Source organism: Methylobacterium sp. J-077 (assembly GCF_022829365.1).
Taxonomy (GTDB): domain Bacteria; phylum Pseudomonadota; class Alphaproteobacteria; order Rhizobiales; family Beijerinckiaceae; genus Methylobacterium.
The window spans coordinates 56,208-107,757 of sequence record NZ_JAKSYJ010000165.1; the positions used below are offsets into that span (position 1 = coordinate 56,208).

Annotated in this window: 66 protein-coding genes and 1 tRNA gene (2 of these 67 only partly in view); 20 read left to right on the plus strand and 47 right to left on the minus strand. The window is 69.0% G+C overall.

Going from position 1 to position 51,550, the window contains the following annotated elements; genetic code table 11:
* The 5 genes from gatB to MKL11_RS20275 all read right to left on the minus strand — a co-directional run.
* On the minus strand, positions 1-87 hold the 5' portion of the coding sequence (gene gatB / locus MKL11_RS20255; RefSeq protein ID WP_243946798.1) for an Asp-tRNA(Asn)/Glu-tRNA(Gln) amidotransferase subunit GatB. Its footprint begins 1,386 nt before the window's first position; the window shows 87 of its 1,473 coding nt (coding positions 1-87); its start codon is at positions 85-87; its stop codon lies beyond the left edge, outside the window.
* 229 nt (positions 88-316) lie between these two features.
* Positions 317-616: a hypothetical protein gene (locus MKL11_RS20260; protein ID WP_243946799.1), complete on the minus strand. Its 300-nt coding sequence runs from the start codon at positions 614-616 to the stop codon at positions 317-319.
* A complete protein-coding gene (gene gatA / locus MKL11_RS20265; RefSeq protein WP_243946800.1) occupies positions 613-2,091 on the minus strand; it encodes an Asp-tRNA(Asn)/Glu-tRNA(Gln) amidotransferase subunit GatA in 1,479 nt (492 codons plus the stop codon). The genes MKL11_RS20260 and gatA overlap by 4 nt, the downstream gene beginning before the upstream one ends.
* A gap of 74 nt (positions 2,092-2,165) precedes the next feature.
* Positions 2,166-2,453 (minus strand): Asp-tRNA(Asn)/Glu-tRNA(Gln) amidotransferase subunit GatC, encoded by a 288-nt coding sequence (gatC, locus tag MKL11_RS20270; protein WP_243946801.1) that lies wholly within the window; start codon positions 2,451-2,453, stop codon positions 2,166-2,168.
* Positions 2,454-2,590: 137 nt separating this feature from the next.
* A complete protein-coding gene (locus MKL11_RS20275) occupies positions 2,591-2,731 on the minus strand; it encodes a hypothetical protein (protein ID WP_243946802.1) in 141 nt (46 codons plus the stop codon).
* A gap of 171 nt (positions 2,732-2,902) precedes the next feature.
* On the opposite strand from MKL11_RS20275, the gene MKL11_RS20280 reads away from it, so the two are divergent.
* Both MKL11_RS20280 and ruvX read left to right on the plus strand, forming a co-directional pair.
* Positions 2,903-3,469: an SMI1/KNR4 family protein gene (locus MKL11_RS20280; protein WP_243946803.1), complete on the plus strand. Its 567-nt coding sequence runs from the start codon at positions 2,903-2,905 to the stop codon at positions 3,467-3,469.
* 8 nt (positions 3,470-3,477) lie between these two features.
* Positions 3,478-3,972 carry a Holliday junction resolvase RuvX gene (gene ruvX / locus MKL11_RS20285; RefSeq protein WP_243946805.1) on the plus strand — a complete coding sequence of 165 codons (495 nt, stop codon included), beginning with the start codon at positions 3,478-3,480 and terminating at the stop codon, positions 3,970-3,972.
* On the opposite strand, the gene dprA is transcribed toward ruvX, so the two are convergent.
* The 24 genes from dprA to MKL11_RS20405 form a co-directional block, all read right to left on the minus strand.
* Positions 3,962-5,164, minus strand: coding sequence for a DNA-processing protein DprA (dprA, locus tag MKL11_RS20290; protein ID WP_243946806.1), 1,203 nt, complete (start codon positions 5,162-5,164; stop codon positions 3,962-3,964). The two genes, ruvX and dprA, sit on opposite strands and share 11 nt — an antisense overlap.
* Positions 5,165-5,198: 34 nt before the next feature.
* Positions 5,199-5,801: a glycerol-3-phosphate 1-O-acyltransferase PlsY gene (gene plsY, locus MKL11_RS20295; RefSeq protein ID WP_243946808.1), complete on the minus strand. Its 603-nt coding sequence runs from the start codon at positions 5,799-5,801 to the stop codon at positions 5,199-5,201.
* Complete coding sequence (locus MKL11_RS20300; protein ID WP_243946810.1) at positions 5,801-7,105, minus strand: dihydroorotase; 1,305 nt, start codon at positions 7,103-7,105, stop codon at positions 5,801-5,803. The genes plsY and MKL11_RS20300 overlap by 1 nt, the downstream gene beginning before the upstream one ends.
* A complete protein-coding gene (hisF, locus tag MKL11_RS20305; RefSeq protein WP_243946812.1) occupies positions 7,102-7,905 on the minus strand; it encodes an imidazole glycerol phosphate synthase subunit HisF in 804 nt (267 codons plus the stop codon). The genes MKL11_RS20300 and hisF overlap by 4 nt, the downstream gene beginning before the upstream one ends.
* A gap of 18 nt (positions 7,906-7,923) precedes the next feature.
* Positions 7,924-8,382, minus strand: coding sequence for a DUF29 domain-containing protein (locus tag MKL11_RS20310; RefSeq protein ID WP_243946814.1), 459 nt, complete (start codon positions 8,380-8,382; stop codon positions 7,924-7,926).
* Between the two features lie 43 nt (positions 8,383-8,425).
* Entirely contained in the window at positions 8,426-9,169 is a 744-nt protein-coding gene (gene hisA / locus MKL11_RS20315; RefSeq protein ID WP_243946816.1) for a 1-(5-phosphoribosyl)-5-[(5-phosphoribosylamino)methylideneamino]imidazole-4-carboxamide isomerase, read from the minus strand.
* Positions 9,170-9,206: 37 nt separating this feature from the next.
* Positions 9,207-9,866 (minus strand): imidazole glycerol phosphate synthase subunit HisH, encoded by a 660-nt coding sequence (hisH, locus tag MKL11_RS20320; protein WP_243946818.1) that lies wholly within the window; start codon positions 9,864-9,866, stop codon positions 9,207-9,209.
* Between the two features lie 22 nt (positions 9,867-9,888).
* Positions 9,889-10,374, minus strand: coding sequence for a DUF2628 domain-containing protein (locus MKL11_RS20325; RefSeq protein ID WP_243946819.1), 486 nt, complete (start codon positions 10,372-10,374; stop codon positions 9,889-9,891).
* Between the two features lie 76 nt (positions 10,375-10,450).
* The gene (hisB, locus tag MKL11_RS20330; RefSeq protein ID WP_007564319.1) at positions 10,451-11,038 is read right to left on the minus strand and encodes an imidazoleglycerol-phosphate dehydratase HisB; all 588 of its coding nucleotides are present in this window, start codon (positions 11,036-11,038) and stop codon (positions 10,451-10,453) included.
* A gap of 170 nt (positions 11,039-11,208) precedes the next feature.
* Positions 11,209-12,084, minus strand: a complete 876-nt coding sequence (locus MKL11_RS20335; RefSeq protein ID WP_243946821.1) for an S-methyl-5'-thioadenosine phosphorylase — start codon at positions 12,082-12,084, stop codon at positions 11,209-11,211.
* A 298-nt stretch (positions 12,085-12,382) separates the two neighbouring features.
* Positions 12,383-13,291, minus strand: coding sequence for a cytochrome c1 (locus tag MKL11_RS20340; protein ID WP_243946914.1), 909 nt, complete (start codon positions 13,289-13,291; stop codon positions 12,383-12,385).
* Positions 13,292-13,304: 13 nt separating this feature from the next.
* On the minus strand, positions 13,305-14,591 hold the full coding sequence (locus MKL11_RS20345; protein WP_243946823.1) for a cytochrome b: 1,287 nt from the start codon (positions 14,589-14,591) through the stop codon (positions 13,305-13,307).
* Between the two features lie 13 nt (positions 14,592-14,604).
* The gene (gene petA / locus MKL11_RS20350; protein WP_243946824.1) at positions 14,605-15,183 is read right to left on the minus strand and encodes a ubiquinol-cytochrome c reductase iron-sulfur subunit; all 579 of its coding nucleotides are present in this window, start codon (positions 15,181-15,183) and stop codon (positions 14,605-14,607) included.
* Positions 15,184-15,386: 203 nt separating this feature from the next.
* Complete coding sequence (locus tag MKL11_RS20355) at positions 15,387-17,252, minus strand: ABC transporter ATP-binding protein (RefSeq protein WP_243946825.1); 1,866 nt, start codon at positions 17,250-17,252, stop codon at positions 15,387-15,389.
* 172 nt (positions 17,253-17,424) lie between these two features.
* Entirely contained in the window at positions 17,425-18,006 is a 582-nt protein-coding gene (locus MKL11_RS20360) for an AprI/Inh family metalloprotease inhibitor (protein WP_243946826.1), read from the minus strand.
* Positions 18,007-18,170: 164 nt separating this feature from the next.
* Complete coding sequence (locus tag MKL11_RS20365) at positions 18,171-18,995, minus strand: succinate dehydrogenase iron-sulfur subunit (RefSeq protein ID WP_243946827.1); 825 nt, start codon at positions 18,993-18,995, stop codon at positions 18,171-18,173.
* 11 nt (positions 18,996-19,006) lie between these two features.
* Positions 19,007-19,381, minus strand: a complete 375-nt coding sequence (locus tag MKL11_RS20370; protein ID WP_243946828.1) for a DUF5615 family PIN-like protein — start codon at positions 19,379-19,381, stop codon at positions 19,007-19,009.
* Positions 19,378-19,623 carry a DUF433 domain-containing protein gene (locus MKL11_RS20375; protein ID WP_243946829.1) on the minus strand — a complete coding sequence of 82 codons (246 nt, stop codon included), beginning with the start codon at positions 19,621-19,623 and terminating at the stop codon, positions 19,378-19,380. Before MKL11_RS20375 ends, MKL11_RS20370 begins: the two co-directional genes overlap by 4 nt.
* Positions 19,624-19,674: 51 nt before the next feature.
* Positions 19,675-21,492 carry a succinate dehydrogenase flavoprotein subunit gene (sdhA, locus tag MKL11_RS20380; RefSeq protein ID WP_243946830.1) on the minus strand — a complete coding sequence of 606 codons (1,818 nt, stop codon included), beginning with the start codon at positions 21,490-21,492 and terminating at the stop codon, positions 19,675-19,677.
* A 32-nt stretch (positions 21,493-21,524) separates the two neighbouring features.
* Positions 21,525-21,944 carry a succinate dehydrogenase, hydrophobic membrane anchor protein gene (sdhD, locus tag MKL11_RS20385; protein WP_243946832.1) on the minus strand — a complete coding sequence of 140 codons (420 nt, stop codon included), beginning with the start codon at positions 21,942-21,944 and terminating at the stop codon, positions 21,525-21,527.
* Positions 21,945-22,056: 112 nt separating this feature from the next.
* Positions 22,057-22,458 (minus strand): succinate dehydrogenase, cytochrome b556 subunit, encoded by a 402-nt coding sequence (gene sdhC, locus MKL11_RS20390; RefSeq protein WP_243946834.1) that lies wholly within the window; start codon positions 22,456-22,458, stop codon positions 22,057-22,059.
* Between the two features lie 132 nt (positions 22,459-22,590).
* Complete coding sequence (locus MKL11_RS20395) at positions 22,591-23,892, minus strand: SLC13 family permease (RefSeq protein ID WP_243946835.1); 1,302 nt, start codon at positions 23,890-23,892, stop codon at positions 22,591-22,593.
* 190 nt (positions 23,893-24,082) lie between these two features.
* On the minus strand, positions 24,083-24,619 hold the full coding sequence (locus MKL11_RS20400; RefSeq protein WP_243946836.1) for a hypothetical protein: 537 nt from the start codon (positions 24,617-24,619) through the stop codon (positions 24,083-24,085).
* A gap of 159 nt (positions 24,620-24,778) precedes the next feature.
* Complete coding sequence (locus MKL11_RS20405; protein ID WP_243946837.1) at positions 24,779-26,272, minus strand: AMP nucleosidase; 1,494 nt, start codon at positions 26,270-26,272, stop codon at positions 24,779-24,781.
* A gap of 148 nt (positions 26,273-26,420) precedes the next feature.
* On the opposite strand from MKL11_RS20405, the gene tsaA reads away from it, so the two are divergent.
* From tsaA to MKL11_RS20430, 5 genes are all read left to right on the plus strand, one after another.
* Positions 26,421-26,939 carry a tRNA (N6-threonylcarbamoyladenosine(37)-N6)-methyltransferase TrmO gene (gene tsaA, locus MKL11_RS20410; RefSeq protein ID WP_243946838.1) on the plus strand — a complete coding sequence of 173 codons (519 nt, stop codon included), beginning with the start codon at positions 26,421-26,423 and terminating at the stop codon, positions 26,937-26,939.
* Positions 26,936-27,628, plus strand: a complete 693-nt coding sequence (locus MKL11_RS20415) for an SGNH/GDSL hydrolase family protein (protein WP_243946839.1) — start codon at positions 26,936-26,938, stop codon at positions 27,626-27,628. Before tsaA ends, MKL11_RS20415 begins: the two co-directional genes overlap by 4 nt.
* Positions 27,629-27,917: 289 nt before the next feature.
* Complete coding sequence (locus MKL11_RS20420) at positions 27,918-28,526, plus strand: LysE/ArgO family amino acid transporter (RefSeq protein ID WP_243946840.1); 609 nt, start codon at positions 27,918-27,920, stop codon at positions 28,524-28,526.
* 95 nt (positions 28,527-28,621) lie between these two features.
* Complete coding sequence (locus MKL11_RS20425) at positions 28,622-28,864, plus strand: type II toxin-antitoxin system Phd/YefM family antitoxin (RefSeq protein WP_243946915.1); 243 nt, start codon at positions 28,622-28,624, stop codon at positions 28,862-28,864.
* Positions 28,864-29,289: a type II toxin-antitoxin system VapC family toxin gene (locus tag MKL11_RS20430; RefSeq protein ID WP_243946841.1), complete on the plus strand. Its 426-nt coding sequence runs from the start codon at positions 28,864-28,866 to the stop codon at positions 29,287-29,289. Before MKL11_RS20425 ends, MKL11_RS20430 begins: the two co-directional genes overlap by 1 nt.
* Before the next feature lie 86 nt (positions 29,290-29,375).
* Here the strand turns inward: MKL11_RS20430 and guaA are convergent, their stop codons facing one another.
* The 7 genes from guaA to MKL11_RS20465 form a co-directional block, all read right to left on the minus strand.
* Positions 29,376-30,932, minus strand: a complete 1,557-nt coding sequence (gene guaA / locus MKL11_RS20435; RefSeq protein ID WP_243946842.1) for a glutamine-hydrolyzing GMP synthase — start codon at positions 30,930-30,932, stop codon at positions 29,376-29,378.
* Positions 30,933-31,027: 95 nt separating this feature from the next.
* Positions 31,028-31,447: a hypothetical protein gene (locus tag MKL11_RS20440; protein ID WP_243946844.1), complete on the minus strand. Its 420-nt coding sequence runs from the start codon at positions 31,445-31,447 to the stop codon at positions 31,028-31,030.
* A complete protein-coding gene (locus MKL11_RS20445) occupies positions 31,444-31,779 on the minus strand; it encodes a hypothetical protein (RefSeq protein WP_243946846.1) in 336 nt (111 codons plus the stop codon). The genes MKL11_RS20440 and MKL11_RS20445 overlap by 4 nt, the downstream gene beginning before the upstream one ends.
* A 106-nt stretch (positions 31,780-31,885) precedes the next feature.
* Positions 31,886-33,235: an NTP/NDP exchange transporter gene (locus MKL11_RS20450; protein WP_243946847.1), complete on the minus strand. Its 1,350-nt coding sequence runs from the start codon at positions 33,233-33,235 to the stop codon at positions 31,886-31,888.
* Positions 33,236-33,242: 7 nt separating this feature from the next.
* Entirely contained in the window at positions 33,243-33,986 is a 744-nt protein-coding gene (locus tag MKL11_RS20455) for an NADPH-dependent F420 reductase (protein WP_243946848.1), read from the minus strand.
* Positions 33,976-34,881, minus strand: a complete 906-nt coding sequence (locus MKL11_RS20460) for an aldo/keto reductase (protein WP_243946849.1) — start codon at positions 34,879-34,881, stop codon at positions 33,976-33,978. Before MKL11_RS20460 ends, MKL11_RS20455 begins: the two co-directional genes overlap by 11 nt.
* Positions 34,882-35,134: 253 nt before the next feature.
* Positions 35,135-35,710, minus strand: a complete 576-nt coding sequence (locus MKL11_RS20465) for a TetR/AcrR family transcriptional regulator (RefSeq protein WP_243946850.1) — start codon at positions 35,708-35,710, stop codon at positions 35,135-35,137.
* A gap of 113 nt (positions 35,711-35,823) precedes the next feature.
* Here MKL11_RS20465 and MKL11_RS20470 point away from each other — a divergent pair, with 113 nt between their 5' ends.
* Entirely contained in the window at positions 35,824-36,522 is a 699-nt protein-coding gene (locus tag MKL11_RS20470) for a glutathione S-transferase family protein (RefSeq protein WP_243946851.1), read from the plus strand.
* A gap of 58 nt (positions 36,523-36,580) precedes the next feature.
* A complete protein-coding gene (locus MKL11_RS20475; protein WP_243946852.1) occupies positions 36,581-36,955 on the plus strand; it encodes a tautomerase family protein in 375 nt (124 codons plus the stop codon).
* Between the two features lie 256 nt (positions 36,956-37,211).
* Here the strand turns inward: MKL11_RS20475 and MKL11_RS20480 are convergent, their stop codons facing one another.
* Both MKL11_RS20480 and MKL11_RS20485 read right to left on the minus strand, forming a co-directional pair.
* On the minus strand, positions 37,212-37,550 hold the full coding sequence (locus tag MKL11_RS20480) for a hypothetical protein (RefSeq protein WP_243946853.1): 339 nt from the start codon (positions 37,548-37,550) through the stop codon (positions 37,212-37,214).
* A 641-nt stretch (positions 37,551-38,191) separates the two neighbouring features.
* Positions 38,192-38,635, minus strand: a complete 444-nt coding sequence (locus tag MKL11_RS20485; RefSeq protein ID WP_243946855.1) for a CHRD domain-containing protein — start codon at positions 38,633-38,635, stop codon at positions 38,192-38,194.
* 131 nt (positions 38,636-38,766) lie between these two features.
* On the opposite strand from MKL11_RS20485, the gene MKL11_RS20490 reads away from it, so the two are divergent.
* The 3 genes from MKL11_RS20490 to MKL11_RS20500 all read left to right on the plus strand — a co-directional run bounded on the left by MKL11_RS20490 (position 38,767) and on the right by MKL11_RS20500 (position 41,958).
* Positions 38,767-40,782 carry an OPT family oligopeptide transporter gene (locus MKL11_RS20490; RefSeq protein ID WP_243946856.1) on the plus strand — a complete coding sequence of 672 codons (2,016 nt, stop codon included), beginning with the start codon at positions 38,767-38,769 and terminating at the stop codon, positions 40,780-40,782.
* Positions 40,783-40,860: 78 nt separating this feature from the next.
* A tRNA-Met gene (locus tag MKL11_RS20495) sits at positions 40,861-40,937 on the plus strand.
* Positions 40,938-41,496: 559 nt separating this feature from the next.
* Complete coding sequence (locus tag MKL11_RS20500; protein WP_243946857.1) at positions 41,497-41,958, plus strand: hypothetical protein; 462 nt, start codon at positions 41,497-41,499, stop codon at positions 41,956-41,958.
* Between the two features lie 186 nt (positions 41,959-42,144).
* Here the strand turns inward: MKL11_RS20500 and MKL11_RS20505 are convergent, their stop codons facing one another.
* From MKL11_RS20505 to MKL11_RS20530, 6 genes are all read right to left on the minus strand, one after another.
* Positions 42,145-42,339: a hypothetical protein gene (locus MKL11_RS20505; RefSeq protein ID WP_409565884.1), complete on the minus strand. Its 195-nt coding sequence runs from the start codon at positions 42,337-42,339 to the stop codon at positions 42,145-42,147.
* A gap of 113 nt (positions 42,340-42,452) precedes the next feature.
* Positions 42,453-43,238, minus strand: a complete 786-nt coding sequence (locus MKL11_RS20510) for a hypothetical protein (protein WP_243946859.1) — start codon at positions 43,236-43,238, stop codon at positions 42,453-42,455.
* A gap of 297 nt (positions 43,239-43,535) precedes the next feature.
* Entirely contained in the window at positions 43,536-43,952 is a 417-nt protein-coding gene (locus MKL11_RS20515; protein ID WP_147762416.1) for a hypothetical protein, read from the minus strand.
* The gene (locus tag MKL11_RS20520; RefSeq protein WP_147762417.1) at positions 43,949-44,503 is read right to left on the minus strand and encodes a hypothetical protein; all 555 of its coding nucleotides are present in this window, start codon (positions 44,501-44,503) and stop codon (positions 43,949-43,951) included. Before MKL11_RS20520 ends, MKL11_RS20515 begins: the two co-directional genes overlap by 4 nt.
* Before the next feature lie 2 nt (positions 44,504-44,505).
* Positions 44,506-44,955, minus strand: a complete 450-nt coding sequence (locus MKL11_RS20525) for a hypothetical protein (protein WP_243946860.1) — start codon at positions 44,953-44,955, stop codon at positions 44,506-44,508.
* Positions 44,956-44,958: 3 nt separating this feature from the next.
* A complete protein-coding gene (locus MKL11_RS20530; protein ID WP_243946862.1) occupies positions 44,959-45,441 on the minus strand; it encodes a hypothetical protein in 483 nt (160 codons plus the stop codon).
* Between the two features lie 110 nt (positions 45,442-45,551).
* On the opposite strand from MKL11_RS20530, the gene MKL11_RS20535 reads away from it, so the two are divergent.
* Both MKL11_RS20535 and MKL11_RS20540 read left to right on the plus strand, forming a co-directional pair.
* Positions 45,552-45,830 carry a hypothetical protein gene (locus MKL11_RS20535; RefSeq protein ID WP_243946863.1) on the plus strand — a complete coding sequence of 93 codons (279 nt, stop codon included), beginning with the start codon at positions 45,552-45,554 and terminating at the stop codon, positions 45,828-45,830.
* The gene (locus MKL11_RS20540; RefSeq protein WP_243946866.1) at positions 45,831-46,049 is read left to right on the plus strand and encodes a hypothetical protein; all 219 of its coding nucleotides are present in this window, start codon (positions 45,831-45,833) and stop codon (positions 46,047-46,049) included.
* A 197-nt stretch (positions 46,050-46,246) separates the two neighbouring features.
* Here the strand turns inward: MKL11_RS20540 and MKL11_RS33170 are convergent, their stop codons facing one another.
* A complete protein-coding gene (locus tag MKL11_RS33170; RefSeq protein ID WP_279600611.1) occupies positions 46,247-46,369 on the minus strand; it encodes a hypothetical protein in 123 nt (40 codons plus the stop codon).
* 275 nt (positions 46,370-46,644) lie between these two features.
* On the opposite strand from MKL11_RS33170, the gene MKL11_RS20545 reads away from it, so the two are divergent.
* The 6 genes from MKL11_RS20545 to MKL11_RS20570 all read left to right on the plus strand — a co-directional run bounded on the left by MKL11_RS20545 (position 46,645) and on the right by MKL11_RS20570 (position 50,461).
* Positions 46,645-46,947: a helix-turn-helix domain-containing protein gene (locus tag MKL11_RS20545; protein WP_243946868.1), complete on the plus strand. Its 303-nt coding sequence runs from the start codon at positions 46,645-46,647 to the stop codon at positions 46,945-46,947.
* Positions 46,948-47,135: 188 nt separating this feature from the next.
* Entirely contained in the window at positions 47,136-48,773 is a 1,638-nt protein-coding gene (locus MKL11_RS20550; RefSeq protein ID WP_243946870.1) for an AAA family ATPase, read from the plus strand.
* An 11-nt stretch (positions 48,774-48,784) separates the two neighbouring features.
* Positions 48,785-49,009, plus strand: coding sequence for a hypothetical protein (locus MKL11_RS20555; RefSeq protein WP_243946873.1), 225 nt, complete (start codon positions 48,785-48,787; stop codon positions 49,007-49,009).
* Positions 49,006-49,605 carry a hypothetical protein gene (locus MKL11_RS20560; protein ID WP_243946875.1) on the plus strand — a complete coding sequence of 200 codons (600 nt, stop codon included), beginning with the start codon at positions 49,006-49,008 and terminating at the stop codon, positions 49,603-49,605. The genes MKL11_RS20555 and MKL11_RS20560 overlap by 4 nt, the downstream gene beginning before the upstream one ends.
* A 109-nt stretch (positions 49,606-49,714) precedes the next feature.
* Positions 49,715-49,984 (plus strand): hypothetical protein, encoded by a 270-nt coding sequence (locus MKL11_RS20565; RefSeq protein ID WP_243946877.1) that lies wholly within the window; start codon positions 49,715-49,717, stop codon positions 49,982-49,984.
* Positions 49,985-50,035: 51 nt separating this feature from the next.
* The gene (locus tag MKL11_RS20570) at positions 50,036-50,461 is read left to right on the plus strand and encodes a hypothetical protein (protein ID WP_243946879.1); all 426 of its coding nucleotides are present in this window, start codon (positions 50,036-50,038) and stop codon (positions 50,459-50,461) included.
* 186 nt (positions 50,462-50,647) lie between these two features.
* Here MKL11_RS20570 and MKL11_RS20575 read toward each other — a convergent pair whose 3' ends face one another.
* Complete coding sequence (locus MKL11_RS20575) at positions 50,648-51,052, minus strand: hypothetical protein (protein ID WP_243946881.1); 405 nt, start codon at positions 51,050-51,052, stop codon at positions 50,648-50,650.
* Positions 51,053-51,065: 13 nt separating this feature from the next.
* Positions 51,066-51,550, minus strand: partial view of a hypothetical protein gene (locus tag MKL11_RS20580; protein WP_243946883.1) — the 3' portion only. 94 nt of this gene lie beyond the right edge of the window; only the last 485 of its 579 coding nucleotides appear in the window; the start codon falls outside the window, past its right edge; the stop codon is at positions 51,066-51,068.

Below are 51,550 nucleotides of genomic sequence, written 5' to 3' on the forward strand. Positions count from 1 at the left end.
CTGGGCATGGACCTCCATGCCGACGACGACCTCCCAGTCGTGCAGGCCGCCCTTGATGAGCTTCTTGGGGTCGACAGGTGCGTTCATGGTCGTCCGGGCCGGGATATGATGCGGTCTCCGCACGATCCGATCCACAACCTCATCCTGAGGTGCTGCGCAGCAGCCTCGAAGGAGGGATCCAGGGATCGCGCGGAGCCGGGAGGGCTCCTTCGAGGCCCGCTTACGCGGTTACCTCAGGATGAGGTCGCAGGTGGGATCGCGTCGGATGCCGCTCTCCTACTCTTGAAAAACACTTACGGGCCGCGCGCGACAAGAATCAAGCGCGGCGTCCGGCCGCCCGGCGCGCGCCATAGCCGAGGATCGCCCAGAGCAGGGCGGCGACCGCCCGCACCGGGAAGAAGGTCGGCCCGTCATGGGTGATCGGGGCCGGCCAGGGGATCCCGGCCGCGCTCACCGCCCAGGAGAACAGCACCGAGAAGCCGAGCGCCGCGATCGCCGCGATGAACACCTTGCCGAACTGGCTGGCGGTCCAGCCGAGATAGACCGCCACCACGATCAGCGCCGGATCGAACGCGGCCCAGATCCAGACCGTCCAGGGATAGAACGGGACGGTCATGCCCACCAGGGCTCCGGCAGCTTGGTCCGCCCGGCCGAATCCTCGATCACCTGGGCGACGGCGAACAGGGTCTCCTCGTCGAAGGGCCGGCCGATCAGCTGGAGGCCGAGCGGCAAGCCCTGGCCGTCGATGCCGGCCGGCACCGCGATGCCGGGAAGCCCGGCCATGTTCACCGTCACGGTGAACACGTCGTTGAGGTACATCTCGACCGGGTCGGCCGAGGCCTTCTCGCCGATGCCGAAGGCGGCAGACGGCGTCGCCGGGGTCAGGATCGCGTCGACGCCCGCCGCGTAGGCCTGCTCGAAGTCGCGCTTGATCAGGGTGCGGATCTTCTGGGCGCGCACATAATAGGCGTCGTAATAGCCGGCCGAGAGCACGTAGGTGCCGATCATGATCCGGCGCTTGACCTCGCGGCCGAAGCCGGCGGCGCGGGTGTTCTCGTACATCCCGGCGATGTCCTTGCCGGGCACGCGCAGGCCGTAGCGGACGCCGTCGTAGCGGGCGAGGTTGGAGGAAGCCTCGGCCGGAGCCACGATGTAATAGGCCGGCAGCGCCGAGGAGGTGTGCGGCAGCGAGATTTCCCTGATCGTCGCGCCGGCCTCCTTCAGCCAGGCGGCGCCGTCATCCCAGAGCTTCTGGATCTCGGCCGGCATGCCGTCGACTCGGTATTCCTTGGGGATGCCGATGGTCAGGCCTTTCACGCCGCGGCTAACCGCGGCCTCGAAATCCGGCACCGGGAGGTCGACGCAGGTGGTGTCGCGCGCATCCGGACCGGCCATCGAGCCGAGCAGGATCGCGCAGTCGCGCACCGTGCGGGCGATCGGGCCGGCCTGGTCGAGGGAGGAGGCGAAGGCCACCGTGCCCCAGCGCGAGCAGCGACCGTAGGTCGGCTTGATCCCCACCGTGCCGGTGAAGGCGGCGGGCTGGCGGATCGAGCCGCCGGTGTCGGTGGCGGTGGCGCCCAGGCACAGCCGCGCCGCGACCGCCGCCGCCGAGCCGCCGGACGAGCCGCCCGGCACCAGCTGCGCGTCGGAGCCCCTACGCCGCCAGGGCGAGACCACGTTGCCGTAGGCGCTGGTCTCGTTGGACGAGCCCATGGCGAACTCATCGAGGTTCAGCTTGCCGAGCATCACCGCGCCGTCCCGCCAGAGGTTGGCCGAGACGGCAGATTCGTAAGGGGGCACGAAGGTTTCGAGGATCTTGGAGCCGGCGGTGGTGGTGACGCCCTCGGTGCAGAACAGATCCTTGATCCCGAGGGGGATTCCCTCCAGCGGGCGGGCTTCGCCGCTGGCGAGCTTCCGGTCCGCCTCATCTGCCATCTTGAGCGCGAGATCGGGCGTCTCGCGGACGAAAGCGTTCAGCGCACGGGCCTTGGCCATCGCGTCGAGATGCGCCTGGGTCAGCTCGCGGGCCGAGATCCGCTTCGCCTTGAGGGCGTCGCGCGCCTCGGCCAGGGTGAGTTCGTTCGGATCCACGCTGTTCACGTCCTCGCGCGCGCCGCCGCGCGCATGCCGCCAGAATTCATGCTTCGCCGAAGGCCAGAAGCAGCCTACTCGACGACCTTCGGAACCAGGAAGTAATTGTCTTCGGTCTCGGGCGCGTTGGCGACCATCTCGGCGGCGCGGCCGCCCTCGGTGACCACGTCCTCTCGCTTCTTCATCGCCATCGGGGTGACCGAGGTCATCGGCTCGACGCCGGACACGTCCACAGCGCCCAGCTGCTCGACGAAGGCCAGGATGGCGTTCAGCTCGCCCTGCAGCGGACCGACCTCGTCGTCGGTGACCGCGATCCGCGCCAGGTGCGCGATGCGCCGAACCGTCTTCTCGTCGACCGACATGCCGTCCCGTTCGTCCCTGCCCGGGAGGCATCCCCGGCGCCGGGCCGGGCTATAGCACTGCGCTTCGACGCGCCGCAACGCGGGCCGGGGTCGGCTCGGCGGCGTTGTGGGCAGAGATCCGGTCGGGCCGGAGGGGTTCAGGTCACCACGTGGTTCGGCGTCACCGACATCTCGATCAGGATCCCGGTGCGCCGCACCGGCTGGAAGACCGACAGCGAAACGCCGAGGACCAGGACCTCGAAGGCCAGGACCAGCATCCAGCACTGCTTGCGGGTCATGATCTGTCCGCGGCGGGATTGGGCGGACGCGGTGGGCTGGCCGATCGTCGACATGGCGATACCCGGGACGTGGATTAACGAAGTATTAACCGACTTAATCGCGAACCGCTCCGGGCGCATCTGGGTCGATCTGCGGATAGGGTTAAGGCTGTGGACGGTGGAGTGGATTCGATGTGGGAGCAGGTATTCACGAGCCTGTCGGCGGGCTTTCCGGGGCAACCGGCTGATCTCGACCGCGCCGCGGCGGAGCTGGGCTTCCCCCTGCCCGCCTCCTACCGCAGCTTCTGCGAGACCTGCGGCATCGGCCTGGCCGGCGAGCAGTTCCGGATCGCCGTGCCAGCGCCGTTCGAGGCCAGCGATCTCGCCACGCAGGCCGGTGTGATCGCCGTCAGCGTCGGCAATGCCGTGGCGATGCTGGAAGCGAACGGCGAGCCGCACCGCTTCGATGTCGAGGACGGCGACCCGGCCGTGATCGAGCGCGCCTGCTTCTTTGGCGCGGGCGAGGATGGCAGCTTCCTGTTCTGGGACGTCGCCGGAAGCGGCGAGGAGTACGAGATCTGGCTGCTCGCCCCCGACCTGGAGACGGTGCGCTTCGGCGGCGAGAGCTTGGTCGACTTCTTCACCCGGGTGACGGGACCCTCCGCCGCCCTGGTCCTGGGACCCGGTGCGACGCCCCTCCCCGCCTGGTTCGAGGGGATCTCGGAAGCCACCCTGGCGCGAGGCGCCGGGCCGGCGTAGGCGAAGGTATGAACTTCGACGAGATCCGTACCTTCGCGGCCGGATCGCGCGGCGGCGCGCGCCTGATCGGGGTCGATCTCGGCACCAAGACGATCGGGCTCGCCCTGTCGGATCTGGGCCGGCAGATCGCCAGCCCCCTCGAGACGATCCGGCGGGTGAAGTTCACCCCGGACGCGCAGCGCCTCGCCGCGCTCTGCCGGCAGCACGCGGTCGGCGGGCTGGTGATCGGCCTTCCGCTCAACATGGACGGCAGCGAGGGCCCCCGGGTGCAGTCGACCCGCGCGTTCGTGCGCAACCTCAAGCCGATCATCGACATCCCGCACGTTTTCTTCGACGAGCGCCTGTCCACCGCGGTGGTGACCCGGGCGCTGATCGAGGCGGATGCCTCCCGGGCGCGGCGCGGCCAGCTCGTCGACAAGCTGGCTGCCGCCTACATCCTGCAGGGCTGCCTCGACGTGATGCGCAACCTGGCCGATTCCGACGCGGATTCCGTCAGCGACTGAGGAGCGAGACCGCGCCGCTGCCGTGCCGCTCGATCCGGCCGTCGAGTTCCAGTTCCAGCAGCACGGTCTGCACCACCCGGGCGCCGACCCCGGCGCTCCGCGCGAGCTCGTCGGTGCCGACCGGGCTCGGCCCGAGCAGGGCGATGATTCTTTGGCGATCGTCCGTTGGCTCGTCCGGTTCGACCGGCGGCGCTTCGAAGCCGAAATCCGGGTCTGCGCCGCCGTCGAGCAGGCTCGCACGTCCCTCCAGGTCGATCTCGTCCCAGAAATCCGGCTGCTCGGCGAGATCCGACCGCTGCCGGGCGGGGGCGGCGTCAGGATCGGGGCCGCGCTCGATGATCGGGCCGATCGCGTCGAGGACATGGCTCACCTCGGCCACCAGAATCGCCCCCTGGCGGATCAGGTCGTTGGTGCCTTCTGCCCGCGGGTCCAGGGGCGAGCCCGGGACGGCGAAGACCTCGCGGTTCTGTTCCAGGGCGTAGCGCGCCGTGATCAGCGAGCCGGAGCGGCGCGCCGCCTCGACCACCACCGTGCCGTAGGACAGGCCGGAGATGATGCGGTTCCGCCGCGGGAAGTCGCGCCCCCGCGCCTCCCAGCCCATGGGCATCTCGGCCAGCACCGCCCCGCCCTCCCCCAGGATCGCGTCGACCAGGGCGGCGTGGGCCGCCGGGTAGATCCGGTCCTGGCCTCCGGCCATCACCGCGACGGTGCCGGTGTGGAGGCTGGCCTTATGGGCTCGCGCGTCGATCCCCCGGGCGAGGCCCGAGACCACGGCCAGCCCCGCCTCGCCGAGGCCCCGGGCCAGTCGCTCCGTGAAGGCGAGGCCCGCGGTCGAGGCGTTGCGTGAGCCGACCAGGGCGATGGCCGGGCGGTTCAGGATATTTGGATCGCCCCGCAGGGCGATGAGCGGCGGGGCCGCGTCGGTGCGCTGGAGCAGGTGCGGGTAATCCGCCTCGCCGGTGGCGAGCAGGCGCCCCCCGAGGCGCGCCAGGGCGGCGACCTCGTCCTCGGCCTGTGCACAACTCGGCGGCTCGATGCGCCGGCCCTGGCGCCTCGTCAGGTCCGGGAGAGCTTCGAGAGCGGCGGCCGCTCCGCCGAATCGGTTGATCAGGGTGCGGAAGCTGCGCGGGCCGACGCCCTCGGTCCGGATCAGCCGCAGCCAGTCGAGGCGCTGGGCATCGGTGAGCTGCATGACGCCCCCCAGCGTCGCGCCATCGGGCGCGCAGCTAACCCTTCTGGCCGATGCGCCCCTCGGTGCCGGCCGCGAGTCGCCGGATGTTGGGGGCGTGCTTCCACCATAGCAGCAGGCCGAGCAGCAGGAACAGCAAAGCTTGCGCCGGCGCGCCGAGCGCCCACAGCACCAGCGGCGTCGCGGCCGAGGCCGCCAAAGCGGAGAGCGAGGAATATTTCAGCGCGAAGGCGAGGCCGAGCCAGATCGCCGCGAAGGCCGCCAGTGCCGGTGGGCTGAACGCCAGCAGCACGCCGATGAACGTCGCCACCCCCTTGCCGCCCTTGAAGCCGAGCCAGACCGGAAAGAGATGCCCGAGGAAGGCGCCGAGCCCGGCGGCGAGCGCCGGGCCCTCGCCGAGCTGCCGGGCGATCAGCACCGCCGCCGTCCCCTTCAGGGCGTCGCCCAGCAAGGTCGCGGCGGCGAGGCCCTTCCGGCCGGTGCGCAGCACGTTGGTCGCGCCGATATTGCCCGAGCCGATCGCCCGGACGTCGCCGAGCCCGGCGAAGCGCGTCAGGATGAGCCCGAACGGGATCGAGCCCAGGACGTAGCCGAGGGCGAGACCGCCGAGGGCGGCCGGCGTCGCGAGATCCGGGAGCATCAGGCTGCCGCCGCCAGATCGTCGAGCGCGTGCACGATCCGGCCGCCGACCAGCGTCAGCACCGCTGCACCCTGGAGACGCGCCTCGTCGAAGGGCGAGTTCTTGGAGCGGGATTTCAGCCGGCGCTTGTCGAGCACGTAGGGCAGATCGGGATCGATCAGCACGAGGTCGGCCGGCGCACCGACCGCCAGGCGCCCGGCCTCGCGCCCGAGGATCCGGGCCGGGTTCACGGTCAGCGCCGCGATCAGCTTGTTGAGGGCGAGGTCGCCGGTATGGACCAGGCGCAGGGACGCGCCGAGCAGGGTCTCGATCCCGAGGGCGCCGTCGGCCGCCTCGGCGAAGGGCAGTCGCTTGGTCTCGACATCCTGCGGGTTGTGGTCGGAGACGACCACGTCGATCACGCCCTCGTCGAGCGCCCGGACCATAGCGTGCCGGTCGGCCTCGTCGCGCAGCGGCGGCGAGAGCCGGCAGAAGGTGCGGTAATGGCCGATGTCGTTCTCGTTCAGCACGAGGTTGTTGACCGAGACGCCGCAGGTCACCGGCAAGCCGTCGTGCTTGGCCCGGCGCACGATCTCCGCCGAATCGGCACAGGAAATCATCGCCGCGTGGTAGCGGGCGCCGGTCAGCCGCACGAGGCGGATGTCGCGCTCCAGCATCACGGTCTCGGCCTCGCGGGGGATGCCCATCAGCCCGAGGCGCGAGGCGAGCTCGCCCTCGTTCATCACGCCCTCGGCGACGAGGTCGGCCTCCTCGACATGCTGCATCAGCAGCGCGTCGAAATCCCGCGCATAGGTCAGGGCGCGGCGCATCACCTGGGCATTCGCCACGGCGTGCAGCCCGTCGGTGAACGCCACCGCGCCGGCCTCCTGGAGCAGGCCGAACTCGGTCATCTCCCTGCCGGCCAGACCCTTGGTGATCGCGGCGGCGGGCAGCACATGGACGCTGGCGGTGTCGCGGGCGCGGCGGAGCACGAAGTCCACGATCGCCGGGCCGTCGATCACCGGGTTGGTGTCGGGCATGCAGACCAGGGTGGTGACGCCGCCCGCCGCCGCCGCGGCGCTGGCCGAAGCCAGGGTCTCGCGGTGCTCGGCCCCCGGCTCGCCCACGAAGGCGCGCATGTCGATCAGCCCCGGGGTGAGGACCCGGCCGCGGCAATCGATTCTTTCTGCACCGTCCGGGGTGCTGGGTTGCGCAGCCCACTCGACCGCCGCGATGCGACCGTCGCGCACCATGAGCGCACCGGGCGCCTCGCGCATCGTCGCCGGGTCGAGGAGCATCGCGTTCGCGAAATGGTAGCTGCTCACAGGGGCGCTCTCGCTGAGGATGCTGGGCCGTCGAGGCGCATGGCGAGGCCGGAAGCGGCCATATGGGCCTTCGCCTCCGCGATGGTCGCCTGACCGAAATGGAAGATCGAGGCAGCGAGCACCGCGCTCGCGCCGCCCTGGGCCACGCCAGCCACAAGGTCGTCGAGGCCGCCGACGCCGCCCGAGGCGATCACCGGCACGGTCACGGCGTCGCTGATCGCCCGGGTGAGCGCCAGGTCGTAGCCGGAGCGGGTGCCGTCCTTGTCCATGGAGGTGACCAGCAGCTCACCCGCGCCCTTCTCGGCCACCAGCCGGGCGAAGGCGACCGCATCGATCCCGGTCGGGTCGCGGCCGCCATGGGTGAAGATCTCCCACCGGGCGGGCTCGCCGGGACAGGAGACCCGCTTGGCGTCGATCGCGACCACGATGCATTGCGCGCCGAATTTCTCCGCCGCCCGGGCCACGAGATCCGGATCCTTCACGGCCGCGGTGTTGATCGCGACCTTGTCGGCGCCGGCCAGCAGCAGGGCACGCACGTCCTCGACGGCGCGGACGCCGCCGCCGACGGTGAGCGGCATGAAGCAGGCTTCTGCGGTCCGGCTGACGATGTCGAGCAGCGTGCCCCGGGCCTCGCGGCTCGCGGTGATGTCGAGGAAGCAGAGCTCGTCGGCCCCGGCCGCGTCGTAGACCTTGGCGGCCTCTACCGGATCGCCGGCGTCGCGCAGCCCCTCGAAGCGGACGCCCTTCACGACGCGGCCGTCCTTGACGTCGAGGCAGGGGATGATGCGGGTTTTGAGCACGAGCCCTCGGCGGTCCGATCAGAATTCGAGATCGATCGCGAACGGCCGATCCATGATGTCCTGATACGTGTAGGGGCAGGCTTCTGGGAAGTGCCTCAAGGCCAGACCTGTCGTGTCCGCGGCTTCAAGGCGGGCGCAGCGATAGGCCCGCCCGACAGCATCGCACAGCCGGTTCTTGAGACTTGGGCTGTCATGAAGTTCGTCAGAGACGTGGTTCCGGTGCATCGCGATATCGATCGCATCGCGTCGGCTATGTGGACTGGAGCGGTGGTCGACCGTGAGCATGGTCGCGAGGACCTCCCGCAGGGCGCTCACCAAGCCGGCGAATTGGGTCCGGCCTAAGCTCTCCATCTCCTCGGCGAGATTCTCGCGGTCGATGCCAGTGACAGCGCCCGCGCGCAGGCGGGCGCCCTGCTCCTGTGTCCAGGCGTAGAAGTCGTCTTGGTAGGCCGTTCCGGCGGGTGCGCGGTAGGCCATGACAGCCTCCCCGAGTCGATGCGCTTCGATCCGTAAAAGCCTATCACGCCGCCGGGCCGCGCGCCTGCGCGATCGCGGCCAGCGCCGCCTGCGGGTCGATGCGGCCGTCGTAGAGCGCCCGGCCGGTGATGGCGCCGGCGATCAACGCGCAATCCCGCTGGAGCAGGCGGTGCACGTCGTCGATGGAGGCGAGGCCGCCGGAGGCGATCACCGGGATCCGCACGGCCTCGGCCAGCGCCAGGGTCATCTCGACGTTGAGGCCCTTCAGGATCCCGTCGCGGGCGATGTCGGTGTAGATGATCGCGGCGACGCCGGCATCCTCGAACCGGCGGCCGAGTTCCTCCGCGGTCATGCTGGAGGTCTGCGCCCAACCCTCGACGGCGACGCGCCCGTCCTTGGCGTCGATGCCGACCGCGATCTTGCCGGGATGCAGGCGCGCCGCCTCCCGAACGAAGCCGGGGTCGCGCACCGCCGCGGTGCCGATGATCACCCGAGCGACGCCCTTCGCGAGCCAGCCCTCCAGCGTCTTCATCTCGCGGATGCCGCCGCCGAGCTGCACCGGGATCGTCACGCGGGCCAGAATCGCGTCCACCGCATCGGCGTTGCGCGGCGCGCCCGCGAAGGCGCCGTCGAGATCGACCACATGGAGCCAGGTAAAGCCCTGGTCCTCGAAGGTCGCGGCCTGCGCGGCCGGATCGTCGCCGAAGATCTTGGCCTGCGCCATGTCCCCCTGCACGAGGCGGACGCAGCGTCCCTCCTTCAGGTCGATCGCCGGGTACAGGATCACGGGTGCTGTCTTCCTTCTCGCCTGAACCGAAGCGCGGTCAGGGGCGCCAGGCCAAAAAGTTCGCGATGAGCGCCAAGCCGAGGCGCTGGCTCTTCTCGGGGTGGAATTGCGTGCCGGCGATGTTGCCGCGGGCGACCATCGCGGTGACGGGACCACCGTAGTCCGCCTGCGCCAACACGTCGTCTGGATGCTCGGCAGCGAGCGCGAAGCTGTGGACGAAATAGGCGTGCAGGCCGTCCGCGCCGGTGGGAATGCCGGCGAGCAAGGCGTGGTCGCGGGCCATCCGCAGGGTATTCCAGCCCATATGCGGGATCTTCAGGGTCGGATCGGACGGCCGGATCGGCGCGACATCCCCGGGGATCCAGCCGAGGCCCGGCGTGGTCTCGTATTCGAGCCCGCGGCTCGCGAGCAGCTGCATGCCGACGCAGATGCCCAGGAACGGGCGGCCGGCAGCCTGCGCCACCTCGGTCATCGCCTCGACCATGCCGGAGACGGCATCGAGCCCGCGCCGGCAATCCGCATAGGCGCCGACGCCCGGCAGCACGACCCGGTCGGCGGCGGCCACCACCTCAGGATCGGAGGTCAGGCAGATGCGCGCGTCGCGGCCGCTCTCGCGGGCGGCGCGCTCGAACGCCTTGGCGGCCGAATGGAGGTTGCCCGATCCGTAATCGATGATCGCGACCGTCTCGGTGCTCATGCGCGTCTCGATGGAAAAAGCGTCACCGGGCGATTTCCTGGGCGGGAAACAGGCCGATCACCGGCTCCGCGCGACGGGCCGGCCCGGCCGGGAACGGCGCGCGCGGCGCCGCCGCGGTGGCGTCGAGCCACCGGCCGATGGCGCGGGCCTCGGCCTCTTCTGGGGTCGCGGCGATGACGGCGTCCCGGGTTGGCCATCCCCGGCGCGCCAAGGTCCAGCGACGCAGGCTGGAGGCTTCGAGGCCGATCAGCCAGGAGGCCAGCAGGGTGACGATCGCGGCGATCCCCGGCGGCAGACCGAGCAGATGGCCGACGCCTGCTAGGGCGAGAAGGCCTGCCAGCACGATCAGCGCGGCGATCCAGAGGCGGTGGTACAGGAACCACAGCACGCTGAACGCGAAGGCTGACCAAGTGAAGCCGTCCGGCACGAGCACGGCCCGGTCGAGGCCGATCGACTCGCCCGGCCGCGCATCCTTGGGCAGGTGGAGCGTGTAGCTGCGCATCCGCATCGCGGGACCCTCGGCTCCGGCATCGTCCTGAACATCCGTTCCGGGACGATGCAAACTCGACAACGAAACGATGGTCTTACAGGGAGCCCTTCGTGGAGGGAACGCGGCCCTCCTCGCGCGGATCGATCGCCACCGCCTTCCGCAAGGCGCGGGCCAGCCCCTTGAAGCAGCTCTCGGCGATGTGGTGGGCGTTGTCGCCGTAGAGCGTCTCGACATGCAGGGTCAGCCCGGCATTCATCGCGAAGGCCTGGAACCACTCGCGCACCAGCTCGGTGTCGAACTGCCCGATCTTCTCCACCCGGAAGGTGGTGCGGAACACCAGGAACGGCCGGCCCGAGATGTCGACGCAGACCCGGGTCAACGCTTCGTCCATCGGGAGGTGGATGTCGGCGTAGCGCGTCACCCCGCGCTTGTCGCCGAGCGCCTTGGCGAAGGCCTGACCCAGGGCGATGCCGCAATCCTCGGCGGAATGGTGCTGGTCGATATGCAGGTCGCCATCGACCTTGACCTCCAGGTCGAACAGGCCGTGCCGGGCGAACAGGTCCAGCATGTGGTCGAGGAAGCCGATGCCGGTGGCGATCTTCGACTGCCCGGTCCCGTCGAGGCCGACACTGACCGCGATGTCGGTCTCGGCGGTCTTCCGGCTGATGGAGGCGCTGCGCATTCTTTTCGGACTTTGTGTCGGGGCGGCTGGGGCCGCGAGCGCCTTCTAGAGCCTGTTCTTCCGCGATCGCAAGGATCGTCGTCTGGACAGGCGCAAAACATGGGTTCCCAAAGGGCGTCAGCCCTTTGGCGGGGTGCGGGGCGGTGCCCCGCGATGCGCAGGGTGGTGCTTTACGGGTGCAGCACCCGCCCGGCCACCGCGTCGAGCTTGGCGAGCAGCGCCGGATCGCGGGCGGACGGCGCGGTCATGATCGCGCCGTCGAGCGCCCGGTGCGAGCCCGCCGGGCAGGGCTCGCGCTCGGCCGGGAAATCGCGGGCGAGCCGCGCCACCAGCCGTGCGGCCGTGTCGGCATTGGTCCGGGCCACCGCGATCACCGCGGCAACGTCCACGGCGTCGTGGCCGGGGTGCCAGCAATCGTAGTCGGTCACCATCGCGATGGTCGCGTAGGTGATCTCCGCCTCGCGGGCGAGCTTGGCCTCGGGCATGTTGGTCATGCCGATCACGTCGAAGCCTTGCGCCTTGTAGGCCCGGGATTCGGCCAGCGAGGAGAATTGCGGCCCGTCCATGCAGACATAGGTGCCGCCGCGATGGACCGCGACGCCCTCGGCCTGGGCGGCCTGGGCGATCCGCGCCTGCAATCCCGGGCCGACCGGATGCGCGAGGGAGACGTGGGCGACGCAGCCATCGCCGAAGAACGAGGAAGCCCGCCCATGGGTGCGGTCGACGAACTGGTCGACCAGGACGAACAGGCCCGGCGGCAGCTCCTCGCGGAACGATCCGCAGGCGGAGAGCGCCACGAGGTCGGTGACGCCGGCCCGCTTCAGCGCGTCGATATTGGCGCGGTAGTTGATGCCGGAGGGTGACAGCCGATGCCCGCGCCCGTGCCGGGCCAGGAACACCACCTTGGTCTCGCCGATCCGGCCGATGCGCAGGGCGTCCGAGGGCTCGCCCCAGGGCGAGGCGACGCGCTTCTCACGGACGTCCTCGAGCCCCGGCAGGTCGTAGACGCCGGACCCGCCCATCACCCCGAGCACCGCTGCCGTCATTCTGCTGTCCCAATGTCTCTGCGACGCTGTCGGAGCGCCGCATATCCCATCCCAGCACCTCATCCTGAGGTGCCGGAGCAAAGCGGAGGCCTCGAAGGAGCCTCCAGGACCCATGACGATCCCTGGAGCCCTCCTTCGAAGCCCGCAGGTGCGGGCACCTCAGGATGAGGGGGGCAGGTGGGACCGGTGTCGCCGAGAGGTCGACGTCTGAGTTCGCCGAGCGGTAGCACGCGGCCACAGCGCAAAAAAGATGGGCCCCCCGAAGGAGGCCCATGGTCGAGATCGATGCAATGCCGGCTCAGAACGTCTTGTGCAGCTCCGGCTGGAGGCCATGGACCTCGCCGCCGACATCGGCCCAGACCTTCTTCTTCACGTAGTAGAGCAGGCCGGACAGGATGATCAGGAACAGGATCACCCGGAAGCCCAGGGCCTTGCGGTCCATCATGTGCGGCTCAGCCGCCCACATCAGGAAGGCCGCGACGTCCTTGCCGTACTGGTCAACCGTCTCGGGGACAACCGGCTGGCCGTCCGCACCCTTGGCGTAGGTGACCTGCCCGTCCGTGATCGGCGGCGGCATCGCGATGATGTGGCCCGGGTAGTACTTGTTGTAGTGGCCGCCGTCGGGCACCGAAAAGTCCTTCGGCGGGTCCTCGTAACCGTTGATCAGGGCGTGGATGTAATCCGGTCCCTGCTCGGAGTAGCCGATCAGCGGCAGCCAGTCGGTCAGGAAGTACAGCGAACCGCGGGAGAAGGTCCGCGCCTTGGCGATCACCGAGAAGTCCGGGGGCGCCTTGCCGCCATTGGCCGCCGCCGCGGCCTGGTCGTTCGGGAAGGGCGGCGGGAACGTGTCGGCCGGCCGTCCGGGCCGGTCGAACATGTCGCCGGAATCGTTCGGGCCGTCCTTCACCTGATAGGTCGCGGCCAGGGCTTTCACCTGCGCGGCGGAGAAATCCGGGCCGCCTTCCTGCGCGAGATTGCGGAAGGCGACCAGCTTCATCGAGTGGCAGGCTGAGCAGACTTCCTTGTAGACCTGGAAGCCGCGCTGGAGCTGCGCGGTGTCGAACCGGCCGAACGTGCCGGCAAAACTCCAGCCGACGCGGCCCGGGATCGGGCCGCCATGCCCTTCCTGGGCGGAGGCCGGTGCAGCCCCGGTCAGCAGGGCCGCGACCGCGAAGGCGGCGGTGGTCGAGAGGACGCGACGCATCATCATGGTCCTGCCGTCAGCCCTTGGTGGTCGGAGCGGCGGCGGCACCCGCCGGCATGCCGGATCCGCTCACCTGCTTGCCAGGTCCGGTGACGCTCTCCAGGATCGAGGCCGGCAGCGCCTTCGGCGTCTCGAACAGGCCGCAAAGCGGCATGACGAGCAGGAAGTGGGCGAAGTAATAGGCGGTGCAGATCTGCGACGCGATCACGTAGCCCCCCTCCGGCGGCTGGGATCCGAGCCAGCCCAGAAGGAAGGTCGCGCCGATGAACACCCAGAAGAACTGCCGGTAGATCGGCCGGTAGTTGCAGGAGCGCACCCGGGACCAATCCAGCCACGGGGCGAAGGCAAGGATGAGCACCGCCGAGAACATCAGGATCACGCCGCCGAGCTTGCTCGGGACCGCCCGCAGGATCGCGTAGAACGGCAGGAAGTACCATTCCGGCACGATATGCGCGGGGGTCACCGCCGGGTTGGCCGCGATGTAGTTGTCAGCGTGGCCCAGATAGTTCGGCTGGTAGAACAGGAACCACGAGAACAGGATCATGAACACGCAGGTGGCGAACACGTCCTTGACGGTGGCGTAGGGCGTGAACGGCACCGCATCCTTGCCCGACTTGATCGGGATTCCGGCCGGGTTGTTCTGGCCGGTGACGTGCAGCGCCCAGACGTGGAGCACGACGACGCCGGCGATCATCCAGGGCAGCAGGTAATGCAGCGAGAAGAAGCGGTTCACGGTCGGGTTGCCCACCGAGTATCCGCCCCAGAGCAGCGTCTGGATGGTGTCGCCGACCACCGGGATCGCCGCCAGGATGTTGGTGATGACCGTGGCGCCCCAGAAGCTCATCTGGCCCCAGGGCAGCGTGTAGCCGAGAAACGCGGTGGCCATCATCAGCAGGTAGATGATGACGCCCAGGATGTAGAGCACCTCGCGCGGGGCCTTGTAGGACCCGTAATACAGCGCGCGGAACATGTGGACGTAGACCGCGACGAAGAACATCGACGCGCCGTTGGCGTGCGCGTAGCGCAGTAGCCAGCCGTAATTCACGTCGCGCATGATCTTTTCGACGGAATTGAACGCGCCCGTCGCTGACGGCTCGTAATGCATCGCCAGCCAGACGCCGGTGACGATCTGGATCCCCAGGAAGGCGGCGAGGATCGCCCCGAAAGTCCAGAAATAGTTGAGGTTCCGGGGGACCGGGTAGGCGATGAACGACGAGTGCACGAGCCCGGCAATCGGCAGCCGGGCCTCGAACCACTTCGCGACGCGGCTCTTCGGGACGTAGGTGCTGGCAGTTCCGCTCATGTCCGCGTCCCTCTCACGCCGCTTCCTTGCCGCCCTCGCCGATCCGGATCTTGGTGTCCGTCTCGAAGGCGTAGGGCGGGATCGGCAGGTTGATCGGCGCCGGCCCGTGGCGGACGCGCCCGACCGCGTCGAACTGGGAGCCGTGGCACGGGCAGGCCCAGCCCTCGAAGTTGCCCTGGTGGCCGATCGGCACGCAGCCGAGATGCGTGCAGTTGCCGTAGACGATCAGCCACTGGTCGTGGCCGTTCTTGACCCGGGTCGGGAAGGCCGCCGGATCGATCATCGCCGAGAGCGGGACCGCCTGCATGTCGGTCACCTCCTTGGCCGTGAGCTTGCGCACGAAGATCAGCTTGCCGCGCCAGAACACGTTGACGATCTGGCCGTCCTGGATCGGCGTCAGGTCGACGTCGATCGGCGCGCCAGCCGCGATCGTTTCGGCATCGGGCGCCATGGACGAGATGAACGGCCAGGCCACGGAGGCCGCGCCGACCGCGAGGGCGGCGCCGGTCGCGAGGAACAGGAAGTCGCGGCGGCTCCCGTCTTGAGAGCTGCCATCCCGGGGGCCGGGGGCGGTGGCGGAGGTGGTCGCCAAGATTCGGAACTCCATGCGTCGGCGTGAGGGCCGCAGGTGCCCTGCCCTGATCTCCTGGCCGGGCCGTGATCAAAGCATTATCGTTCTAATCTGAGCAATGAGACCGTCTGCCACCCCCAAGTCAAGCTGCGCCGGCTGGCTAGGCGGCACGCTTAGGTCACGATCGTTGTCATATGTTGCAGGGCACCGCCCGGGCTGCGCCGCTACGCCACGGCGCTGTCGAGATGAGCCGCGCCATCGTCCAGGAAGCCGCCCGACTGCCGGGCCCAGAGGCCGGCATAGACGCCGCCCCGGGCGACGAGTTCGGCATGGGTGCCCTCCTCGACGATTCGGCCGCGGTCGATCACCACCAAGCGGTCGAGTGCCGCGATGGTCGACAACCGGTGGGCGATCGCCACCACGGTCTTGCCGGCCATCAGCGTGTCGAGCGAATCTTGGATCGCTGCCTCGACCTGGCTGTCGAGGGCCGAGGTCGCCTCGTCGAGGATCAGGATCGGGGCGTCCTTAAGCATCACCCGGGCGATGGCGATGCGCTGGCGCTGCCCGCCCGAGAGCTTCACGCCACGCTCGCCGACCTGGGCGTCGTAGCCCCGGCGGCCCTTGTGGTCGACGAGATCGGCGATGAACCCGTCCGCATGGGCGAGCCGGGCAGCGTGCTCGATCTGCTCCTGCGTGGCGCCCGGCCGGCCGTAGCCGATATTCTCGCGGATCGAGCGGTGAAGCAGCGAGGTATCCTGGCTGACCATGGCGATGGCCTCGCGCAGCGACTGCTGCGTCACCGTGGCGATGTCCTGGCCGTCCACCAGGATTCGGCCGCTCTCGACCTCATAGAGGCGCAGCAGCAGGCTCGCCAGGGTGGACTTGCCCGCCCCGCTGACGCCCACCAGTCCGACCTTCTCGCCGGGGCGGATCGTCAGGGTGAAATCCTCGATGACGGTGGCGTCGCCGCGGCCGTAATGGAAGCCAACACTCTCGAAGCGGATCTCGCCGCCGGCCACGATTAGTTCGCGCGCGTCCGGCGCGTCGACCAGCGCGTGCGGGCGCGCCATGGTCTGCATGCTCTCCTGGATGACGCCGACATTCTCGAACACGCCGCGCACCGTCTGCATCACCCAGCCGGACATCGCCAGCAAGCGCAGGATCAGGGCGAGGCCGGCCGACGCCTCGCCCGTGGTCATGCCCCCGCTCCGCCATAGGATCAGGCAGGCCGCGCCGGTGGCGATCAGCAGCGCGCTGTTGAGCAGCCCGAGCAGGCTGGTCGTCAGGGTCACCAGCCGGAACTGGTACAGGTAGGCGTCGGTGTGCACCTCGACCGCGTCACGCACCGTCGCCCGCTCCTCGCGGTCGCGGGCGAACAGCTTGACGGTCAGGATGTTGGTGTAGCTGTCGACGATCCGGCCGATCAGCACCGAGCGGGTGTCGGCGGTCTTGTGCGAGCGGGCGCGAGCCCGGGGCACGAACCAGGTGGTCAGGGCGGCGTAGGCGCCGATCCAGGCCAGCACCGGCAGGGCAAGCCAGGGCGAGATCGAGCCGAACAGGCCGACAGCCGTCACCGCGTAGATCGCCACGTAGAGCAGCGTGTCGATGAACACGACGGCGAGTTCACGCACCGCCGGGCCGACCTGCACCACGCGGTTGGCCAGGCGGCCGGAAAAGTCGCCCTGGAAATACGAGAGCGCGTGCCCGAGGGTATAGAGATGCGCCCGCCAGCGGATCTGGCTGGTCGATTGCGGCACGATCAGCTGGTTGGACAGCAGCTCGTGCAGCCAGATCGTGATCGGCCGCACCACCCCGACCAGCAGCAACACCAACCCCAGCCCGACCGCGTGATCAGACAGCACGGTAGCCCGGTCCGCCGTGGCCAGAAGGTCGATGAACCAGCGCATCACCAGGTAGAGCGACGCCTCCACCGTCCCGGCGATCACCGCGATGACGAACAGGGCCACCAGCGCGTTGCGGATCGGGCGGAGGTAGAACCAGGCGAAACCCAGAACCGTCCGCGGCGGGGTGCGCGTCTCGTCGAAGGGTGCGAACGGATCGACCCGACGCTCAAGCCAATTCAGGACCATGTCTTCGGGGCACACCGCTACGGGAAGCCCTGATGTAAGTGCCGGGCGTCACCCGCCAAGCGCGCGCGGTCGTCGCGGCGCCGACTTTTCAGAGAAGATTCCTTATTCAGGATCTTCCTCTCGTCGCGAACCCGGCGACCCGGCCGGATTCGCGCAGGCTGGCTCGACGCGGTCAGCGCACCAGGGCCAGGGTGGCGCCCGACTTGGTGAGCGCGCCGTCCAGCGCGCCGCCGCCCTGGCGCAGACGCGCCGCCACGGTGCCGCCGGGCTGGTAGAGATAAACCTCGCCGTCGCGGAAATCCCAGGCCGACACCCTGGCGAGGTCCTTGTTCGGGCAGCCGGAGGCCGAGGCCTTGTAGAGGTCGAGGGCCGGCGCGCTCGACAGGGTAACCTTGCAGCTCGCGCCGGTGGCGTCCTTGGCGTCCCAGCTTCCGACGACCGAGGCGCGGCCGCTCGTGACCACCGGCGGCGGCGGCGCGGGCGGCGTCACCGGCTCGGCGATGATCGTGGGGGCCGCGGGCGATGCGTTGGCCTGGGCGCCGGGGAGCGGCGGCGCGTCGGGGCTCGCCGTGGCGCCGGGCGGGGGCGCGAGCGGCGCCGCCGTCACGGTACCCGAGGGCACGGCCTGCACCGCGTCGAGGGACGCCTGCGCAGGAGCCCGGGTCCTCGGGCTTTCCAGGCGGGTGGAAGCGCAGGCGCCGAGCGTGGCGCTCAGGCAGAGGGCAGCGAAGGTCGGCAGGCTCGGGCGCAGCATCGGACCACTTCGGATCAGGCATGGGAAGGCGCGCGATGGCGCCTCGCCCCTGACTCGGTGCCAAATGCGCTGTCCGCAAGGCGACCGCGCCGGCCGCGGAAGAGTCCGCGGCGGACGGCCGGCCTTTTCGCCCCGGTGTGGCTGGGGCGCCTCAGGTCTGGACGTCAGACAACCCGCTCGACCATCATCTTCTTGATCTCGGCGATGGCTTTCGCCGGGTTCAGGTTCTTCGGGCAGGTGTTGGCGCAGTTCATGATGGTGTGGCACCGGTAGAGCCGGAACGGGTCGTGCAGGGAATCGAGCCGGTCGCCGGTGTTCTCGTCCCGCGAATCGATCAGCCAGCGATAGGCCTGGAGCAGGGCCGCCGGGCCGAGGAACTTGTCGCCGTTCCACCAGTAGCTCGGGCACGACGTGCTGCAGCACGCGCACAGGATGCACTCGTACAGCCCGTCGAGCTTCGACCGGTCCTCGGGGGTCTGGCGCCACTCCTTCTCGGGGGCCGGCGTCTCGGTCTGGAGCCAGGGCTCGATCGCGGCGTGCTGGGCGTAGAAGTTGGTCAGGTCCGGGACCAGATCCTTCAGCACCGGCATGTGCGGCAGCGGGTAGATCCGGACCGCGCCGTCCTTGTCCTTGCGGGTCAGCACCGGCAGGGCGTTGTCCGGGCTTTTGCACTCGTCGATGCCCATCGTGCAGGCGAGCGCGTTCTGGCCCTCGATGTTCATGGCGCAGGAGCCGCAGATGCCCTCGCGGCAGGAGCGGCGGAACACCAGGGTCGAATCGACCTTGTTCTTGATCCACAGCAGCGCGTCGAGCACCATCGGGCCGCAATCGTCCCGATCGACTTGGTAGGTGTCGATCCGCGGATTGGCCCCGTCATCCGGGTTCCAGCGGTAGATCTTGAAGGTCTGCAGGTTCTTCGCGCCGGGCGGCGGCGCCCAGGTGCGACCCGGGGTGATCTGGGAGTTTTTGGGAAGGTTGAACTGGGCCATTGCGGCGAGCCTTAATCTTGAGAGGCTGTGATCAGCGAGCGAAAGCGGAGGCGGCCGGGTTCGACCGTGACGAGCGCGCCGGACGCGAGACCGTCGCCCATGCGATTGATCGCCTGCTCGACGAGGGGGCCGACATGGGCGGACAGGGTGATGTCCGTCCGGAGCTGCACGACGCTCGGCTTCATGGCGCCCGTGCTCACCAGCAAGGTTCCGAAGTCGAGATCATTGGTGAGGATTGTGCGGTCTTCCGATCGCGCCCAGTCCACGATGTCCTCGTCCGGGGAATCTTCCGGCCCGACGCTCGCCCAATGAACGGCGTCGTGTCCGAGCTTTCCGAGGTAGTCCACCCAATCGGTCGAGAGATTCATGTCGATCACGAACCTCATGCCGCCGGCTCGAGCTCGACGTCGCGCGCTTGCGCGAGCCAGGCGCCGTACCGCATGGCTTCCAGCACATCCTCGCGTTCGAGATAGGGATAGCCCTGCAGCAATTCCTCGATGCTGACGCCAGCGCCGAGGTTGCCGAGGATCATGCCCACCGTCACACGCATCCCCCGGATGCAGGGCTTGCCGCCCATCACCGCGGGATTGACCGTGATACGCGGGAGACCCTTGAAGGTCCGGGTCATCGGGTCATCCTCCAGATGACCGGCAGGCCAGGACCTGCCGGCTTAGCTCTATCAGTACACCCGCGCCTTCGGCTCGATGTACTGGATCTCGTTCGACATGGTGTAGGTGTGCACCGGCCTGTAATCGATGTTGACCTGGTGCCGGCCCTCGTCGAGCCAGGAGAGGGTGTGCTTCATCCACTCCTTGTCGTTGCGGTCGGGGAAGTCTTCACGGGCATGGGCGCCGCGAGATTCCTTGCGGTTGGCAGCCGATTCCATCGTCACAACCGCCTGGCCGATCAGGTTGTCGAACTCCAGGGTCTCAAGCAGGTCGGTGTTCCAGATCAGCGACCGATCGGTGATCTTCACGTCGGCGGCGGCGTTCCAGACCTTGTGGATCAGGCCCTTGCCCTCCTCCAGCACCTCGCCGGTGCGGAACACGGCGCAGTTGTTCTGCATCGTCTTCTGCATCTCGGCGCGCAGCTCGGCGGTGGGCGTCGAGCCGTTGGCGTTGCGGAATCGGTCGAGGCGCTCGAGCGCCTTGTCAGTGGCGCCCTTAGGCAATTCCTGCGCCCGGCCGTTCGGCTCGACGATCTCGGCGCAGCGCTTGCCGGCGGCGCGGCCGAACACCACGAGGTCGATCAGCGAGTTGGAGCCGAGACGGTTGGCGCCATGGACCGAGACGCAGGCCGCCTCGCCGATCGCCATGAGGCCCGGCACCACCGTGTCGGGATTGCCGTCCCGCAGGGTCAGCACCTCGCCGTGATAGTTCGTCGGGATGCCGCCCATGTTGTAGTGCACGGTCGGGATGACCGGGATCGGCTCTTTCGTGACATCCACACCGGCGAAGATCTTCGCCGATTCCGAGATGCCGGGCAGGCGCTCGTGCAGGATCTTCGGGTCGAGGTGGTCGAGGTGCAGGTAGATGTGGTCCTTGTTCTTGCCGACGCCGCGGCCGTCGCGGATCTCCATGGTCATGGAGCGCGAGACCACGTCGCGCGAGGCGAGGTCCTTGGCCGAGGGGGCGTAGCGCTCCATGAAGCGCTCGCCCTCGGAATTGGTCAGGTAGCCGCCCTCGCCGCGCGACCCTTCGGTGATCAGGCAGCCGGCGCCGTAGATGCCGGTGGGGTGGAACTGCACGAACTCCATGTCCTGGAGCGGCAGGCCGGCGCGCAGCACCATGGCGTTGCCGTCGCCCGTGCAGGTATGGGCCGAGGTCGCCGAGAAATAGGCGCGGCCGTAGCCGCCGGTGGCCAGGATGGTCTGCTGGGCGCGGAAGCGGTGGATCTCGCCGGTGGCCTGGTCGAGGGCGATCACGCCCCGGCAGCGGCCGTCCTCGTCCATGATCAGGTCGAGGGCGAAATACTCGATGAAGAAGTCGGTCTGGTTCTTCACCGCCTGCCCGTAGAGGGTGTGCAGCATGGCGTGGCCGGTGCGGTCGGCCGCCGCGCAGGTGCGCTGGGCGGTGCCCTTGCCGTAATCGGTGGTCATGCCGCCGAACGGCCGCTGGTAGATCTTGCCCTCTTCCGTCCTGGAGAAGGGCACGCCCCAGTGCTCCAGCTCGTAGACGGCGGCCGGCGCGTTGCGCACGAGGTACTCGATCGCGTCCTGGTCGCCGAGCCAGTCCGACCCCTTCACGGTGTCGTACATGTGCCAGCGCCAATCGTCCGGCCCCATGTTGCCGAGCGAGGCCGAGATGCCGCCCTGCGCCGCCACGGTGTGCGAGCGGGTCGGGAACACCTTGGTGATGCAGGCGGTGCGCAGCCCGGCCTCGGAGCAGCCGACGGTGGCGCGCAGGCCCGCGCCGCCGGCCCCGACGATCACGACGTCGAAGGCGTGGTCGTGAATGGTGTAGGCAGGCCCGCTGCCGTTGGTGCCGTTGGCGGCCATGATCGGCTCCTCGAAATGCGTGATGGCGGGATTCAGGCCGGCTGTCCGAAGCCGATGCGCAGGACCGCGTAGAGGCAGGCCACGGCCACCAGGACCGCGTAAATGTTGTTGGCGAACACCGCGGCGATCTTCGTGCCCTGGCCGTGCACGTAATCCTCGATGACCACCTGCATGCCGATTCGCATGTGGATCGTCACCGACAGGAGCGCCAGGATCAGGATGATGGAGACCACGGGCTTGGCGATCAGGTGCGTCGCTTCGACGTAGCCCCTGCCGGCCATGCTGGCGACGATCACCACGAAGGCCAGCATCAGGACGGTGTTCGCCGCCGCGGTCACCCGCTGCTGCCACCAATGGCCGGCGCCGTGATGGGCGACGCCCAGGCCGCGGACCCGGGCGCGCGGCGTGCGGATGGAGACGCGGGTGTCCTGGCGGATCTGTTCTTGAGCCATGCCGGCCTCCTTAAAGCGCTCGCTGCCGAAGTGGACGTCGGTTCGGCGTCTGCGAGCGCGTTGAAACAAGGACTTGGAGCCGTTCCCGATCGCGTTGCGGTCGGGAACGGCTCTATCGGACCAGAAGGGCGACCGACCAGATGACGACGGTGAGCGCGACGGACCCGATCAGGGTCATGCGCGCCATGCTCAGGCGCTTCTCCCGGTCGAAGCCGACGCCGGTATCCCATACCAGGTGGCGCAGGCCGCCGAGCATGTGGTGCATCAGCACCCAGGTGTAGGCGAACAAGATCAGCCGGCCGATCAGCGAGCCGAAGAACCACGCGACGTAGGAATAGGCGACCGGTCCCGAAGCAAGCGCCACGAGCCAGATCGCGACCAGGGCAGTGCCTCCGTAAAGCGCGATGCCGGTAAGACGGTGAAACACCGACATCGCCATCGTCCAGGTCAGGCGATAGATCTGCAGATGCGGTGAAAGCGGCTGTGCCACTGTCGGGCGGGCGGTGGGTGCCATTGGGTTGAAGCCTCGCAGCTGCGAACTGGACCGTCTCTAATCTGGTGGTAGCGCTAGTGCCTGCGGGCGCAAGCCGCAATGTGTCATGCTGCGCCGCACAGCGGGGGGCATGTTGATAGCGCGGCGGATCTGTCACTTGAGTTGGCCCAGCAGGCGCCACCAAGCGTAATCCAGCGGTGCCGCGACAGCGAGCGAGGCCACGCCGAAGGCCAGGGTGAGTCGCGTGGCATCGCGCAGCCGCACACCGCCGAGTTCGGTGGCGAACACGATCGGCGGTGCCTGATAGGGGAAGAACAGGGTCGAATAGCCAATCACCTGGATTGAGACGACGGCCAGGGCCGAGAGGCCGCTGGCATTCACCATCTCGCCCGCGAGCGCCGTGTAGAGCGCCGGCGCGCCGTTGGCGGTGACCAGCAGCGTCAGGAGCGCGCTGATCCCGGTGAGCACCGCGAAATTCTGGCCCGGCGCGTCGGGGGCGAGCGGTGCGACCGCGAGCAGCCAATGGCCCAGTTTCGCCCCGAGCCCGGTCTCGTTGACCAGGGCGACCAGCCCGAGCAGGGCCGCGATATAGAAGCAGGTCCGCAGGTTCACCTGCTGGAACGCCTCGGGCGGCAGCACGCCGACGCGCGGCAACAGGCAGATCACCGCGGCGGCGAGCCCGACCCAGGCCGGCGCGAGGCCGTGCAGGCTGTCGGTCATCCACAGGGCCAGGGTGCAGGCGAGGATCACCGCCAGGCGCCGCTCGGCCGCCGAGACCGGCGCCAGGCTCGGCAGCGCCTGCGCGTCGGGGCTCAGCCGGTCGGGGAACAGGCGCACGATCAGCGCCACCAGCATCACGCCCTTGACCAGGGCCAGGACCGGTGCGTGCAGGACGAAATAGGACAGGTACGACAGGTGCAGGCCGAGCACCTGCTCGGCCGAGCCGGCCATGACGAGGTTCGGGACGTTGGCGGGCAGGATCGCCGCCGACAGGATCGGGGTCGCCACGCCCACCGCCAGGACCGCGCCGGTCCGCCCCGGACGGCCTGGTGCCAGCCCGAAGCCGTCGCAGAGCGCGAGCGTCACCGGGATCATCAGGGCGATCCGCCCAAGGTTCGACGGCATCACGAAGGCGATGAGGAAGCTCAAGGCCACGAGGCCGGCGATGAACTGGGCGTAGGAGCCGGACAGGCGTGCCGCCAGCGCCCGGGCCATCCGGGCGCCGAGGCCGGTCCGGGTCATCGCCTGGCCGACCACCATGCCGGACAGGACCAGCCAAAAGGCCGCGGCCGAGAAGCCGGAGAACACCGTGGCGGCGCTGCCGAGACGCAGCAGCATTGCCAGCCCGAAGAAGGCGAGCGCCGTGACGATCTCCGGCAGCGGGGCCGTGGCCCACAGGCCCATGCACAGGACCAGCAGGGCGGCTGTGGCCGGAACAACCGCCTCCCCGCTCATCCGACCCTCCCACGCTTCGTCACGCGGCGGGCATGGGCCGGTTTGGAACCGTTCGCAATTCGGGAGTCTGCGACTCAGCCTTCGCGAGAAACGAAGGCTGACGGATTTTAGGCCTGGAGCCGACGTGGAAAAGCCCGGCCGTTGCAGGCCGGGCTCTTCCATCGCTCAACGGCGTTCGACGGTCCGGCTTTCAGTAGCCGTAGCCGTAGGTGCCGCAATAGGCCGGATCGTAGCCGTAACCGTAACCGCCGGCGCAGCGATCGTCGTAGCCGTATCCGAAGCCGCTCAGGCCGTAGCCGACACCCAATCCGAGGCCGACGCCGGCTAGGCCATAACCTAGGCCGCGTCCGTAGCCGCCGCCGTAGCCACGCCCGTAATAGCCGCGATTCGCGTATCCGCGACCGGCGAAGCCGCGATTGCCGATCACGCCACGCCCGCCATAGACGCCGCCGCGCTGGAATCCGCCGCCGCCGAAGCCCCGGCCGCCACCGATCCCCGATGCGCCGATACCCGCGCCGCGGAACCCGCCGCCGGCGAGACCGCCGCCGCCGAGGCCGGCACCGCGAAAACCGCCGCCGCCTAAGCCGCCGCCGTGGAAGCCACCACCACCGAAGCCACCGCCATGGAATCCGCCGCCGCCGCCGCCGAAGCCGCGGGCGTCGGCGCTACCGGGAACGAAGGCGAAAGCCGCCAAGAGTGCAGTCGATGCGAGAGCAAAGCGCTTCATCGAAAAGTCCAATCCTTGAGAGGAGTATGACTTTCCAACGTCCCATCGATCCAAGGTATCCACGTTCGATGATGGATGATGGCGTGTCAGTCCGTCGCTGCTTGGCAATTCAGATCCAAAGGCGGCGAAAGCTCGGCCGTATGCGCCGAGGAACGGGCTTTATCGGAACGGCGGCTCGTCGAAGCTGCGCAGCTTGCGCGAATGCAGCCCGTGCCGGTCGGCGCGCAGCGCGTCGAGGGCCGCCAGCCCGACCCGCAGGTGCTCGGACACCGCCCGGTCGTAGAACGCGTTGGCGGCGCCGGGCAGCTTGATCTCGCCGTGGAGCGGCTTGTCGGAGACGCAGAGCAGAGCACCGTAGGGAACGCGCAGGCGAAACCCTTGGGCCGCCACGGTGCCGCTCTCCATGTCCACCGCGATGGCGCGCGACTGGTTGATCCGCCGCCGCTCCTGGCTGAACCGCAATTCCCAGTTGCGGTCGTCGTAGGTGACCACCGTGCCGGTGCGCAGGCGGCGCTTCAGCGCATCGGCCTGCTCGCCGGTCACCAGGGCGGCGGCGCTTTGCAGCGCGACCTGCACCTCGGCGAGCGCCGGCACCGGCACGTCCGGCGGCACCAGCTCGTCCAGGATCCGGTCCCGGCGCAGATAGGCGTGGGCCAGGACGTAGTCGCCGATGGTCTGCGACTGGCGCAGGCCGCCGCAATGGCCGACCATCAGCCAGCAATCCGGGCGCAGCACCGCGAGATGGTCGGTGATCGTCTTCGCGTTCGAAGGCCCGACGCCGATATTGACCAGCGTCGTGCCCTGCAGGGTGCCGTCGGCGCCCCGGGCGACGAGGTGGTAGGCCGGCATCTGGTGGCGGTGCCAGGGCGAGGCGGCGATCACCGCAGCCGGATCGGCCGTGGCGGCCTCTGCCCGGCTCACCGACAGGCCGCCGGGCAGGACCAGACGCTCGAACCCTTCCGCGCCCGAGGCCAGGCGCTCCAGCCCATGGCGGACGAACTGATCGACGTAGCGGTGGTAGTTGGTCAGCAGGATCCAGGGCTGGACCTCGCGCCAGTCGCAGCCGGTGTAGTGGACCAGGCGGCGCAGGGAGTAATCCACCCGCACGGCGTCGAACAGGGCCAGCGGCAGCGGCTCGCCGTCGATCAGCTCGAAGGTGCCGTCGGCGATCTCGTCGCCCACCAGCGACAGGAGCGGGACCGGGAAGTAGGTGGCGAGTTCCGCGCCGTCGACGGCGCGCCCGCCGGCATCGAGCCCCGCCTCAAGCACGTAGGGATAGGGGATCTCCTGGGCGCTCAGGCCGACCTCGATCTGGATGCCGTAATCGTCGATCAGCGGCTGCAATTGCCGGGTGAGGTAGTCGCGGAAGAAGGCCGGATGCGTCACCGTTGTGGCGTAGGTCCCCGCGGCCTGGAGCTTGGCCGTGGCGCGCCGCACCCGCGGCAGCGGTCCGGCGGCGCGGTAGCTGATCCGCAATTCGGGATAGCGGAAGGCGAGGCGCTCGGTGGCGTCCGGCGGCGGGCCGCCCGCGAGGTAGCGCTCCAGCGCCTGCCGCAGGGCGCCGGCCGCGCCGTCGTAGAGCTCGACCAGCCGGTCGACCGCGCTGTCCGCATCCGCGACGGCCTGCATCGGCCGCAATTCCCGCTCGATCATGAATCCTCCCGTCCCGGGCCCGGATCTACACCGCCCCGACCGGGCGCGCGACCCGGGCACCTGACCTGGGCATCTGACCTGGGCGCCTGACCTGGGCGCCTGACCTGGGCTTGCGGCCGGACGGCTCTTGTCCGAGAACCGGCGCGGGATGCGACGGCGCGGAGGTTCCTTGAGCGCGGACGAGTTCGGGATCCGTCCCGGCGAGGAGATGGCGGCCCTGCCGGCCGACTTCGACGCCGGCCTCCACTTTATCGGCCGGCTGCGCACGCCCTGGCAGACGCGCCGGGACTGCCCGAAGAACGGTCTGCAGACCGATGCCATCTGCACCGTCGAACTCGACCCGCCTTACGTGCCCGGCCTGAGCACGATCACGGGCTGCACGCACCTGATCCTGCTCTACTGGATGGACCAGGCGACCCGCGGTCTCGTGGTGCAGCAGCCGCGCCATGCCGACGGGCCGCGCGGCACCTTCGCGCTGCGTTCCCCCGCCCGGCCGAACCCGATCGCCCTCTCGGTGGTCGAGCTGATCGAACGGGCGGGCGACACCCTGCGGGTACGGGGCCTCGATTGCCTCGACGGCACGCCGCTCCTCGACATCAAGCCCTATTATGCCTCGACGGATTCGCGGCCGGAGGCGCGGGTCGACCGCGCCGGCGCCGAGCCGTGACGCGGCGCCTTCTCGCGGGTGTCGTCGGTCTGGCATTGCTGGCTTTGGGAGGCTTTGCCGGCTGGCACCTGCGCAAGCCCGCCGCCGATGCCCGCGCCTACGCGGTGATGCGCGGCATCGCCGTTCAGGTCAGCCTTGACGAGGCGCCCCCGGAGTACGTGTTCTGGGGCGGCGATTCCCAGGTGGAGCTGCAGCCCGGAGGCCAGCGGCCCTGTGGGCTGGACTTCGTCAATGGCGGCTTCAGCGGCGCGACCGCGGCCGCCTATCTCGATCACCTGACAGGCCTGACATTCCACCACAGGCCCATGGTGGCCGCGCTCACGATCGGGACCAACGACATCCTGCTGAAGAACGCGCCGCGCTCGGCCGAGGCGGCCTCGCGATTCGAGGCGAATGCGGAAGCGATCGTCAAGCGGCTGCAGGCCGTGAGCCCGCGCGTCGTCGTCACCGCCCTGCCCCCGGTCGGCCGCGCGGTCGGCCGACTCATCGATGCCGGGGCCGTGGCGGATTATACGCAGCGGCTGCGCACCCTGTGCGGCCGCCTGGGCTGCGCCTTTGCGGACCCGTTCGCGTCACTCCGCGACGGCGAGACCGGCTACGCCAAGCCCGGCGCGCTGCGGGACGGCCTGCATCTCGCAGCCTACCGGCCGGCGATGGCGGCCCTGGAACCGGTTCTGTGCGGCCCGTGATCAATCTGGCGCGAGGCCTCCGGACGCGTGAGCAGGCCTGCCGAAGATATTGCCGCTTCCCCTGCGGCTCCTGTTTGTCCGTATCGCCGATCCTCACCGTCATCACGAGCGAAGCGAAATGACCCAGGGCAGCGCGACAGGGCTGAGGGTGGCGCCACACTGGGTTGCTTCGCTTCGCTCGCAATGACGGGATGATTTCAAAGCGAAGACCTTGGACATCGTCGTCCGCCTGAAACGCATGACTTGGTGATACTATCGAAAATCTCCGACTCCCGGTGAGTGACCCCGCGTGCTCGAAGTCTATCTGACCGGTCTGTCCGTCAGCGGCGGTCTGATCCTGGCGATCGGAGCCCAGAACGCGTTCGTGCTGCGGCAAGGCCTGCGCGGCGAGCACGTCGCCCTCGTCTGCGCCATCTGCGCGGCCTCCGACGCGCTCCTGATCCTGGCGGGCATCACCAGCTTCAGGAGCATCGTGGTCCTTGCCCCCTGGCTCCGGCCGGCGATGCTGTATGCCGGGGCGGCCTTTCTGATCTGGTACGGCGCGCGCAGCCTCCGGTCGGCCTTCGCCGCCACGGGGGCGCTGCAACCCGCGCCCGGATCCGCGGCCGGCCGCGGGCGGACGCTGGCGACGTGCCTCGCGCTGACCTGGCTCAACCCGCACGTCTATCTCGACACGCTTCTGCTGATCGGGTCGATCTCGACGCGCTTCCCGGGCCGGGAATCCGCCTTCGCGGCCGGTGCGATGACGGCCTCGGTGGCGTTCTTCTTCTCACTGGGCTACGGCGCCGCGATCCTCCGGCCCCTGTTCGCCAAGCCGGCCGCGTGGCGCGTGCTGGAGGGCGTGATCGCGCTCACCATGTGGGGCATCGCGGCTGAGCTGCTGCTGAGCGGACGGTAGGGGCGGGCCGCCGTTTTCGTCATGCTCCGATCATGCCCGCTCGAATTGTCGATCCCGCCCTGCTACATGACTATCCAGATGGTCAGGAGCGCGAAATGGATGCTGTCACGCTGGCAGATGCAAAGACCCATCTGAGCGCGTTGGTCGATCGGGTCGAGGCAGGCGATTCGATCGACATCACCCGTCGCGGCAAGCCGGTGGCGCGGCTGACCGCCGTAACGAAGCCGCGCAGGCCGATCGACCTTGCGCGGCTTCAGGCGCTGACGGCAACACTGCCGCCGCAATCCGACAATGCCGCGGATCTCGTGCGGTCGATGCGGGACGGCGACCGCTACTGATGCTCTATCTCGATACGTCGCTGATCGTCGCGGCGCTCTCGAAGGAAGCGACGACGCCGCTGGTCCAGGCTTGGCTCGCGGAGCAGGATCCGGCGCAGCTTCTGATCAGCGATTGGACCATCACGGAAATGTCCTCGGCTATGGCCATCAAGCTGCGGACGAAACAGGTCAGCCTGGAGCAGCGCGCGGCGGCCCTCGCCCTGTTCAACACGATGGTCGCCGAGAGTTTCATCGTCTTGAGCGTGATGGGCAGCCAATTCCGAACCGCTGCGAAATTCGCCGATCAGCATACCCTCGGGCTTCGGGCCGGGGATGCGCTGCACCTCGCCATCGCGTCGGAGCACGGTGCCACGTTGCATACGCTCGACCAACTGTTGGCCGAGGCCGGTCCGGCGCTGGGCGTTCCGACGCGGCTGTTTGCCTGAACCAGCGCGGTCGATGCGGGGGGACCGCGGATGAGGCATTCACGGCTGGTGGTGGCCGGAGTGCTGCCCCCAACGCTGCTCGCCCGTCACTCCCACTCGATCGTACCGGGCGGCTTCGAGGTGATGTCGTAGGTCACCCGGTTGATGCCCTTCACCTCGTTGATGATCCGGGTCGCGACCCGGCCCAGGAAGGCCATGTCGAACGGGTAGAAATCGGCGGTCATGCCGTCCACCGAGGTGACGGCGCGGAGCGCGCAGACGTGGTCGTAGGTGCGGCCGTCGCCCATCACACCCACCGTCTTCACCGGCAGGATCACGGCGAAAGCCTGCCAGATCGTGTCGTAGAGTCCCGCCTGGCGGATCTCGTCGAGATAGATCGCGTCGGCCTTGCGCAGAGCTTCCAGCTTCTCCGGGGTGATCGTGCCCGGGCAGCGGATCGCCAAGCCCGGGCCCGGGAACGGGTGGCGGCCGACGAAGGCATCCGGGAGGCCGAGCTCCCTGCCCAGCACCCGGACCTCGTCCTTGAACAACTCGCGCAGCGGCTCCACGAGCTGCATGTTCATGCGCTCGGGCAGGCCGCCGACATTGTGGTGGCTCTTGATCGTCACCGATGGGCCGCCGGTGAACGACACGCTCTCGATCACGTCCGGATAGAGCGTGCCCTGCGCCAGGAACGCCGCCCCGCCGATTTTTTTGGATTCGGCCTCGAATACGTCGATGAACAGGCGGCCGATCGTCTTCCGCTTGACCTCCGGGTCGCTGACGCCTTCGAGCGCCGAGAGGAACATGCCGCTCGCCTCCACGTGGACGAGCGGAATATTGTAGTGGTCGCGGAACAGGGCCACGACCTGTTCGGCCTCGCCGAGGCGCAGCAGCCCGTGATCGACGAACACGCAGGTGAGCTGATCGCCGATCGCCTCGTGGATCAGCACCGCCGCCACCGCGGAATCGACGCCCCCCGACAGGCCGCAGATCACCCGCTCGGAGCCGACCTGCTCGCGGATCTTCGCGATCGCTTCCTCGCGATAGGCGCCCATGGTCCAGTCGCCGGAGCAGCCGGCGATGTCGCGCACGAAGTTGCGGATCAGCAGGGCGCCGTGGGGGGTGTGGGCCACCTCGGGGTGGAACTGCACCGCGTAGTAGTCGCGGGCCTCGTCCGCCACGGCCGCGAAGGGCGCATTCTTCGAGATCGCCACGGTGGTGAAGCCGTCGGGGAGCTTGGTGACCCGGTCGCCATGGCTCATCCATACCGGGTACTTTTCGCCCTTGTGCCAGACGCCGTTGAACAGCGGGCAATCGGCCAGGATCTCGACCTCGGCCCGGCCGAACTCGGCATGGTGGCCGCCCTCGACCGCACCGCCGAGCTGAGCCGCCATGGTCTGCTGGCCGTAGCAGATGCCGAAGACCGGTACGCCCGATTCGAACACCAGCTGCGGCGCCCGGGGGCTCGCCTCGACGGTCACCGATTCGGGGCCGCCGGAGAGGATCACGCCCTTGGGCTTCTGCTCCTGGAATGCGGCCTCCGCCTTGGTGAAGGGCACGATCTCGCAATAGACCCCTTCTTCGCGCACCCGCCGGGCGATGAGCTGGGTCACCTGGGAGCCGAAATCGACGATCAGGATCTTGTCGTGGTCGGTGTTCATCGCGGGCGATTATCCGAAGGCCGGGGCGCACGCAACGCATGCGCCCGTCTCAGGCTGGGGATCGCCGCGCAAGGCACGCGCCAACCGTGCCCCAGTCAATCGAAGTTGCGGACCTTGGCCGAGCCGCCGAGGCTGATCGCGGGCTTGGCCGGCGCGCCCGCGAGGCTGACCTTCTTCTGGCCGGGAAGGGTCTTGGCGCGCAGCTCCGGCGCGGCTACCGGCACAGGCTTGGCGGGCTTCAGATGCGCCTGGCCGTGGATCACCGATCCGATCTCACCGGCGACCCGGATCAGGTCGTCCCGGTCGCAGGAGCGGGCGACCTTGAGGCCGAGTTTGTGCATGTGGCTCTTGCCATAGAGGTAGGCGGCGAGTTGGGCGCGCTTCAGCGGCGGGATCTGTTCCAGGATCATCGGCAGGTCGAACTCGTCGGCCCGGTAGACCTCGCCCAGAACCTCGAGGCTCACGGGGCAATCGACTTCGGGCTCCGCGCCGCTGGTCGGATGCGATTGCGTCATGGTTGCCTCTCGGGAAGCGATGGATCGGAAGCTGGCCCGGATGCCCCGGAGCCGGGGTCGGTTTCAAGCCCTAACGGTGCCGTCAGGTCCGCAATCCTGGCCTGCGCGGGGGCGGGGTTCACGGACGGGGGCGGCGCAGCCTCCGGTTTCCAGGCCCCGAGGCAGCCGGTGCAGACGGATTCGATCACCGCGCGGGCATGGGCCTGCCTGCGCACCCACAGGGCCTCCCGGGCAACGCGGTCGCCCTCCTGCGTCGGCCGGATGCGGATGAACAGCGGCTCCTCGGCGCGGGCCGCGACCGGGGCGGCGGCCAGCAGGACGAGGAGGGCCACGGCGCGGATTTTCGGGCCCGGACCAGGCTGTGCCGCGCGTATCATGCCGCCTCGTCCCTCCGGCTGAGCCGATCCGGAGATCTCGCGCGTCATGGTAAACCGTCGCTTAACGCGCGGCGAGCGGTTCCGCCGCCGGCGCGGCGGCGTCCGCATCCAGCGAGGCCCGACGCCGATCCTGAGCCCGGCCGAGCCAGAGGCTGTTGAGCAGCCACGCCACCGACAGCGGCACCGCCGCCCCGGCGATGCCGGTGCTGCCGAAGCCGAGCCCCTGGATCCCGGTGAACGACCACGCCCCGACCTGATCGCCGAGGCGGTAGACCACCGTGTCGATGAAGCTCTTGGCCTTGTAGCGATCCTCCCGGGGGACCACGGTGAACAGGACCTCCCGGATCGGGCGGGCGATGGCGAAATTGCCGGCCCGGCGCAGGACCTGGAACGCCACGATCACCCCGATGGTCGGCGAGACCGCCAGCGCGGCAAACCCCAGGATGCTGAAGGCCGGCAGCAGCGCGAGCGTGAACCCGACGCCGAGGCGGTTGACGATCCGCCCCGTGAGCAGCAGCTGCACGCCGAGCGTCAGCACGTTCACCGCCAGGTCGACACTGGCGAAGAACGCGGTCTGGGCGCCCCGGTCCGAAAAGCTGTTCTTGGCGATGCCGGCCTGCTCGAAATACAGGAAGGTCGAAGTCACCGAGAACAGCAGCAGGAACAGCGAGATGTTCAGCAGGTAGGGCGAGGCCAGGGTCCGGGTCACGCCGGCCAGCACGCTGCCGCCGATGGTGCGGTCCTGGCCGTCATTCGCCGTCTCGCCGCTGCCGGGTACCGCATGGAGCCGGGCCGACAGAGCGGCGAGTCCGCGCATGCAGAGCACGGCGGCTTCCAGGAGCGCCACCGCGCAGAGCATCAGCCCCCAGGTCGGCACGTTCTTGGCGAGGAGCGCCGTCGTGGCCGAACCCGCGATGGCGCCCAGCGTCGCGCCGGCCGCGATGAACCCGAACAGGCGCTTGCCCTGCTCGTTCGAGAACACGTCGACGATGGTGGCCCAGAAGATCGAGACCACGAACAGATTGAAGATCGACAGCCAGACGAAGAACACCCGCCCGATCCAGACACCCCATTCCGGCGGCGCAAGGTACAGGGTCAGCGCGAAGGCCAGGATGTTGGCGGCGAAGAACCGGTAGGTGAGCGGCACGAACCGCGCCCGCGGCATGCGCTTCACCAGATAGGCGAAGGGCAGGTTGAGGGCGAGCATGCCGATGAGCGTCGCGGTGAACAGCCAGGGCAGGTTCTCGATGCCCCCGGCCACGCCCATCTGGTCGCGGATCGGGCGCAGCACGTAATAGGCCGCCAGGATCGAGAAGATGTAGGCCCAGGACCAGGCGAGCGCCTGGCCCTCACCGGGGCGGATGTCGATCAGGCGCGCGAGCGGGCCGCGGGGAGTCGAAGCCTCAGCCACGCGCCCCTTACTTCCCGAGCCCGAGCTTCTCGCGCAGCTCGGGCGCGGTCACCTCGTGGCCGAAGCCGGGCGATCCCATGGCGAACTTGTCGGCGTCCTTGAGCGGGCCGACCACGACCGGGTCGAACCCGGCATCGCGGACCAGGCCTTCGGCCACCTTCAGCGCCGCGGGATCGTCGCCGGCGATCGGGATCGCCATCCGGCCACCCGGACGGTCATTGCCGCCATCGGCGCCGGCCTTGGCGAAGACCTTGTAGTTGGCCGCGTTGAACGCCCGGACCAGCTTCGCGCCCGGGAAATACTTGGCCGAAGTCGTCCCGATGCCGTTCGCCTGGACCTCGTCGTAGAGCGCGCCGTCACGCTTCTGCGTGGCATTGCCGGCATCGAGCACGACCTTGCCGGCGAGCGAGGCCGCGAGATCCTTCGAGAGATCGGGATAGGCCTTGTAGGGCACCGCCACGAACACCGCGTCGCCGAACTTGATCGCCTCCTCGGGTGTCCCGGCCTTGGCGTTGGCGCCCAGCTCCGCGATCATCGGCGCCAGGGTCTCGGGATGGCGCGAGGCGAACATCACCTCATGGCCGTCCTTGACCCAGAGGGTTCCGATCGTGCCGCCGATATTGCCGGCCCCGATCACCCCGATCCTGATCTTTTTGGGACTGTCCTGGGCCAGCGCCGGGAGGGCCGCCGCGACGGAAAAGCCGGCGGCGAGGGCGAGCGCAGCGCGCCGCGTGGTGCGATCAGACCGCATCGATGAACGTCTCCATCTGCTTGCGCTGGGCCGGGTCCGGGAGCGGGCCCCGGGCGGCGGCGAGGTTGTCCTCGACATAGGCCACCTTGGCCATGCCGGGGATCGGGCAGGTCACGGCCGGATGGCCGAGCACGTATTTCAAAAAGAACTGCGGCCAGCTGGTGCAGCCGAGATCCTTCGCCACCGGCGGAAGCGCTTTTCCCTGCACGGCCTTGAACAGGCGATCGCGGCCGAAGGGCACGTTGGTCATCAAGGCCACGCCCTTCTCTGCGGCGAGCGGCAGCACGCGCTCGGCCGCGGCCCGGTTGTCGATGGCGTAGTTCACCTGGATGAAGTCGAGGGTCTCGCGCTTCATCACGGCTTCGAGGGCGTCGAGCTGGCCGTCCCGCCAGACCGTGACGCCGACGTAGCGGATCCGCTTGGCCGCCTTCAGGTCGCGCAGCACGGCGAGATTGGCGTCCACGTCGATCAGGTTGTGGACCGCCACGAGATCGAGGCTCTCGACCTTCATCCGCTGCAGCGACCGCTCGAACTCGGCTAGCGTCGCGTCGCGGCCCTGGGTATCGACCTTGCTCGCGAGAAAAATCTTCTGGCGCAGCCCCGGCTCGGCCAGGATCAGGCCGAGCACCTCCTCGGCGGTGCCGTAGCTCGGTGCGGTGTCGATCACCGCGCCGCCGAGCGAGACGAAGCTCTGCACCGCCGCCTTGAGCGGTGCCACCGTCTCGGGATCGGGCTCGACCTCGTAGCGCCGGGAGGTGCCGATCCCGATCGCCGGCAGCATCTCGCCACTGGACGGGATCGGCCGCCTGATCAGCGGCTCGGCCGCCCACGACAGGCGCCCGGCGAGCGGCGCGAGGGCGGTGGCCGCGACGACGGCACGACGGGATACGGGCATGGCCGGCCTCCGGCGGTGTCAGGACACAACTGGAAGATAGGGCGATGCCAGGCCAAAGTGTATTCGTTATTCTCACGCTTGCGCGAGAATCGGGGGTCGCGAGCGAATGCTGGACGTCGTCTCGTGCTGGGTCTCGTCGTGAAAATCCAACGGATGGTCCCCATCCGAACCGTCCGAGATGGGTGGTTTCCAGCCCGTCCGCTTATGGCCGGCAATGCAGGGACGCGGACCTCGTCTACGGTCGCGCCTTTAATTAGTTCGGCAGCAGTCCCGCCTCTTGATAGCTCCTGATCAACGAGTCGAACAGGCTTATGTCCGAACGGCTTCGAGCGATGATCTGAGCTCCCGCGACAGCAGCATAGATGGCACGAGCTCTCGCCTCGCTGTCTTCTGGCTTGACCAGCTTTGAGGCAACCAACTGCTCGCGAAGCCAAGCCGTATTCACGTCGGCGAAGGCCTGAACCTCCTTCAAGACCTGCTCAGGCAACGCGTCATATTCTGCCGCCATGAAGCTGCTGAGGCACATGCGGTTGTTGCGCTCTAAGGATAAGCGGAAGATGCCGGGATAACGCCGCAAAGCTTCCGTCGGGCTTTCAGTCCTGGTCGAAAGAGCCTCGAGATCGCGAGCGATATCCTCCCAATAGCGGCGCGCAACTGCTTCACCGAGGAGGGCCTTGTTGGCAAAGTAGTAGTTGATGCTTGCGGCCTTGATGCCGACGGCCTCCGCAAGGTCGCGGAAATTGATGCCACCGTAGCCATAGGCCATCGCGGCTTCCCGCGCAGCCGCGAGGATCGCCTCCCGCACATCCCTCTTCAACGTCGCTGCCATTCTCAACCTCGACCTGTCATATGGCAGACAGGGGTTGACGGGACAAGATGACGTTCGTAGGTTGATGTCTGTCATATGGCAGACAGGCAGTGTTCCAAGAAGGCGAGATGACGATGTCCGACAAGCTCAAGCTCTTCACCTCTCCCTCGGCCTTCCCGAACCCGCAGCGCCTGCGGATCTTCATGCACGAGAAGGGCATCGCCGAGCATTTCGACGAGACGATCTACGACATGTCACCGGTCGGCGAGCAGCGAGGATGGAAGCACCTGAAGATGAACGCTTGGGGCGAGACACCGACCCTCGCGCTCGCCGATGGCTCTTACCTCAGTGAGACCTCTGCCATCGCCCGCTACCTCGACGACGCGTTCGAAGGCCGCAAGATCATGGGCGGGACGGCGCACGAGCGCGGCCTCGATCAGATGTGGGACAACCGAGTGTGGGTGCACATCCTCTACCCCATCGTGACCGCATTCCATGTGCTGCATCAGGGTCTGGGCCCGAAGCTCGAACTGACCAGCAATCCGGCCTGGGGCGAGCATTCCCGCAAGGTGGCACTGACCCATGCTGGTCTCGTCGACCGGCATCTCGCCGACGGCCGCGAGTGGCTCCTGGGCGGCGAGATGCCGACGTTCTCGGACATCACGTTGGCGACGGCGATCGCGTTCTCGAAGTTCCCGGTCAACGCCACTCCGCTCGACGAGCGCTTCGAACATCTCGATGCATTCTGGCAGCGCTGGCAGACCCGGCCAACCTTTATCGCTGCCTATGCCGACCGGAGCAGCGGCGTACCGGAGATCGACAACCGCACGTGAGCGTCCGGCGGACTGTCCCGCCGGCCGTCCAACCGCAATCCCGCCCGAGGAGATCATCATGCCTTTTGCACGTATCGATCTGATCCAGGGGAAGCCGCCCGAGTACCGCGCTGCCGTGGCGGACATCGTCTATCGGGGCATCGTCGACGTCCTCGAAGCGCCCGATGGCGACCGCTTTGTAGTGGTTGGCGAGCACACACCCAAAAATCTTATATACGATCCACGGTTTCTTGGCTTTAGCCGGTCACCAGATTTCATCTTGATCCAGGTGACCAGCACCGTCGGCAATAAAAAGGACACCAAGTTCGCTTTCTATCGCTTCGTTGCCGACGAGCTGAAATCGAAAATGGGCGTCCGCCCAGACGATATCATGATCAACATGGTCTTTGTCGACAAGGAGGACTGGTCGTTCGGTGACGGTCAGCCGTGGTGACGACGTCTGACATCACCTCGATCTGAAGCCGCAGGACCGCCAACTCATGACCGGCCTGAAGAAGCGCCAACGGCTGTCGTGACGATAGCGACGGGTCCGGAGCGGACCCGGAGCATGGATTCCATCCGTCAGATTTCCTCAACGCAGATCACGGTCTTCGAGCGTAGCATGCGGCGCGGAAAGCGCGGGGTGAGGCTGGCCGTGATCCCGCCGCCGCGATAGCGCGTGCGATCCGACTCCGCCCCGGAACGAAACCTTAGTCCTCCTCGGGCGGATCCTCGAACTCGGCGCCCTCGGTGTCCGGCGCGATCCGGAACCGGTACTCGTCGATCGCCAGGAAGGCCCGATGGACCGTCTGCGGGTCCAGGCCGTCGCGAACCACGATCGTCTGGAAGTCGATGAACAGGCGGGCGATCCGCGCCTCGTCCGACAAGGTCGCCAACGCGGAGGAACTCGCTCCAGCGCGCATCACGTAGCTTTTCGATACGCCGGTTTCGTCGGGCACCGGCAGCACCACGATCTGCCCGGCCGTCTCAGGTCGCAGGGCCGCCCAGCGGGCGGGCGTCCACGCAATGATGGCCTCGATCTGCTTCATCGGCACCTCCGGCGGCTCGGGATGATCCGCCTAGAGCGCTCGCCGCCGAAGTGGATACCGGTTCGGCGCAGGCGAGCGCGTTACATCAAGGACTTAGAGCCGTTCCCCGTCGCAGCGCGTCCGGGAATGGCTCTAAGCATCATTTGCCGGAGGGGTCACCGGGTGGGCGGTGAAAATGTTGCCGGATGCGGGAAATGCGGGGGACCTCGGCCCATTCCCGTGCCGATTGTCGGGCGGCCCTCGCCGTCGCATGCGATTTGTCAGGCTTGGATCAGGCCTATCAGCCCGCGCCGTCCTCGCGACCGTCCCGAAGCGACCGAGTGATCCGCCACATTCGAGGATGGCCGCCGCGCTGGATGGCTTCGCTGCGCCCGCAATGACGGAGGAACGCTGCCGAGCCTGCCGACAACCCGATCTCGCCCATCCTTCGCGGGCGACGCTGCACGCGGCCGCTTCAGGACGAGGCGCAGGCTGGGAACGGCCCGGCAAACCCGCCCCGCGCCGCCCCGAAGCGCCTCATCCCCGATGGTCTCCGAACGCTAGAGCGCTCTCCGCCGAAGTGGACACCGGTTCGGCGTGAGAGAGCGCGGCTAGACAAGGACTTAGAGCCGTTCCCTGTCGCAACGCGATCGGGAACGGCTCTAATGCGCCCGCTCGACCTGCCCGCGGATCTCGCCCTTCGGGTTCGCGGCGGTGTGGAGGTTGAAATAGAGCTTGCCGGCTTCGAGGTCGGCGGCCTTGGCGTCGTCCAGGGTGGCTTCCCCTGAGAACGGGCTGCTGGTCGCGGTCACCGGCACGAGCACGCCGGCATTGACGCCGGGCTGGGCCGGCCCGTGGAAATGCGCCGCCGTGACCGGGCCGGTCAGGCCGCTATAGGTCCCGTTCCAGCTCAGGCGCTTGGTCGCCGGATCGTAGGTCGCCGTCACGGCGCCGGTGCCCTTCGACTCGGTCGCCGGAACTTCGCTGCCGCCGGTGAGCGCCGCTTTGTAGGGGATGCTCTCCCCCGCGGCCTGCGCACCGGATAGACCCAGCGGCATGGTCAGTGCGAGGAGGGCGGCGAAACTCGTGCTGGCAAGGCGTGTCATCGAACGCTCCGCTTCCGTCACGGCCCACCGAGCGGGGCCACGTGTCGCAAGATAGGAGGGCGGCGCCGCGCCGGCCATCGGGTTATCGTCCGATCTGAGACAGATGTCCGCGGTTCGGCGGCGGGGGCGCGATGGCGGTGTTGGACGCGGGCGCTCCGGCGGGGCGGCACGGACAAGAGATCACGGCCCGCGGGATCGTGCTCGGCGCCCTGATCACGGTCGTGTTCATGGCCGCCAACATCTATCTCGGCCTCAAGACCGGGATGACCTTCTCGTCCTCGATCCCGGCGGCGCTGATCGCGATGGGCGCCCTGCGGCTCGTCGGCGGCGCCGGCATCCTCGAGACCAACATCGTCCAGACCCAGGCCTCGGCCGCCGGCACCCTGTGCAACGTCATCCTGGTGCTGCCCGGCCTCGTGCTGATCGGGCATTGGCACGGCTTCCCGTTCTGGGAGACCAGCCTGGTCTGCCTGATCGGCGGCTGGCTGGGGGTGGCGTTCTCGATTCCGCTGCGCCGGGCGCTGGTCTCGGGCAGCGACCTCCCCTACCCCGAGGGCGTCGCCGCCGCCGAAGTGCTGCGCGCCGGCCATGAGGAGACCGGCGAGCGGAGCCTCACGACTTTGCTGATCGCCGCGGCCGGCTCCGGCCTCGTCGCCTTCGCCACCAGCGGCCTGCGGATCCTGGCCGACGGCGTGCTCACCGCCTTCAGCCTCGGCGGCGCGGTGTTCAGCGTCGGCAGCGGCTTCTCCTTGGCGCTGATCGGGGTCGGCTACCTCGTCGGCATCGGGGCGTGCCTCGCCCTGCTCACCGGGGTGGTGATCGCCTGGGGCATCCTGGTCCCGGTGCTGACCGTTCTGGCGCCACAGCCCGACCTGTCGTCCTTGGCAGCGGCACAGGCGGTCTGGTCGGGGCAGGTCCGGCTGGTCGGCGCCGGCATCATCGCGGTCGGCGGGTTCTGGACTGTGGCGACGCTGATCCGGCCGATCGCCCGGAGCATCCGGCTGGCGCTGAAATCGGGCAATCCGACGCACGCCGCCGACCGGCAGGACCGCGACCTGCCGCTGCCCCTGGTCGGTGGCGCGGCTCTGGCCCTGTGCCTGCCCCTGGGGGTGTTGTTTGCCGGCTTCGCGGCCGATCTCGGCGTTGCCGGGCCGATGCTCGCCGCAATCGTGGCGGCCGGCCTGCTGTTCTGCCTGGTGTTCGGCGCGGCCATGGCGGCGGTCTGCGGCTACCTCGCCGGCCTGCTCGGCTCCTCGACCAGCCCGATCTCGGGGATCGGCATCCTCACCGCCATGGTCGGCGCCGCCTTGCTGCCGCTGCTGCTCGGGCCGGCCGACAACCCGGAGGCGCGGCACGTCACCGTCGCTTTGGTGCTGCTCGCGGGCTCGGTGATCATCACCGCCTGCTCGATCGCCAACGACAACCTGCAGGATCTCAAGACCGGCCAGATCGTCGACGCCACGCCCTGGCGCCAGCAGCTGGTCCTGATCGTCGGCGTCGCCGTCGGGTCGCTGGTGATCGTACCGCTGCTGTCGCTGCTCTACGGCGCCTACGGCTTCGTCGGGTCCCTGCCCCGGCCCGGCATGGACCCGGCCTTGGCGCTCACGGTGCCGCAGGCCTCGCTGGTCACCCAGATCGCCGACGGCATCGTGGCCCGCACCCTGCCCTGGCCGATGCTGCTGATCGGTTGCGGCCTTGGGGCCGTGATGGTCGGGCTCGAAGTCGCGCTCAAGCGCCGGGCGTTCAGCTTCCCGGCGCTCACCGTGGGAATCGGCATGTACCTGCCGCTCTCGGTGGAGATGACCATCGGGCTCGGAGGCCTGCTCGGGTTCCTGTGTACCCGCGCCCTGCGCCGCCGCGGCGCCGATCCCGAAACCCTGGAGGCCTCCCGCCGGCGGGGCGTGCTGATCGCCTCCGGTTTTCTGGTCGGCGAGAGCTTCGTCGGAATCGGCCTGACCGCCGTCGACGCGGCTTCCGGACGATCCTCGACCCTAAGCCTGGTCGGGCCGAATTTTGCCGATGCGGCGACCTATCTCGGCGCCGCCGTGTTCGCCTGCGGTTTCTTCGCGGCGTTCCGGTTCATCGGCGGACGCTTCGCGGTCTCTTCGCGGCGAAGGGCCGTCGGCGCTCCCAAATTCCGCGCGTAAAACCGTTGACAGCCCGCGCCCGCCCTCCCTATACCCCGCCCGCTGGTCGCGGTGTCCGGGTGAGGACGCGCGGCTCGGGGCGGGGTAGCTCAGCTGGTTAGAGCAGAGGAATCATAATCCTCGTGTCGGGGGTTCGAGTCCCTCTCCCGCTACCAAAATTACTCAATCATTCCTTGCGGTTAGCCGTTGAGCCCTGGACATGCCGTCCGGGGCTTCTTGGTTCTCGGGCTTCTCTCGGGCTGCGACCCCAGATATTCATCCCGCCGCCCGCGTCCCCGATTTGGGACTTCGGATGGTCATGGACCATCGATTCGGATCATGCTGCAATGGCGAGCGTGACCTGTTTAAGGGCACGCTCGCGGTTTGGGGGTCAGGTGAGTATCGCGCTGGACGGCCGCTCAATCCGGCCACTCGCGCCGGCGTTTACCAAGCTTCGTATCGCGTCTGGATCCGTGGGGGCGGGTTCGATAGGCAATGGTGGTGCACCCCTCGCCCCAGAGCGCGAGGTTCCTACGCACCTCGCAACGGCGGCATCCGCCTCCCGACCGAGAACCCCGCCCATGTGCGCGGGGATGACGGGGCCCGGATACGTCCGCGGCCCATCCGCCTTCGATCGCTCCCAGAACGGGGGCTCCGCCTGGTGAGGCGGTTTCGATCGCGGACAGTCTGGCCTACCCGACCGGGTAGGTCTTCTCCGGCGATGGGACTATTTCAATGGCGGCAGGCTACCAATCCGAGCTCTCCTCCGAGGAATTGGAGGAGGCGACCAGGCTCATGGAATTGAAGGGAAGCTACGGCGCCGTCGGCGACGCCGTGTACGCCGCGCTCACCCCAGAGGACAGGGCGCACCTGGTCGAGGCCATGTGGCACGCATCCAGGAGCATTTACGATGATTGGCGCTGCGCGCTCGGCAACGCGGGCGTCGGCCTGCCGATCCGGGAATACGATGGCAATGACCCGGAAGATGCGCAACGCGAAGAGCCCATCACGGACGAGCATGTCCGAACAATGTGCTCGTTCATAGCGGACGTGAAGGTCGACTATTGGACCGACGAGTCCGACTGGGATTATTTCCTCCGCGGCGCATTCGGACAGAACCGCGACCGGTACCGCCCCCTGTACGATAGCGTTCCCCTCGGGGACGACGGCACCCAGCCCCGGAGGGGCCGGCGCTAGCAAGCCACCTCTCGGGCCCGGCTTCGAGCCCGATCTTCCTCGCCCCCGTGCGCGAGGATGACCCCGTGTCGTTCACGGCCTTCAAGCGATCGAGTTCCCTCGCCCCCGTGCGCGAGGTTTCATACGAAGGCCTGATACGAGGTTTCATCGGAAGGCCCCGGGTCGATGCCGGGGCCTTCCCTCGTTTCAAGCCCTCGCCGCCTCCCGCGCCCGCCGCTCCGTGCCGAGCTTCCTCGCCAGGTCGGCCGGCCTCGATGCCCGCACGAAGCCGCGGCTGACCTGGCTCGACACGGCCGCCAACTCCTGCAGCGCATCGCCGAGCGCGCGGCGCAGGGCGTCCCTCGCGTCGCCGTCCGCCGCCTCCAAGTACGCGCACTCCATCTCGTCCACGGCCTGCTCCATCGATTCGAACATGAGAACAAATAGAGAACAAATTGCCGCTGGAGTCGATCCCCGACGCGTCGTTTCGGCTTGGGTTCAGGGCCGCATGGCGATCACGTGAGACCGCTCAGGGCATCCGCGTCGTCCTCCGGGATGGCGACGGGCACCGGTGCCGAAGGCGGCTTCATGGGCGTCCGGTAGTTGAGATCCTCGACTTGCTTCACCCACGCCTTCTGGTCGGCCATGTGCATGCCGCGGTGGGCTTCCTCGAACGTCGTCCGGGCATCCGCGACGCGCTCGGCCAGCCCGTTCAACGGGGCGAACTCCTTGAACGCGAACCAGGCCTTCGGGATGGCGGCACCCTTCTCGCAAAGGCAGCCGACATGCCAGCGCACCGTGTACGCGACTTCATCGGCGTGCCGGATCCGGGCGGCCTCTCGCTGGGCGGCTCCGCGAGCGCTCCTCTCGCGCACCCCGGCGGCATCGAGCCTGCGCCATTGCCCGTTGCCCATCCGCTCGAACAGGGTGTCGCGCCGGACCATGCGGAACGATCGGGTCCCGTCGACGGCTTGTTCCACCAGGATGCCGAGCCGGATCCCCCAGCCCACCAAGTTGCCGACGGCGTCGTGGAGGAACGCACCCCGCCAGTCGCGGCCATGGCCGAAGAACGTCGGATCAGAAGCCCGGACCGTCTCGTGGACTGGCACGAGGTCGTGGATGGCCACGTCATCCCGGTCACCCCACATCGCCACCAGGCGGGCCTGGATCCTGGCCAGCAGGCGATAGTCGTGCGCCTCACCGTACGTCGGGTTGCAGATCGCGATCTCCAGGGCTGCCTCGGCAGTTAGGCCGTGCAGGTGACGGTAGTCCGGCTTCTCGCGGCGGTTACGGCTTGGCATCGTCCACTTCCTTAGGTGTCGCCCCACGCGATCGCCAGGCCGACGGCGGTCCCCAACGGGATCCCGAACACCGCCCAGATGACGAGGACCTGCAGCGGGCCGTGAGTCATGCCCTCGTCCTCCCAACCCGGCGCCTGTCGTTGCGTGCTTCCCTGTTCACGGCGTGCTCGATCCACAGGGCGAGCGCGTCCCGAATTCGGGACTCCCGCTCGGCCGGGCCGTCCCCGGGATACGCGGCGATGATGCGCTCGACGGTCCGCGTCGCCCCGCGGGCGAGCTCGTCGATCGTGGCCCGCCTCACGAAAGGTCCACCATGTAGCCGAGGTTCACCTGCTCGACGTCATCCCCGCTGATGAAGGTCTTCGATCCGACCGGGCTGAACGTCATGCCGGCCACGATTTCCTCGGCGGTGAGGCTGTCCGGCGGGGTGTACGAGCCAGCGTCTATGGCGGCCTGCACCTGCTGCCTCAAGCACTCCGCCACCCAAGAGGTCGGCTCGATCTGAAAGACGGGGTCGGCCGCGAGCTTCACGTCGTCGAGCGCGACGGACCAGGACCCGTCCTTGGCATCCCCGCAACCGATGACCGTCGCCTGCAGGGTTCGGCAGGTCACCACCCCGCGTAGCGAGGGGAGCGCCACGCGGTTGAGGTGCATGTTGCCCGCGGACAGGGAGAAGGTGCCGTCGCCGTTGGGTGTGAGCCTCGCCTTCGTCATGCTCGCCTCCGTGCCTTGGCCTCGGCAGCCCGGCGCGCCTTGCGGTTGGGGCCGGCCTCCCGGAGCGAGGCCAGCATCGAGACGAACGGGCTCACGCTCCGGTAGGTCACCTCGACCTCGGTCGTGAGCTCGGTGGTCTGCTCGATGCGCTTGGCCATCTCGCGCACGCCCTTGCGTCTCACGGAAATGCCGATGCCGCCGACCGTGACGATCTCCTTCGGCTCCGGCGCCGTCGCGCTGAAGTCCGAGAGGTAGTCGACGGGGACGCGGACGTCGTACCCGTGCTCGTCCGTCAGGGTCGTGGTGACGCCGACGTCCCCGAACCGTGAGGCCATCGTCACCCGGACGCGCTCGCCGTCGCAGTCGGCGAACAGGGTCGGGACCGGGTCGCGCCACATGGGCAGGCCGTGCCGATCCTCGATCGCCTTATCGAAGGCCGCGTCGCCCGTCGGGTACTTCAGCGCGGCCGGGCGGCATTGGTAGTCGAGGAACCGCCGCAGGCACTCGGGTTGGGTCGGGTCGTCGAGGTACTCGTCGCAGTGCTTGGACATGGTCAGGCCTTCACCGGAGCCGTCTTGGACAGGGACGTCGCCGCGCTCATGATGAGCTCGTTGAGGCTGGCAATCTCGGAGTACGAAGGTGGATCGACCAGCCGGGGGATCATGCCGACGATCGTGCGGACGACCGCGTCGAGAGCCCTCTGCGCGTCGACCCGGTGAGGCTTGTCGGATCGGACGAAGCCGGCCATCGAGAGCATCTGCAGGGCCCGGTCAGCATCGTTCTCATACTCGTCGCACGTGACCCGCAGAGTCTCGCGGACGGCATCGAGGTCGGTCATCGCCTGGAGCTCAACCCCGTACTGGCGTTCCGCCTCGGCCTTGCGCGCCTCCGCCTCGGCCCGCTCGGCCTTGAACCGGCGGACCCAGTCCTCGTGGTTGGATATCTCGCTGGGGGTCATCCCCGCGTACTGGCGCGCCAGGCTCCGGACCTTCGACGGCGACATCGCTCAGGCCCCCCTGCCGTAGTCCGAGACCGACGGCGCGCTCGAACAGCCCGAGTGGTCGTTGCCCGTGAGGTGGTCGAGGATCCGGTGGAGGTCGTGGCCGAGGGGGAAGACCTCGTTGGGGCCGACCTTCTCCTTGAGGGCGTCGAGGGCCGCGATCGCGCGGAAGGTCCGGGCCAGCGCGGCCGGGATGTCGGCGGCCCCCGGGACCGGCGTGATGGACTGGGTCGCCTGCAGCACCAGCCGGCGCAGGGCGCTGCGGAAGCGGATGGCGTCGGGGACGCGGGGCTCGTCGTCCCGCAGCGGCACCAGGTGCGGCCGGACGTTGGCCGTCGTCACGAGCTTGTGGTCGCACAGGAGGCGCAGGTCGCCGTGCTCGTAGTCGAGATCCAGCATCCACGCCTTCCCCGTCCGGCGGTTCATGCCGTCGAGCGCTTCCGCCAGGATCTCGCGGATCGCCTCGTCACCCAGGTCCTTGATCTGCATCGTCGTCTCCATCACCAGGCCGACCAAACCGCCGGCAGACTGCCCGCCGGGGCCTTCTCCGCATCCGTCCAGGCTTGCTCTTGCTCGGGGGCGGCCTCAGACTCCCGCCCATGTCTGACGCCGAGTACGGCCCCGCCTCCATCCGCGTGCTCGCTGAACTGGGGCCCGTCCCGCGCAGGCCGGCCGGCCACGTCCACGAGCCGGCCCACGTCGTCGCGCAGGTCATCCTCACCGGCGAGGGTCGCCTGTTCGTGGAGGCGCCCGGGTCCCCGCCGACCCGCATCGTGGCGATCCCTGCCAAGCGGGCGGCCGCCGTCGGGCAGCGCGTCGCCGAGCTCGTCGCGGAGGCCCTGGCGGTGCGGACCCGCGCCGGCGAGGGGAAGGCCTGAATGCGCGAGGACCTCCACAACATCGCGGACGGCGCCGGCGCCGGCGCGCGCATCGAGCTCGTCGTCCGCGTCCTCCTCGGCACGGAGCGGTCGACCGTCCTCGTCGTCGACCTCGTCACGGGGCGCGCCCTGGCCAACCAGGTCGTCCCGCACGGAAGCGAGCCCGGGGCCGCGGCCGCCGCCGTCGAGGCGATCGTCGGGGAGCGGCTGCCCGGGTAGGGGGGCGAGCGCTTCCTCTTCCTCTCGTATCCGCGCCCATCCTTCGGCTACGGCGGCCTCGCGGACTGCGCGATGCTCGGGTGTTGCCGTGTCGATGATCCGGCCGCCCTTCAAAGCTTGGACGGCCTGCCATTCGCGGACGACCTGCCTCTGCAGCAGGTACCGGGCGACGGACTCGTGGGCTCGGGTCGGAGCGTTCACGCCCGGCCCTCCGAGATGAGGCCCTTGGCGACCATGATCGAGTAGACGCCCGCGGCCTGCTGGCGCGTGTTGAGCCCGTCGGCTGCGCCTGATCGAGGACCTCCCGGATCAGCTCCCACGGCGGCGTCGGCGGCAGGGCAGCCCGGGCGGCCCAAGCGGCCCACTTGGCATGGGCGGCCCGGGTCCGGGCGTTACCCGAGAACCGGGCCGCCAGGCGTGCGATTACGGCCGGGTCGACGGCCTGCGCTTCGGATGACATCCCATTTCCCCCTACGGATTTCGACAGATCCGCAGTGTGCCACCGATCGTCGATTCGCACTGGACGGTGACCGGGATTTCGCGCAGCCGCTGAGTCGGTGGGGTGTCTTTCATCCGGGTCGGCTACGATGCGGGCATGCAAGAGCTCAGAGACCTCGGCGAGCAGATCGCCACGAACCCCAAGGCCCGCCGGATGCCCGTGCGACGGCTCGCCATGGTGGCCGGTGTGAGCCCGGCCTGGCTCGCCGCGCTGGAGAGGGGCGAGATCGCCGACCCCAGCATCGCGAAGGTGGCCAGGGTCCTGAACGCGCTCGACCTCGATCTCCGCGTCCGGGAGTGGCACGGCGGCGTGCCGGACCTCGACGAGCTTTCGGAGGAGAACGAGAGGCTCAGGCAGCAACTCCGGGACCCGGCCGCGCGGGCTGCAAGGTTCCGCTAACCGTCCGAAGGTTTCCACAGGCTCCGGCCGAGCCGACGATTGCATCGTCGGAATCCCCCGGGGTACGGTCGCCGTCTCGACAGGAAAGACCTCGATGACCCGCGCACTCTCGAAACGGATAGCCGCCACCGCCTGAGCCTCACCGGCTCGGCGCCCTCGCGTCTATCGTTTCAGTGAGTGCCGTTCCCATGTCGAAGCCGTCGTACACCCGCGGTCGCCGCGTCGCCGCCACGCGCCTGTCCCTCCAGGACCCCTCCCAGTATTGCGGGCCGATCGAGCCGCAGACGCCCCTGACGCTGCACGAGCGCCTGCTCGGCGGCGAGATGGCCAAGGGGCTGCCGGCCCTCGACCTCGCCATCACCATCATGTCGCTGACCGAGGTTGGGTCGACGTACCCGGCCAAGGTGCGCCTCGCCGCCCGGCGGGCAGCGGAGGCCCCGTCGGCCAAGACGGCGGCCGCGCTGGAACGGGCGCTGCGCCGCGAACTCGATCGGTCCGACCTCGACCAGGAACAGGCGATCGAGATGTCGCGTGTCGCGGACCAGCTGGTCGCGCACCAGGCGGCTTTCGGCTCGGCCGAGGCCAACGCCCGCATGGCGGCCCGGGCCCTCAACCTCGCGGGGCTCATGCTCCGCGACGGCCGGGCCGCGCCAGTGTGGCTGGCGATCCGCTCCGCGCTCCTGTTCGCCGAGGACAGCACGGAGGAGCTCGACCTACTGAACTTCGTCGCGGAGCCGCGCTACCCGCGCCTGGCGATGCTCAACGCACGGGTCTCGAACCTCTCGTCGGAGCTCTCGATCGGGACCGAGGCGCAGGAGCTCGTCGAGGTCGACAGGGCCGTGCTCGACGGCGGCGTCGGTGCTGACGGGACGGTCGATCCGGCGGACACCGAATTCCTGGACAACCTGATCTGGAAGCCCAAGCCGGGGCCGACGCTCGTCGTCCTCGGCCGAAACGCCCTCGACCACTTGCCCGGCAGTGCGAGCTCGGGCTCGTCCAACACCTCGCGCGGCAACACACCCCGGGCGGAATTCCAGCCTCTCGCTGGCGTTGCGCTGCCGCTGATCCACGGGATCGACGTCGCGGCGGTGCGGATCGCCCTCGACCGCGAGTTCCCATGGCTCGGCGACCTGACGCGGAAGCTCCTCGGCGACCTCGTCGGCGGCAGGTACGCGCGGTTCCAGCGTACGCTCGTCGTCGGGCGTCCCGGCTGCGGCAAGACCCGCTACCTCAGGCGGCTATGCACTCTCTGCGGGATCCCGTCCCTCGTCTACAACGCGGCCGGCGTGGCGGACGCGGCGTTCGGAGGTACATCCCGGCAGTACAGCACGGGCCGTGGCTGCGTCCCGCTCCAGCTGCTCCAGCGGACCCGGACGGCCAACCCCGCGCTCATCGTCGACGAGCTGGAGAAGGCGGCGGTCGGGCGCCACAACGGCAGCCTCGTCGATACGCTGACCGCGATGCTGGAGCCGGAGGGGTCCCGTGCCTTCTTCGACCCGTACATCGAGACCGAGGTCGACCTGAGCGCGGTCCAGTACCTCGCGACGGCCAACGCGACGGCCGGCGTCGCGGCTCCCCTGCTCGATAGACTGAGATGCGTCGTCGTTCCCGATCCCCGACCTCAGGACCTGCCGGCGATCCTCGCGACGCTGCTCCCGGAAATCCGCGCCGACCGCGGGCAGGACGAGGCCTGGTGCCCCGACCTCGACCCGGAGGAAGCCGCCCTCGTCGCCGAGGCGTGGGGCAAGGGCGGCAGCATCCGCCCCCTGCGCCGGATCGTCGAGACGCTGCTCTCCGGGCGCGAAGCCCTCGCGCCGCGCCACTGAGTGAGGCACCGATGTCGCAAGCTCAGCTCGCCGCCCTCGCGGATCGCATCCAGGACGCCTGGGAGAACGGGCGGATCTGCGCCCTCGTCGGCCGGGGATGCCGGGCGCGCATCGTCCGGATCGCTCGGCTGCTCGACGCCGGGCGGATCGACACCGACCGTGCCCTGCGCCTCGCGATGGAGGCCGAGGGCGCGGCCTTCTGCTTCCTCCCCCTCCCGCCGGAGGGCGACCGGTGAGCCTCGTCCAGGAATTCTACTCGATCGCCGGCACCGTCCTACGCGACCAGCGACGGGTCCCCTCGATCCGCGTCACGGCCGTGGAGCCGACGCCGGCCGGCCCCCGCGTGCGATGGATCGGAGGGCCAGGCGGGCACCGCGTCGTCGCCACGGAGGACGGCACGCGCTGGCGCGGCGGCGTCGGCCCTCAGTGGCTGCTCGAAGGCCTGTCCCGGTACCTGGCGGTGCGCTGGCGCGAGCGGACCCCGACCGCACCGGCGGACTGGAGCCGCGTCCTCGCCGGGCGGCACCCGAGCGTGTTCACGAGCGGCGGGCCCTACACCGGCCCGGGATGGGCGGCGCTGCTCGCGACCGGGGCGGAGTGGATCGAGGAGCTCGGCGTGCCAAGCGGGTTCGAGACCACCGACGTGAAGGAGAAGATGGGCACGCTCCGGTGGCACCATCACGCGGACGATTGGCCTGACGACATCGCCGACGCGATCGAGGCCGTCGAGACCCTGTCGGCCCACGTCTGCGACAAGTGCGGTGCCCCCGGCAGGACCCGGGGCGGCCCATGGCTGGCGACGCGCTGCGGCGCCCATGCGGAGGATCGGTGATGCGGACCTTACTTCTCGTCGCCGCCCTCTCCGGCGCGGCTCCCTGCCTGCCCGGCGCCATCCCAACGGGGGCTGGGGCGTCCGGATCCGCCACGTCGTCGACGACGGCATGACCGTCGATGGCACGCTGTCCGTGCGCCGCGGCGGCCGCTTCCTCCTGGAGTGCCGGATCTCGGGGACCGCTTGGGGCCCGGATTCGAAGACCGCCGTATGGGGGATCGCCACCGTCTCGGGCGACGTCGTGACCGGTCGCGTCGAGGCCGGCGAGGACCGGCTCCAGCTGCCCGGCCGCCGGTTCGTCCTGCGCCTCGGGGACCGCCCCGCGGCGTGGTCGAGCAACGTGCCGGGGTGCCCTCAGACCGGGGCGATCCAGCGATGATTTGTGGGTGGCATCGCCGAGGTCGATGCTGCCTCCAGGATGGAGACGACCATGCGCCTGCGAGATCTTACACCAGCCGAACGCCGCGCCGTCGAGGAGCGCCGTGCCGCGGTGCGCGCCGCCCTCGCCGGGGTGGATCCCGCATGGCGCCCGGACGACGCCGCCGTCGACGCGGCGCCCTTCCTCGACGACTGGAGCGTGCGGGATTACCCGGGCACGACGCGCCCCTGCATCGAGGCATACTGCTGGAACCATCCCCTCCACGGCAGCACGATCCTCACGACGAGCGTCGTCATCCAACAGGGCGAGGGCTACGCGGTCTGTGAGAGCGGCCGAGTGTACATCCTCGGGTCGCCGTCCCGGGATCCAGAGGACCGCCACGCGATCCTGTCCGGCCGCCGCGGGAAGGGCCGTCCCGCCCCCGAGCCGGCCCCGGAGGAAGAGGCCGCCCCGGGGCCCGGTGTCCGCCCGTCCTGACCCGACGTCAGCACATTTGAGCACACCGTCGGCCCGTGTGGACCCGACCGTGTGCTCAAATGTGCTACGGCGTTTTTTTCATTCAGATCGCCGGAAGTCCTGGATTTACTTCAGGAAAACCGGCCTGATCCGAACACCCCGGTTTTTGGTAAACGCGTTACCAGTATTTCCGGCACCGCCGCTGCTTCACTCGGCCGTCTCGGATACGAGTTCCTGGACCTGGTCGACGGCCGCCGCGGGATTCGGTGCCTTGGGCTCGGGCGGCCGCACGCCCTGTAGCTGGTGGCGGAGAAGATCCGCTCGGAACCGGCGGCAGGTGACGGCGGCGCGGTCATGCTCGGCCGCGCCCTCAAGAAGCAGGGCGTCGAGGACGGGCGTCAGCCACCCGGGGATCGGCCGCGAACGGGTCAGCCACATCGACACGATCGACAGGCTGACCTTGTGCCCGCGGGCGGCCGACAGCCCCTCCGCGAGCTGGGCGCGGGTGTAGCCGGCGCCGTAGACCGCCTCGGCGATCGTGTGGAGCTCCAAGGGGTAGACGGCCAGGGGCTCCGGGGGGAGCGCGTGGGCAATACGGGGGCGCTTCGACATGGGGCGATCCTTCTCAGTGGCCGTTGCGGGACATGGGCGGGAGGTTGCCCATCATGGCCAGCATGGCGTCGATGTCGGGCGCCTCCTCCGCCTCCTCCGGGATCGGCTGTTCGTAGACGTAGGCGCGCTCGGACGAGGGCAACACCGGGGGCTGCCGGTTGACCGCCCTGAAAGAGTGCAGCCGCTCTCCTTCAAGTGCGTAGCAGCCCGATGCGACCATGAGCAGGTAGGAGTTGGCTTCGGTCGTGTTGCGGTCGCGTTCATCGGCTCCGATGAGGTCGATTTTGTTGTCGATCAGGCTCTCCAAGATGGCCCGGATCACCTCGCGTCGGGCCTTCGCATTCATGGTCTTGCCGGCCGAGGTCCTCTTCAGCGCCTTCGCCATCACGGCCGGCGCCCAAACGGCCGGGCGTTGACGGCCCGTCGGGTTCCGGAACCGCTTGTCCGGGTCGAGGCCCCCGAGCTGCGGATGTCCATCGACGCTGTACTGCGCGGCGG

What these genes read in the sequence shown, in the direction of transcription:
- MKL11_RS20260 (WP_243946799.1), bottom strand. Translation starts at nt 616, where the DNA reads ATGACCGTCCCGTTCTATCCCTGGACGGTCTGGATCTGGGCCGCGTTC.
- gatC (WP_243946801.1), bottom strand. Translation starts at nt 2,453, where the DNA reads ATGTCGGTCGACGAGAAGACGGTTCGGCGCATCGCGCACCTGGCGCGG.
- MKL11_RS20275 (WP_243946802.1), bottom strand. Translation starts at nt 2,731, where the DNA reads ATGACCCGCAAGCAGTGCTGGATGCTGGTCCTGGCCTTCGAGGTCCTG.
- MKL11_RS20280 (WP_243946803.1), top strand. Translation starts at nt 2,903, where the DNA reads ATGTGGGAGCAGGTATTCACGAGCCTGTCGGCGGGCTTTCCGGGGCAA.
- ruvX (WP_243946805.1), top strand. Translation starts at nt 3,478, where the DNA reads ATGAACTTCGACGAGATCCGTACCTTCGCGGCCGGATCGCGCGGCGGC.
- dprA (WP_243946806.1), bottom strand. Translation starts at nt 5,164, where the DNA reads ATGCAGCTCACCGATGCCCAGCGCCTCGACTGGCTGCGGCTGATCCGG.
- plsY (WP_243946808.1), bottom strand. Translation starts at nt 5,801, where the DNA reads ATGCTCCCGGATCTCGCGACGCCGGCCGCCCTCGGCGGTCTCGCCCTC.
- MKL11_RS20310 (WP_243946814.1), bottom strand. Translation starts at nt 8,382, where the DNA reads ATGGCCTACCGCGCACCCGCCGGAACGGCCTACCAAGACGACTTCTAC.
- hisH (WP_243946818.1), bottom strand. Translation starts at nt 9,866, where the DNA reads ATGAGCACCGAGACGGTCGCGATCATCGATTACGGATCGGGCAACCTC.
- MKL11_RS20325 (WP_243946819.1), bottom strand. Translation starts at nt 10,374, where the DNA reads ATGCGGATGCGCAGCTACACGCTCCACCTGCCCAAGGATGCGCGGCCG.
- hisB (WP_007564319.1), bottom strand. Translation starts at nt 11,038, where the DNA reads ATGCGCAGCGCCTCCATCAGCCGGAAGACCGCCGAGACCGACATCGCG.
- MKL11_RS20335 (WP_243946821.1), bottom strand. Translation starts at nt 12,084, where the DNA reads ATGACGGCAGCGGTGCTCGGGGTGATGGGCGGGTCCGGCGTCTACGAC.
- MKL11_RS20340 (WP_243946914.1), bottom strand. Translation starts at nt 13,291, where the DNA reads ATGATGCGTCGCGTCCTCTCGACCACCGCCGCCTTCGCGGTCGCGGCC.
- MKL11_RS20345 (WP_243946823.1), bottom strand. Translation starts at nt 14,591, where the DNA reads ATGAGCGGAACTGCCAGCACCTACGTCCCGAAGAGCCGCGTCGCGAAG.
- MKL11_RS20355 (WP_243946825.1), bottom strand. Translation starts at nt 17,252, where the DNA reads ATGGTCCTGAATTGGCTTGAGCGTCGGGTCGATCCGTTCGCACCCTTC.
- MKL11_RS20360 (WP_243946826.1), bottom strand. Translation starts at nt 18,006, where the DNA reads ATGCTGCGCCCGAGCCTGCCGACCTTCGCTGCCCTCTGCCTGAGCGCC.
- MKL11_RS20365 (WP_243946827.1), bottom strand. Translation starts at nt 18,995, where the DNA reads ATGGCCCAGTTCAACCTTCCCAAAAACTCCCAGATCACCCCGGGTCGC.
- MKL11_RS20370 (WP_243946828.1), bottom strand. Translation starts at nt 19,381, where the DNA reads ATGAGGTTCGTGATCGACATGAATCTCTCGACCGATTGGGTGGACTAC.
- MKL11_RS20375 (WP_243946829.1), bottom strand. Translation starts at nt 19,623, where the DNA reads ATGACCCGGACCTTCAAGGGTCTCCCGCGTATCACGGTCAATCCCGCG.
- sdhA (WP_243946830.1), bottom strand. Translation starts at nt 21,492, where the DNA reads ATGGCCGCCAACGGCACCAACGGCAGCGGGCCTGCCTACACCATTCAC.
- sdhD (WP_243946832.1), bottom strand. Translation starts at nt 21,944, where the DNA reads ATGGCTCAAGAACAGATCCGCCAGGACACCCGCGTCTCCATCCGCACG.
- sdhC (WP_243946834.1), bottom strand. Translation starts at nt 22,458, where the DNA reads ATGGCACCCACCGCCCGCCCGACAGTGGCACAGCCGCTTTCACCGCAT.
- MKL11_RS20395 (WP_243946835.1), bottom strand. Translation starts at nt 23,892, where the DNA reads ATGAGCGGGGAGGCGGTTGTTCCGGCCACAGCCGCCCTGCTGGTCCTG.
- MKL11_RS20400 (WP_243946836.1), bottom strand. Translation starts at nt 24,619, where the DNA reads ATGAAGCGCTTTGCTCTCGCATCGACTGCACTCTTGGCGGCTTTCGCC.
- MKL11_RS20405 (WP_243946837.1), bottom strand. Translation starts at nt 26,272, where the DNA reads ATGATCGAGCGGGAATTGCGGCCGATGCAGGCCGTCGCGGATGCGGAC.
- tsaA (WP_243946838.1), top strand. Translation starts at nt 26,421, where the DNA reads ATGCGACGGCGCGGAGGTTCCTTGAGCGCGGACGAGTTCGGGATCCGT.
- MKL11_RS20425 (WP_243946915.1), top strand. Translation starts at nt 28,622, where the DNA reads ATGGATGCTGTCACGCTGGCAGATGCAAAGACCCATCTGAGCGCGTTG.
- MKL11_RS20430 (WP_243946841.1), top strand. Translation starts at nt 28,864, where the DNA reads ATGCTCTATCTCGATACGTCGCTGATCGTCGCGGCGCTCTCGAAGGAA.
- guaA (WP_243946842.1), bottom strand. Translation starts at nt 30,932, where the DNA reads ATGAACACCGACCACGACAAGATCCTGATCGTCGATTTCGGCTCCCAG.
- MKL11_RS20440 (WP_243946844.1), bottom strand. Translation starts at nt 31,447, where the DNA reads ATGACGCAATCGCATCCGACCAGCGGCGCGGAGCCCGAAGTCGATTGC.
- MKL11_RS20455 (WP_243946848.1), bottom strand. Translation starts at nt 33,986, where the DNA reads ATGCGGTCTGATCGCACCACGCGGCGCGCTGCGCTCGCCCTCGCCGCC.
- MKL11_RS20460 (WP_243946849.1), bottom strand. Translation starts at nt 34,881, where the DNA reads ATGCCCGTATCCCGTCGTGCCGTCGTCGCGGCCACCGCCCTCGCGCCG.
- MKL11_RS20465 (WP_243946850.1), bottom strand. Translation starts at nt 35,710, where the DNA reads ATGGCAGCGACGTTGAAGAGGGATGTGCGGGAGGCGATCCTCGCGGCT.
- MKL11_RS20470 (WP_243946851.1), top strand. Translation starts at nt 35,824, where the DNA reads ATGTCCGACAAGCTCAAGCTCTTCACCTCTCCCTCGGCCTTCCCGAAC.
- MKL11_RS20475 (WP_243946852.1), top strand. Translation starts at nt 36,581, where the DNA reads ATGCCTTTTGCACGTATCGATCTGATCCAGGGGAAGCCGCCCGAGTAC.
- MKL11_RS20480 (WP_243946853.1), bottom strand. Translation starts at nt 37,550, where the DNA reads ATGAAGCAGATCGAGGCCATCATTGCGTGGACGCCCGCCCGCTGGGCG.
- MKL11_RS20485 (WP_243946855.1), bottom strand. Translation starts at nt 38,635, where the DNA reads ATGACACGCCTTGCCAGCACGAGTTTCGCCGCCCTCCTCGCACTGACC.
- MKL11_RS20490 (WP_243946856.1), top strand. Translation starts at nt 38,767, where the DNA reads ATGGCGGTGTTGGACGCGGGCGCTCCGGCGGGGCGGCACGGACAAGAG.
- MKL11_RS20500 (WP_243946857.1), top strand. Translation starts at nt 41,497, where the DNA reads ATGGCGGCAGGCTACCAATCCGAGCTCTCCTCCGAGGAATTGGAGGAG.
- MKL11_RS20505 (WP_409565884.1), bottom strand. Translation starts at nt 42,339, where the DNA reads ATGGAGTGCGCGTACTTGGAGGCGGCGGACGGCGACGCGAGGGACGCC.
- MKL11_RS20510 (WP_243946859.1), bottom strand. Translation starts at nt 43,238, where the DNA reads ATGCCAAGCCGTAACCGCCGCGAGAAGCCGGACTACCGTCACCTGCAC.
- MKL11_RS20515 (WP_147762416.1), bottom strand. Translation starts at nt 43,952, where the DNA reads ATGACGAAGGCGAGGCTCACACCCAACGGCGACGGCACCTTCTCCCTG.
- MKL11_RS20520 (WP_147762417.1), bottom strand. Translation starts at nt 44,503, where the DNA reads ATGTCCAAGCACTGCGACGAGTACCTCGACGACCCGACCCAACCCGAG.
- MKL11_RS20525 (WP_243946860.1), bottom strand. Translation starts at nt 44,955, where the DNA reads ATGTCGCCGTCGAAGGTCCGGAGCCTGGCGCGCCAGTACGCGGGGATG.
- MKL11_RS20530 (WP_243946862.1), bottom strand. Translation starts at nt 45,441, where the DNA reads ATGCAGATCAAGGACCTGGGTGACGAGGCGATCCGCGAGATCCTGGCG.
- MKL11_RS20535 (WP_243946863.1), top strand. Translation starts at nt 45,552, where the DNA reads ATGTCTGACGCCGAGTACGGCCCCGCCTCCATCCGCGTGCTCGCTGAA.
- MKL11_RS20540 (WP_243946866.1), top strand. Translation starts at nt 45,831, where the DNA reads ATGCGCGAGGACCTCCACAACATCGCGGACGGCGCCGGCGCCGGCGCG.
- MKL11_RS20545 (WP_243946868.1), top strand. Translation starts at nt 46,645, where the DNA reads ATGCAAGAGCTCAGAGACCTCGGCGAGCAGATCGCCACGAACCCCAAG.
- MKL11_RS20550 (WP_243946870.1), top strand. Translation starts at nt 47,136, where the DNA reads ATGTCGAAGCCGTCGTACACCCGCGGTCGCCGCGTCGCCGCCACGCGC.
- MKL11_RS20555 (WP_243946873.1), top strand. Translation starts at nt 48,785, where the DNA reads ATGTCGCAAGCTCAGCTCGCCGCCCTCGCGGATCGCATCCAGGACGCC.
- MKL11_RS20565 (WP_243946877.1), top strand. Translation starts at nt 49,715, where the DNA reads ATGACCGTCGATGGCACGCTGTCCGTGCGCCGCGGCGGCCGCTTCCTC.
- MKL11_RS20570 (WP_243946879.1), top strand. Translation starts at nt 50,036, where the DNA reads ATGCGCCTGCGAGATCTTACACCAGCCGAACGCCGCGCCGTCGAGGAG.
- MKL11_RS20575 (WP_243946881.1), bottom strand. Translation starts at nt 51,052, where the DNA reads ATGTCGAAGCGCCCCCGTATTGCCCACGCGCTCCCCCCGGAGCCCCTG.